Annotated in this window: 62 protein-coding genes, 2 tRNA genes, 1 other RNA gene and 1 riboswitch (2 of these 66 cut by a window edge); of the genes, 18 read left to right on the forward strand and 47 right to left on the reverse strand. The window is 60.1% G+C overall.

Translation table 11 applies throughout. The features are described 5' to 3' along the window. The 4 genes in view from RT21_RS07550 to btuB are tightly spaced (at most 46 nt apart) and all read right to left on the reverse strand, a layout consistent with a single transcriptional unit that may run on beyond the window. A protein-coding gene (locus RT21_RS07550; RefSeq protein WP_046162244.1) for a cobyrinic acid a,c-diamide synthase CobB crosses the window boundary here: on the reverse strand, positions 1 to 304 show its start. The gene continues 992 nt to the left of window position 1, outside the view; the window shows 304 of its 1,296 coding nt (coding positions 1-304); it begins with the start codon at positions 302 to 304; its stop codon lies off the left edge, out of view. Between the two features lie 46 nt (positions 305 to 350). Further along, entirely contained in the window at positions 351 to 962 is a 612-nt protein-coding gene (gene cobO / locus RT21_RS07555) for a cob(I)yrinic acid a,c-diamide adenosyltransferase (RefSeq protein ID WP_046162245.1), read from the reverse strand. Beyond that, a complete protein-coding gene (locus RT21_RS07560) occupies positions 959 to 1,528 on the reverse strand; it encodes a hypothetical protein (protein ID WP_046162246.1) in 570 nt (189 codons plus the stop codon). The genes cobO and RT21_RS07560 overlap by 4 nt, the downstream gene beginning before the upstream one ends. A 35-nt stretch (positions 1,529 to 1,563) precedes the next feature. Further along, positions 1,564 to 3,435, reverse strand: a complete 1,872-nt coding sequence (btuB, locus tag RT21_RS07565; RefSeq protein WP_371263604.1) for a TonB-dependent vitamin B12 receptor — start codon at positions 3,433 to 3,435, stop codon at positions 1,564 to 1,566. A gap of 112 nt (positions 3,436 to 3,547) precedes the next feature. Then, a riboswitch (cobalamin riboswitch) is annotated at positions 3,548 to 3,765 on the reverse strand. A gap of 159 nt (positions 3,766 to 3,924) precedes the next feature. Between btuB and RT21_RS07570 the strand changes: the two genes are divergently transcribed. Further along, complete coding sequence (locus RT21_RS07570; RefSeq protein ID WP_046162248.1) at positions 3,925 to 4,728, forward strand: metallophosphoesterase family protein; 804 nt, start codon at positions 3,925 to 3,927, stop codon at positions 4,726 to 4,728. Between the two features lie 48 nt (positions 4,729 to 4,776). On the opposite strand, the gene nhaD is transcribed toward RT21_RS07570, so the two are convergent. The 19 genes from nhaD to ffs all read right to left on the reverse strand — a co-directional run bounded on the left by nhaD (position 4,777) and on the right by ffs (position 19,043). Continuing rightward, positions 4,777 to 6,042 carry a sodium:proton antiporter NhaD gene (gene nhaD / locus RT21_RS07575; protein WP_046162249.1) on the reverse strand — a complete coding sequence of 422 codons (1,266 nt, stop codon included), beginning with the start codon at positions 6,040 to 6,042 and terminating at the stop codon, positions 4,777 to 4,779. A gap of 161 nt (positions 6,043 to 6,203) precedes the next feature. Next, positions 6,204 to 6,524 carry a hypothetical protein gene (locus RT21_RS07580; protein ID WP_045425909.1) on the reverse strand — a complete coding sequence of 107 codons (321 nt, stop codon included), beginning with the start codon at positions 6,522 to 6,524 and terminating at the stop codon, positions 6,204 to 6,206. 72 nt (positions 6,525 to 6,596) lie between these two features. Beyond that, positions 6,597 to 7,127, reverse strand: coding sequence for a C40 family peptidase (locus tag RT21_RS07585; RefSeq protein ID WP_046162250.1), 531 nt, complete (start codon positions 7,125 to 7,127; stop codon positions 6,597 to 6,599). 83 nt (positions 7,128 to 7,210) lie between these two features. Beyond that, positions 7,211 to 7,858, reverse strand: coding sequence for a C40 family peptidase (locus RT21_RS07590; RefSeq protein WP_046162251.1), 648 nt, complete (start codon positions 7,856 to 7,858; stop codon positions 7,211 to 7,213). A 137-nt stretch (positions 7,859 to 7,995) separates the two neighbouring features. Next, positions 7,996 to 8,571 carry a cytochrome b/b6 domain-containing protein gene (locus RT21_RS23020; RefSeq protein ID WP_052724736.1) on the reverse strand — a complete coding sequence of 192 codons (576 nt, stop codon included), beginning with the start codon at positions 8,569 to 8,571 and terminating at the stop codon, positions 7,996 to 7,998. A gap of 14 nt (positions 8,572 to 8,585) precedes the next feature. Then, on the reverse strand, positions 8,586 to 9,047 hold the full coding sequence (locus RT21_RS07600) for a group II truncated hemoglobin (protein ID WP_046162252.1): 462 nt from the start codon (positions 9,045 to 9,047) through the stop codon (positions 8,586 to 8,588). A 70-nt stretch (positions 9,048 to 9,117) separates the two neighbouring features. After that, complete coding sequence (locus RT21_RS07605) at positions 9,118 to 9,411, reverse strand: cyd operon YbgE family protein (RefSeq protein ID WP_046162253.1); 294 nt, start codon at positions 9,409 to 9,411, stop codon at positions 9,118 to 9,120. Further along, the gene (gene cydX, locus RT21_RS23200; protein ID WP_046162254.1) at positions 9,392 to 9,517 is read right to left on the reverse strand and encodes a cytochrome bd-I oxidase subunit CydX; all 126 of its coding nucleotides are present in this window, start codon (positions 9,515 to 9,517) and stop codon (positions 9,392 to 9,394) included. The genes RT21_RS07605 and cydX overlap by 20 nt, the downstream gene beginning before the upstream one ends. Before the next feature lie 55 nt (positions 9,518 to 9,572). Then, complete coding sequence (gene cydB, locus RT21_RS07615) at positions 9,573 to 10,715, reverse strand: cytochrome d ubiquinol oxidase subunit II (RefSeq protein ID WP_046162255.1); 1,143 nt, start codon at positions 10,713 to 10,715, stop codon at positions 9,573 to 9,575. Between the two features lie 10 nt (positions 10,716 to 10,725). Beyond that, on the reverse strand, positions 10,726 to 12,366 hold the full coding sequence (locus RT21_RS07620; RefSeq protein ID WP_046162256.1) for a cytochrome ubiquinol oxidase subunit I: 1,641 nt from the start codon (positions 12,364 to 12,366) through the stop codon (positions 10,726 to 10,728). After that, positions 12,363 to 12,602 (reverse strand): cytochrome oxidase putative small subunit CydP, encoded by a 240-nt coding sequence (gene cydP, locus RT21_RS24385; protein WP_335743687.1) that lies wholly within the window; start codon positions 12,600 to 12,602, stop codon positions 12,363 to 12,365. Before cydP ends, RT21_RS07620 begins: the two co-directional genes overlap by 4 nt. A gap of 351 nt (positions 12,603 to 12,953) precedes the next feature. Beyond that, the gene (locus RT21_RS07630) at positions 12,954 to 13,508 is read right to left on the reverse strand and encodes a putative natural product biosynthesis protein (RefSeq protein WP_046162392.1); all 555 of its coding nucleotides are present in this window, start codon (positions 13,506 to 13,508) and stop codon (positions 12,954 to 12,956) included. A 102-nt stretch (positions 13,509 to 13,610) separates the two neighbouring features. After that, on the reverse strand, positions 13,611 to 13,976 hold the full coding sequence (locus RT21_RS07635; protein WP_046162257.1) for a DUF2946 domain-containing protein: 366 nt from the start codon (positions 13,974 to 13,976) through the stop codon (positions 13,611 to 13,613). Between the two features lie 149 nt (positions 13,977 to 14,125). After that, complete coding sequence (locus RT21_RS07640; protein ID WP_046162258.1) at positions 14,126 to 14,797, reverse strand: DNA-3-methyladenine glycosylase I; 672 nt, start codon at positions 14,795 to 14,797, stop codon at positions 14,126 to 14,128. A 94-nt stretch (positions 14,798 to 14,891) separates the two neighbouring features. Beyond that, the gene (locus tag RT21_RS07645) at positions 14,892 to 15,962 is read right to left on the reverse strand and encodes a 3-deoxy-7-phosphoheptulonate synthase (RefSeq protein WP_046162259.1); all 1,071 of its coding nucleotides are present in this window, start codon (positions 15,960 to 15,962) and stop codon (positions 14,892 to 14,894) included. Between the two features lie 271 nt (positions 15,963 to 16,233). Next, complete coding sequence (locus RT21_RS24105) at positions 16,234 to 16,362, reverse strand: hypothetical protein (RefSeq protein ID WP_256203884.1); 129 nt, start codon at positions 16,360 to 16,362, stop codon at positions 16,234 to 16,236. A gap of 420 nt (positions 16,363 to 16,782) precedes the next feature. Next, on the reverse strand, positions 16,783 to 17,349 hold the full coding sequence (gene efp, locus RT21_RS07650) for an elongation factor P (RefSeq protein ID WP_045425888.1): 567 nt from the start codon (positions 17,347 to 17,349) through the stop codon (positions 16,783 to 16,785). A 153-nt stretch (positions 17,350 to 17,502) separates the two neighbouring features. Beyond that, complete coding sequence (gene earP, locus RT21_RS07655; RefSeq protein WP_046162260.1) at positions 17,503 to 18,657, reverse strand: elongation factor P maturation arginine rhamnosyltransferase EarP; 1,155 nt, start codon at positions 18,655 to 18,657, stop codon at positions 17,503 to 17,505. Positions 18,658 to 18,946: 289 nt separating this feature from the next. After that, positions 18,947 to 19,043: signal recognition particle sRNA small type (gene ffs, locus RT21_RS23205), an RNA gene on the reverse strand. 303 nt (positions 19,044 to 19,346) lie between these two features. Between ffs and RT21_RS07660 the strand changes: the two genes are divergently transcribed. Next, on the forward strand, positions 19,347 to 20,333 hold the full coding sequence (locus tag RT21_RS07660) for an NAD(P)/FAD-dependent oxidoreductase (protein ID WP_046162393.1): 987 nt from the start codon (positions 19,347 to 19,349) through the stop codon (positions 20,331 to 20,333). A 70-nt stretch (positions 20,334 to 20,403) separates the two neighbouring features. Here the strand turns inward: RT21_RS07660 and RT21_RS07665 are convergent, their stop codons facing one another. Beyond that, positions 20,404 to 21,333 (reverse strand): ZIP family metal transporter, encoded by a 930-nt coding sequence (locus tag RT21_RS07665; protein ID WP_046162261.1) that lies wholly within the window; start codon positions 21,331 to 21,333, stop codon positions 20,404 to 20,406. Between the two features lie 242 nt (positions 21,334 to 21,575). Between RT21_RS07665 and RT21_RS07670 the strand changes: the two genes are divergently transcribed. The 7 genes from RT21_RS07670 to RT21_RS07700 all read left to right on the forward strand — a co-directional run bounded on the left by RT21_RS07670 (position 21,576) and on the right by RT21_RS07700 (position 29,680). Beyond that, complete coding sequence (locus tag RT21_RS07670; RefSeq protein ID WP_046162262.1) at positions 21,576 to 22,760, forward strand: efflux RND transporter periplasmic adaptor subunit; 1,185 nt, start codon at positions 21,576 to 21,578, stop codon at positions 22,758 to 22,760. 5 nt (positions 22,761 to 22,765) lie between these two features. Beyond that, positions 22,766 to 23,986, forward strand: a complete 1,221-nt coding sequence (locus RT21_RS07675) for an ABC transporter permease (RefSeq protein WP_046162263.1) — start codon at positions 22,766 to 22,768, stop codon at positions 23,984 to 23,986. Then, a complete protein-coding gene (locus RT21_RS07680) occupies positions 23,979 to 24,710 on the forward strand; it encodes an ABC transporter ATP-binding protein (protein WP_046162264.1) in 732 nt (243 codons plus the stop codon). Before RT21_RS07675 ends, RT21_RS07680 begins: the two co-directional genes overlap by 8 nt. A 183-nt stretch (positions 24,711 to 24,893) precedes the next feature. Further along, complete coding sequence (locus RT21_RS07685; protein WP_046162265.1) at positions 24,894 to 25,757, forward strand: MBL fold metallo-hydrolase; 864 nt, start codon at positions 24,894 to 24,896, stop codon at positions 25,755 to 25,757. A 22-nt stretch (positions 25,758 to 25,779) separates the two neighbouring features. Next, positions 25,780 to 27,531, forward strand: coding sequence for a bifunctional protein tyrosine phosphatase family protein/NAD(P)/FAD-dependent oxidoreductase (locus RT21_RS07690; RefSeq protein ID WP_046162266.1), 1,752 nt, complete (start codon positions 25,780 to 25,782; stop codon positions 27,529 to 27,531). Further along, complete coding sequence (locus RT21_RS07695; protein ID WP_046162267.1) at positions 27,528 to 29,279, forward strand: SulP family inorganic anion transporter; 1,752 nt, start codon at positions 27,528 to 27,530, stop codon at positions 29,277 to 29,279. The genes RT21_RS07690 and RT21_RS07695 overlap by 4 nt, the downstream gene beginning before the upstream one ends. Positions 29,280 to 29,299: 20 nt before the next feature. Then, the gene (locus RT21_RS07700) at positions 29,300 to 29,680 is read left to right on the forward strand and encodes a rhodanese-like domain-containing protein (protein WP_046162268.1); all 381 of its coding nucleotides are present in this window, start codon (positions 29,300 to 29,302) and stop codon (positions 29,678 to 29,680) included. An 84-nt stretch (positions 29,681 to 29,764) separates the two neighbouring features. Here RT21_RS07700 and RT21_RS07705 read toward each other — a convergent pair whose 3' ends face one another. Genes RT21_RS07705 through RT21_RS07715 form a run of 3 tightly spaced genes read right to left on the reverse strand, consistent with a single transcriptional unit; the run spans position 29,765 to position 30,835 of the window. Further along, positions 29,765 to 29,965 carry a YgaP family membrane protein gene (locus tag RT21_RS07705; RefSeq protein ID WP_045425862.1) on the reverse strand — a complete coding sequence of 67 codons (201 nt, stop codon included), beginning with the start codon at positions 29,963 to 29,965 and terminating at the stop codon, positions 29,765 to 29,767. 13 nt (positions 29,966 to 29,978) lie between these two features. Beyond that, positions 29,979 to 30,398 (reverse strand): DUF6691 family protein, encoded by a 420-nt coding sequence (locus RT21_RS07710; protein WP_046162269.1) that lies wholly within the window; start codon positions 30,396 to 30,398, stop codon positions 29,979 to 29,981. A 2-nt stretch (positions 30,399 to 30,400) separates the two neighbouring features. Beyond that, positions 30,401 to 30,835: a YeeE/YedE family protein gene (locus RT21_RS07715; RefSeq protein WP_046162270.1), complete on the reverse strand. Its 435-nt coding sequence runs from the start codon at positions 30,833 to 30,835 to the stop codon at positions 30,401 to 30,403. 330 nt (positions 30,836 to 31,165) lie between these two features. Here RT21_RS07715 and RT21_RS07720 point away from each other — a divergent pair, with 330 nt between their 5' ends. After that, positions 31,166 to 31,456 (forward strand): metal-sensing transcriptional repressor, encoded by a 291-nt coding sequence (locus tag RT21_RS07720; protein WP_045431704.1) that lies wholly within the window; start codon positions 31,166 to 31,168, stop codon positions 31,454 to 31,456. 191 nt (positions 31,457 to 31,647) lie between these two features. Here the strand turns inward: RT21_RS07720 and RT21_RS07725 are convergent. Beyond that, positions 31,648 to 31,723: transfer RNA gene (locus tag RT21_RS07725), tRNA-Gly, on the reverse strand. A gap of 6 nt (positions 31,724 to 31,729) precedes the next feature. Beyond that, positions 31,730 to 31,805, reverse strand: a tRNA-Glu gene (locus RT21_RS07730). 214 nt (positions 31,806 to 32,019) lie between these two features. Between RT21_RS07730 and RT21_RS07735 the strand changes: the two genes are divergently transcribed. Together RT21_RS07735 and RT21_RS07740 are read left to right on the forward strand one after the other, a co-directional pair. Further along, positions 32,020 to 32,787: a hypothetical protein gene (locus tag RT21_RS07735; RefSeq protein ID WP_177327073.1), complete on the forward strand. Its 768-nt coding sequence runs from the start codon at positions 32,020 to 32,022 to the stop codon at positions 32,785 to 32,787. 97 nt (positions 32,788 to 32,884) lie between these two features. Beyond that, positions 32,885 to 33,568 (forward strand): glutathione S-transferase family protein, encoded by a 684-nt coding sequence (locus RT21_RS07740; protein WP_046162271.1) that lies wholly within the window; start codon positions 32,885 to 32,887, stop codon positions 33,566 to 33,568. Positions 33,569 to 33,741: 173 nt separating this feature from the next. Here the strand turns inward: RT21_RS07740 and RT21_RS07745 are convergent, their stop codons facing one another. From RT21_RS07745 to msrB, 3 genes are all read right to left on the reverse strand, one after another. Continuing rightward, a complete protein-coding gene (locus RT21_RS07745; protein ID WP_046162272.1) occupies positions 33,742 to 34,620 on the reverse strand; it encodes an ATP-binding protein in 879 nt (292 codons plus the stop codon). 65 nt (positions 34,621 to 34,685) lie between these two features. After that, complete coding sequence (locus RT21_RS07750; protein ID WP_046162273.1) at positions 34,686 to 35,168, reverse strand: glutathione peroxidase; 483 nt, start codon at positions 35,166 to 35,168, stop codon at positions 34,686 to 34,688. A 32-nt stretch (positions 35,169 to 35,200) separates the two neighbouring features. Then, a complete protein-coding gene (gene msrB, locus RT21_RS07755) occupies positions 35,201 to 35,599 on the reverse strand; it encodes a peptide-methionine (R)-S-oxide reductase MsrB (protein ID WP_046162274.1) in 399 nt (132 codons plus the stop codon). Between the two features lie 191 nt (positions 35,600 to 35,790). On the opposite strand from msrB, the gene RT21_RS07760 reads away from it, so the two are divergent. From RT21_RS07760 to RT21_RS07775, 4 genes are all read left to right on the forward strand, one after another. After that, positions 35,791 to 37,002: a pyridoxal phosphate-dependent aminotransferase gene (locus RT21_RS07760; RefSeq protein ID WP_046162275.1), complete on the forward strand. Its 1,212-nt coding sequence runs from the start codon at positions 35,791 to 35,793 to the stop codon at positions 37,000 to 37,002. 6 nt (positions 37,003 to 37,008) lie between these two features. Next, the gene (locus RT21_RS07765) at positions 37,009 to 37,452 is read left to right on the forward strand and encodes a hypothetical protein (protein ID WP_046162276.1); all 444 of its coding nucleotides are present in this window, start codon (positions 37,009 to 37,011) and stop codon (positions 37,450 to 37,452) included. 114 nt (positions 37,453 to 37,566) lie between these two features. Then, positions 37,567 to 38,439, forward strand: a complete 873-nt coding sequence (htpX, locus tag RT21_RS07770) for a protease HtpX (protein ID WP_045425840.1) — start codon at positions 37,567 to 37,569, stop codon at positions 38,437 to 38,439. Positions 38,440 to 38,559: 120 nt separating this feature from the next. After that, complete coding sequence (locus tag RT21_RS07775) at positions 38,560 to 39,204, forward strand: DUF2959 domain-containing protein (protein WP_046162277.1); 645 nt, start codon at positions 38,560 to 38,562, stop codon at positions 39,202 to 39,204. A gap of 110 nt (positions 39,205 to 39,314) precedes the next feature. Here the strand turns inward: RT21_RS07775 and RT21_RS07780 are convergent, their stop codons facing one another. The 15 genes from RT21_RS07780 to ccmA form a co-directional block, all read right to left on the reverse strand. Further along, complete coding sequence (locus tag RT21_RS07780) at positions 39,315 to 39,977, reverse strand: thiopurine S-methyltransferase (RefSeq protein ID WP_046162278.1); 663 nt, start codon at positions 39,975 to 39,977, stop codon at positions 39,315 to 39,317. 67 nt (positions 39,978 to 40,044) lie between these two features. After that, complete coding sequence (locus RT21_RS07785) at positions 40,045 to 41,451, reverse strand: sigma-54-dependent transcriptional regulator (protein ID WP_045425831.1); 1,407 nt, start codon at positions 41,449 to 41,451, stop codon at positions 40,045 to 40,047. A 4-nt stretch (positions 41,452 to 41,455) separates the two neighbouring features. Next, a complete protein-coding gene (locus tag RT21_RS07790; RefSeq protein WP_234463709.1) occupies positions 41,456 to 42,562 on the reverse strand; it encodes a sensor histidine kinase in 1,107 nt (368 codons plus the stop codon). A gap of 212 nt (positions 42,563 to 42,774) precedes the next feature. Then, entirely contained in the window at positions 42,775 to 44,244 is a 1,470-nt protein-coding gene (locus RT21_RS07795) for a sigma-54 dependent transcriptional regulator (RefSeq protein WP_045425825.1), read from the reverse strand. Between the two features lie 403 nt (positions 44,245 to 44,647). Continuing rightward, positions 44,648 to 44,944, reverse strand: a complete 297-nt coding sequence (fliT, locus tag RT21_RS07800; RefSeq protein WP_045425823.1) for a flagellar protein FliT — start codon at positions 44,942 to 44,944, stop codon at positions 44,648 to 44,650. 126 nt (positions 44,945 to 45,070) lie between these two features. Beyond that, a complete protein-coding gene (locus tag RT21_RS24110) occupies positions 45,071 to 45,502 on the reverse strand; it encodes a hypothetical protein (RefSeq protein ID WP_081262941.1) in 432 nt (143 codons plus the stop codon). A 27-nt stretch (positions 45,503 to 45,529) separates the two neighbouring features. Next, positions 45,530 to 46,750, reverse strand: a complete 1,221-nt coding sequence (ccmI, locus tag RT21_RS07805) for a c-type cytochrome biogenesis protein CcmI (protein ID WP_046162280.1) — start codon at positions 46,748 to 46,750, stop codon at positions 45,530 to 45,532. Continuing rightward, positions 46,747 to 47,220, reverse strand: coding sequence for a cytochrome c-type biogenesis protein (locus tag RT21_RS07810; protein ID WP_046162281.1), 474 nt, complete (start codon positions 47,218 to 47,220; stop codon positions 46,747 to 46,749). The genes ccmI and RT21_RS07810 overlap by 4 nt, the downstream gene beginning before the upstream one ends. Beyond that, the gene (locus tag RT21_RS07815; RefSeq protein ID WP_046162282.1) at positions 47,217 to 47,747 is read right to left on the reverse strand and encodes a DsbE family thiol:disulfide interchange protein; all 531 of its coding nucleotides are present in this window, start codon (positions 47,745 to 47,747) and stop codon (positions 47,217 to 47,219) included. Before RT21_RS07815 ends, RT21_RS07810 begins: the two co-directional genes overlap by 4 nt. A 1-nt stretch (position 47,748) precedes the next feature. Beyond that, positions 47,749 to 49,722 carry a heme lyase CcmF/NrfE family subunit gene (locus RT21_RS07820; RefSeq protein WP_046162283.1) on the reverse strand — a complete coding sequence of 658 codons (1,974 nt, stop codon included), beginning with the start codon at positions 49,720 to 49,722 and terminating at the stop codon, positions 47,749 to 47,751. Next, on the reverse strand, positions 49,719 to 50,186 hold the full coding sequence (ccmE, locus tag RT21_RS07825) for a cytochrome c maturation protein CcmE (protein WP_045425810.1): 468 nt from the start codon (positions 50,184 to 50,186) through the stop codon (positions 49,719 to 49,721). Before ccmE ends, RT21_RS07820 begins: the two co-directional genes overlap by 4 nt. Then, a complete protein-coding gene (ccmD, locus tag RT21_RS07830) occupies positions 50,183 to 50,359 on the reverse strand; it encodes a heme exporter protein CcmD (RefSeq protein ID WP_045425807.1) in 177 nt (58 codons plus the stop codon). Before ccmD ends, ccmE begins: the two co-directional genes overlap by 4 nt. Further along, positions 50,356 to 51,108: a heme ABC transporter permease gene (locus RT21_RS07835; RefSeq protein WP_046162284.1), complete on the reverse strand. Its 753-nt coding sequence runs from the start codon at positions 51,106 to 51,108 to the stop codon at positions 50,356 to 50,358. The genes ccmD and RT21_RS07835 overlap by 4 nt, the downstream gene beginning before the upstream one ends. A gap of 155 nt (positions 51,109 to 51,263) precedes the next feature. Continuing rightward, positions 51,264 to 51,935 (reverse strand): heme exporter protein CcmB, encoded by a 672-nt coding sequence (gene ccmB / locus RT21_RS07840; RefSeq protein WP_046162285.1) that lies wholly within the window; start codon positions 51,933 to 51,935, stop codon positions 51,264 to 51,266. Beyond that, on the reverse strand, positions 51,932 to 52,567 hold the full coding sequence (gene ccmA, locus RT21_RS07845; protein WP_046162286.1) for a cytochrome c biogenesis heme-transporting ATPase CcmA: 636 nt from the start codon (positions 52,565 to 52,567) through the stop codon (positions 51,932 to 51,934). Before ccmA ends, ccmB begins: the two co-directional genes overlap by 4 nt. A 137-nt stretch (positions 52,568 to 52,704) precedes the next feature. Here ccmA and RT21_RS07850 point away from each other — a divergent pair, with 137 nt between their 5' ends. Then, a complete protein-coding gene (locus RT21_RS07850) occupies positions 52,705 to 54,228 on the forward strand; it encodes a flagellar hook-length control protein FliK (RefSeq protein WP_046162287.1) in 1,524 nt (507 codons plus the stop codon). Next, a protein-coding gene (locus tag RT21_RS07855; RefSeq protein WP_046162288.1) for an EscU/YscU/HrcU family type III secretion system export apparatus switch protein crosses the window boundary here: on the forward strand, positions 54,225 to 54,237 show its 5' portion. It continues 311 nt past the right edge of the window; only the first 13 of its 324 coding nucleotides appear in the window; it begins with the start codon at positions 54,225 to 54,227; its stop codon lies beyond the right edge, outside the window. The genes RT21_RS07850 and RT21_RS07855 overlap by 4 nt, the downstream gene beginning before the upstream one ends.

Below are 54,237 nucleotides of genomic sequence, written 5' to 3' on the forward strand. Positions count from 1 at the left end.
GCGTGCCGTCAAACAGTCCCATCACGCCTTCGATGAGGATCAGGTCAGCATCACGCGCCGCTTCCCATAGCAGGCGGCGGCTTTCAGCTTCCCCCACCATCCACAGATCGAGTTGATAGACCGGGTGACCACTGGCACGGGCCAGCACCATGGGATCGAGGAAGTCCGGACCACACTTGAAGACACGCACGCGTTTGCCTTGGCGCGTATGCAAGCGAGCCAGGCCAGCGGTCACGGTCGTTTTACCCTGGCCGGAGGCTGGCGCGGCAATGAGCAGCGCCGGGCAGTCATGTGGCGTATTCATTGCCCTCCCCAGCGCTCAGCAACTGCGTATGCCTTGATTGCAAACATCAGAACTCGATTCCCTTCTGCGCCTTCACGCCAGCTTTGAAGGCATGTTTGATCAGGCTCATTTCAGTCACGGTGTCGGCTGCCTCGATCAAACCCGGCGGCGCGCCGCGGCCGGTGACCACCACATGCTGCAATAGCGGTCGCGACTCGATATCAGCGAGGATCGGGTCGAGTTCCAGATAGCCGTACTTAAGGGCAATGTTCAGCTCATCCAGCACGACAAGACCAATGTCCGGATCAGCCAGTAGCTGTGCGGCGACGTTCCACGCCTCCTTTGCCTTGGCGATGTCACGCTGGCGGTCCTGCGTTTCCCAGGTGAAGCCTTCCCCCATCACGTGGTAGCGGACCTCATCAGGAAATCGACGAAAAAAGCTTTCTTCGCCGGTACTGGCCGCGCCCTTGATGAACTGAACCACGCCCACCTTGATGCCATGGCCGAGTGCGCGGGCGACCATGCCGAACGCCGAGCTGCTCTTGCCCTTGCCGTTACCGGTATGCACCAGCAGCAGGCCGTACTCGTCCTGCGCTTCGGCGATCTTCTCGTCGATGACTGCCTTCTTGCGTTGCATCCGTGCCTTATGGCGATCATCGCGTGCGCTGAACTCACTCATGCGCGAGCGCCTTCACGCTGTGCGCTCCAAGCACGCAGGCCGACGAACATGACCGCTGCGGTTCCCACATACAGCGCCAAGTTACCCAGGTAGCGCGGGTAGTACACGCCAATGCGCTCGGCCAGCTGCGCCAGACTCGGGTCTGGATAGCGGCCGGAGAAAAACAGGAAGCCGCCGCCCGAAAACAGGTAGCACACGAAGGCACTGAGCACCACGACGCCCGCCAGCAATGCCAGGCTACTCAGGTGGTCACGGTGCAACCGCGCATACATCCGTCCGCCGAACCACAGGGAGCCGTAGGCAGGCACCAGCATCCAGTACGCCGGTGACATGCAGTAGCTGCTCACGCCCTGCCATTCAATGGCGGCGAAATCCAGCAGCGACGCCTCGACGAACAGAGCCGGAAACACCCAGCGCGGCGCCAACAGCACGCCCGCCAGGAAGAACACCGCCCAAGAGGCGCTTGGCAGGTTCACCGAAGCGAAGTGCTGGCCGCGCGTCATGGCCATCAGCGCGACCAGCGCAATACCGACAGCCAGTTGGGCTCTAGCGGACAGTTTGATCATCGGTGTTCTCCTTGGGGCGAAGCGCCGAAGCGCGATTAAAGTGCCTGGTAGCGAACCGTGAAATGGATCGCGCGGCCGGGCTGTTCGTAGGTTTGGGCGGTTTCGTAATCCCGGTCGAACAGGTTGCTCAGTTTTGCCTGCAGTCGCCAGGCATCATCGAGACGGTATTCGCCACGCAGATCGACCAGGGCATAGCCAGGCAAGCGCTCGGCTTCGGTGTTGCTGGATTTGTCGAACCGCTCGCTTGCGGCGTACAGCGTCGTGCCGATGGCAAAGCGCCCAATGGCACGGTCCAGGTCGACATTCAACGTCCGTTTGGCGCGACGCGGCAGTAGATGCCCGTGATTGGCCTTGCTGCGATCCTGCGGGTCGAGGAAGGTCACCGAGGTGACGACATCCCAGCCCAGCAGCTCGGTGCCGACAACGCCTTCGATCCCGCGAATACGCGCCACGTCGACGTTCTGGGGCTGCATGGGACTGCTTCCCGTCCAGACAATCAGATCCTCAATCTGGTTTTCGAACGCGTTGAGGCTCCACTCGCCCCATTGCTGTTCACCCTTCAGGCCCAGCTCATAGCTTTGCGACTCTTCCGGCAGCAGGTCAGGATTGCCCGCCGTGAAGCCGGTGTCCGGTGCGTAGAGATCATTGAAAGTGGGCGCCTTGAAAGCCGTGCCGTAGGACGCGCTCAGCATCAGGTTGTCGCGCAGGTCATAGCTCCAGCCGAGATTGCCGGTGTCATGGTTCCCGAACTGCTCGTTGTCATCGCGGCGCAGGCCAGCCAACAAGCCGTGGCGGCCGAAGCGACCCTGATACTGCAGGTAGGCGCCCTTGTTATCGCGGGCGTCCACTGCATAGTCGTCCGTGACGTCGATGCGGTCTTGCTGGTAATCAAAACCCAGGGTGAGCAACTGGTCGTCGGCCACGCTGAAGTCGTTCTGCCAATTGAAAGAATCACGCTTGGTGTCAAAGCGAGAATAGAAACGACCGTCGCGGAAGTTGTCTGTGTTGTCTTCGCTGTGACCGGCCTGCAGGGTCACCAACCACGGCTCGAGCGGCTTGAATCGTGCCCGGCCACCGATGACTTGCTGGCTTCCGTCGCTATAGGCGAAGCGACCTGTCGCACCTGAGGTAGACCGAGAGTCGTAGTCACTGTGGGTGTCGACATGCAGCCAACTGCCGTCCAGCTCCAATCCATTGTCGAAGCGATATCCACCTCGCAAGGCTCCGGACAGCTCGCGATAACCGTCCGCATCGGGTTCGTAGGAGCGTGGTGCTGACGGCCGATAGGCCCTCGAATTGATACCGTCGGTTGACGCGCTCGCCACGCCGAGATTGAACCATCCGGCACCCTGGCTACCGGATATGCCCGCGGCGCCGTCGAAGCTGGAGCGGCTGCCCGCGCCAGCGGAAAAATAGGGTTTGAACCCTTCGCCCTCTCCACGCCGCGTGAAGATCTGCATGACGCCGCCTACCGCTTCCGAACCGTACAGACTGGAACGAGGGCCGCGGACCAGTTCAATGCGCTCGATTTGCTCGACCGGAATGTTCTCCAGCGATGCACCACCTGATGTGGCCGAGCCGATTTTCACCCCATCGACCAAAACCAGCAGATGCTGGCTGCTGGTGCCACGTACATAGACGGCTGAAGTCTTGCCACGGCCGCCGTTGGAGGCCACATTGACGCCCGCGAGGCCGCGCAGCAGCTCGGAAACGCTCTGCGCCTGGCTGCGTACGATCTGTTCGCGAGTAATGACGCTGGTGGAAGCAATACGGCTGAGCGCCTGCTCGGTGCGCGTGGCTGTAACCACCTGGTCGTTGAGGTTCAGCGGTTGGACCGGCTGAGCATGGGAAAGCGAAACATAGCCAAGCAGCAGGCACGCCGCTGAGGTATTGAGGGTCTTGCAGATCAAGTTCAGGTCTCCGTCGTGCCCGCCGCACGACATCAGTCGATAAGGGCAGACGGAGAATGCGAAAGGAGCGCAGGTGCAAGCAGCCGCACCCCGATCAGCGCCCGCCGCACTGCCGTGGAATGCGACAGGCCGGTCTCCGGGCTTGCGAGCGGATGCCTTGCATCCCGGAACCGCGGCCTTCCCATGCCTGTGGCACAGTGGCTGTGAGCGGTGTCCTGTCTCGCCTACCGTTGCGGGGGCAGCGCCGGAATCTTCATCGAATGAACCGGCTTCCCTGTTTCACCCACTGGCTTTTAGCCAGGGGGCACCTGAAGCAGCGCGGAGGTTAGTCCAAGGCCCTGCACAGCGCAACCGAAAGCGATCAGGGCCAACGCCGCAACACGTTTCGATACCACTGCCTGCGATTTACCGGAACGCCGGGCGCCGAATGGCTTCGAATGCAACAATGCCACCCGTCACGCACACCAGACGAGAAGACGCCCACCCATGACCAGCATCGTGCAGATTTCCGACACCCACTTCGGCACCGAACAGGCCGCCGTCGTGCAAGCCATGGAAGACCACGTGCGGGAGCATGGCGCAGATCTGCTGATCTTTTCCGGCGACATCACGCAGCGCGCCAAGGCCGAACAGTTCGCCGACGCCCAGGCCTTCGTCAAGCGCCTGCATGGTCACGGCATCCCAGAAGCGCTGGTGATTCCGGGTAACCATGACATCCCGCTGTACAACGTCTTTGCTCGCTTCCTCATGCCCTACCGCAACTATCGCCGCCACTTCGGTGAGGATCTGGAGCCAACCTTCGAGAATGACGAGATGTTGGTGATCGGTCTCAATACCACCCACCCACGGCGGCACAAGGATGGGCTGGTGACGGACGAGCAAGTGCAGGCCGTCACGCGGCGGCTCAAGCAGAGCGATCCGAACAAGGTGCGTATTGTCGTGGCGCACCAGCCTTTCGGCGCGATGGTGCTGAGCGATCTGAGCAATCTGCAGCACAACGCCGATGCTGCGCTGCACCGCTGGGCCGACGAAGGATTGGACCTGGTTATGGGCGGGCACATCCACCTGCCCTATGTATTGCCGTTGTCCAAGCAGTACACCGCGCTGTCACGGGAGATCTGGATGATTCAGGCCGGAACCACCCTGTCATCACGAGTCCGTGGGACATCGCCGAACTCGTTCAATCGCATGAAGCTGCACCCTGGCGCCGACAAGAAGGTCTGCGTCGAACGCTGGGACCTGCTCGATGATCAATTCGTGCTCGGCTCGCACTTCAACCTGCACTGGTAAGCGCGGCAGCTCACCCAACGGCTATGAGCGACCGCGCCCAAGCGCGACTCAGCCCAGCGAGCCCGCCACTACCAGGCCGGTCAGATAGACGCCGGCGAAGCCAAGATTGAATGCGATGAACAGGTACAGGCTGTACTTGAGATAGCTACCGAAGGTGAGCCCCGGCACCTTGCTCATGGCCACAATGCCCGCCGCGGACCCGATGACCAGCAGCGAACCGCCCACGCCGACTGCATAGGTCAGCACCATCCATTCAGCAATCCCCATCTCGAGCCCGGACTTCAGCAGTGCAGCGGTCAGGGGCACGTTGTCGATCGCAGCGGACAAGATGCCCATTAGGTAGTTGGCCACCACTGCAGGCACCTGATCGTAGATTTGCACCAAGCCATCGAGCACATGGATTTCCTTAAGCATGCCGACCAACAGCAGAATGCCGAGGAAGAACAGCAAGGTCTCGAATTCGACTTGGCGTACGTATTCCAGAATCGGATCGGTTTCGATGTCATCGCTGAAGAAGCGCGCCACCAGAAACATGATCGACAAGCCGGTCAGGAAGGTCAGCACGGGCGGTATCTGGAAGAAGAAGTTACCAGCGATGGTGCACAAAATGGTGCCAAGGAAGATCAGCGCGATGGCAATATCGACCCGGCGGACATCGGTTCGATGGCTTTCCACCACCACCTGACCGTTCATGCCCAGCGAGAGCATCGCCGCCAGCAGCATGACCGCCAGGAACGCCGGAAGCGCCAACAGCAGCAGTTGCAGAATCTGTACTTTCCCGGCAAGGAAGATCATCAAGGTGGTTACGTCACCAGTGATCAGCGCTACGCCACCCGAGTTCACCGCAAACACGACCAGCGCCGCATATTTGATCGTCTTTTCGGCGCTGAGCTTGAGCGACATGATCAGCGTGATCGATACCAGCGTGGCGGTAATGTTGTCCGCCAACGAGGAAAACACGAAGCAGAACGTCGCGGTCAGGAACAGCAACTGCCGTTCGCTGATTTGTTTGGGCAGGACCAAATAGATCAGGTTTTCAATCAACCCTTTCTTGTTCAGATAGGCGACGAAGGTCATCGCGGCGACGAGGAATATCCAAAGCCCGGCGATTTCGGCAATGTTCTCGTTGAGGCTTTCCAGAACCAGATCGCGCTCGGCGCCTTCTGGGGAAAAAATGAACAGCAACATCCAAGCAAAGGTGCCAAAAAACAGCGTGACCTTGGCTTTGTTGATGTGGGTGATTTCTTCAAGAACGACACCGAGCAGAGCGGCAACGGCAAGGCCGATCAGCACGTACTGAAGTATTTCAGGCATGGGGCACCTAGGGCATAAGGGGAACGGTTTGTGCGCAGGATGCGCACCCGAGAAGTTGGGGCGCCGATCATAGCCAAAGTGCGACAACTCGACACCTGGCAAATGTCAAACCGGAGAGTATTTCGAATTATTCCGACGCGCTGACCCAGACGCTGTCGAAACTAATGGCGCGGCACGAACCCGGCCGGCTTGGTCGACAGCCAGTCCACAAAGGTGCGCAGACCTGGATCGGCTAATAATGCGTCGCGGCTGTTATAGCGGAGCGCCAGCTCCTTCTCGCTGAACAGGCGATGAATCTGGTTATGACAGGGCCGACAGACCCACAGTGTTGCGGTGATTCGTTCTTCGCGCCCGAAGCGTTTGCGTACGTAGCTTTTGCCATGTAACGCCTTGGGAATCAGGTGATGGCGGGTCAAAGGCGTCTGACGTAGGCACAGCTCGCACGCTTCAGGTGGGTCAGGCAAACGCAGGAGAGGCGTCATCTAACGATTCCACAGTCGCAGCCCAGGGCAGAAGCGAATGACGGTGCCTGTCATGTTCGGCTCCAGCCAGCGTTACGGATTTTGCGCGAGACGCTCACTGTCGAGTACACGCTTGGCGCTGAGGTAGTTCTTCTGCCAGTAACTGTTGGAAAGACTGTCCAGACGTACCGTTCCGCCGGTTGAGGGCGCATGGACGAAACGCCCTTCTCCGACATAGATGGCCGCGTGGCTGACACGACGCCCGCCGCTGGTGGCAAAGAACAGCAGATCACCCGCTTTCAAGTCATTACGCCTGATAGTGGCGCCCCGCATGCCGTTCATCTCGCGAGTCGTACGTGGCAAAGCGACACCGGCCGCGCCTCGGTAGACATAGTTGATCAGACCGCTGCAATCGAAGCCGCCATCCGGTGTGTTGCCGCCGTATCGATACGGCGTACCGACCAGACCCAAAGCGGAGAACAGAACTTCCTCAGCTGTGCCGGGAAATTGTTGGGGTGGTGGTGAAGGCGCGACGACTATGGGCTCAACCGGTGCTTGGCTGGAACAAGCAGTAAGCAGCATCGCGGCCAGCAGAACAACTGTAGAACGAGCCAGAGAAGGCATGACAGAGCAGTCCAGGCAAATGAGCCATCACTCTGCCGGCATGCGGAAGTGGATGCAAGCCTGATGCGGGCCTATCTCAACACTCAGTGATGAGTGGGAATGGTGCTTGAATTATGAGCCAGCGCCAGGACACGCTTGGCTTGCATGAAGCTGGAACGCCAGTACTTGTCATCAAGGCTATCGACGCGAACGCCGCCGCTGCGACTACTGGACGAGTGAATGAACCGGTCACCGCCAATGTAGATGCCGGCATGGCTGACCTGGCCGCGCCCGCGGTTATTGAAGAAGACCACATCGCCCGGCTCCAGCTCGCTGCGTTTGATCTTCGGCGCGTCCAGATTGATCATTTCGCGGGTCGAGCGTGGCAGCTCGATGCCAGCCTCCTTGCGAAACAGGAAGCTGACGAAGCCACTGCAATCAAAGCCAGTTTTTCTGGAGCTACCACCGTAGCGGTACGGGGTGCCCACCAGCGTGAAACCGCGCTCAAGCAGGCTGTCGGCCAGAGCCGGCAACTCGTAGCTCTCGTCATCGGCGAACTCAGGAAGTTGCTGGTCGGTGGGTTCGGCTGTTACCGCTTCAGGGTCGGCATCCGCCTCCGACGTTTCAATCGGGAAATCGAATTGAAAGCGTTGCGTCAGCAGCGGACTTTCGGTTTGCTCCGGCTGCATGGCACAGGCCGTCAACAACGTGATCAGAGCAAAGGGCAACAGGGGTGCGAGGCGTTGGCGCATAGCACTGACAGGCCGGGAAGTCGAAAGTGGCGAAACTATGCCTGCCATCGTTCCGATGAGCAAATTCTATTGCGGAAAATGTGACCGACTAGCTGCGGCAAAACGTCTACGCGACCTGCACTTCAACTCACAGTTGATCATCCGTCGCGGCGATTTTCTCGGCCCAAACCGAAGATCGTCCCTAACAGGTTATCGCCTCTGAGTTGGTGGACCACAGCGAACATTACGTGGCCATACCAGTAGTACCAGAGCAGCTGGCCGAAGAATTTATGCTGCAAAGTGTAGCGGGTGAACGCCAAACCATCGGCTGGTGGGCCGACGTGCCCGGGCGGGATCATCGCGAACAGAACCATACCGGTAGCTGCACAGCCGCTGAGTGCCAGCAGGCCCAGCCCATGCACGAAGCTGGAAAGCCCACGACGCGGGCCGCTTGGCGGCAACTTGCCGTGCACCAGGTCAATACCCTCGCGCAACACCATACGGCGCCCGTCGCGCCCCCACGGAAACAAGCGCTGCAGGTCGTACACGGCATAGCTGTAAAGCCAGAACAGCAGCACGATCAGTGCCGCCAGCATGCCGACCAACCGATGCCAGGGAAACAGGTATTGGCTACCAGGATCGGACATCCACAAGCTGCTGAACTGCTGGAACATCGCGGTCAGGGCGACGGCCCAGTGCAACAGGCGCAACTTGATATCCCAACGTTCAGCCATGATCGTCCCGCTGTTCAACGCCCACAGCGCTCGCCCCCAGGCGTCGAGGCCGAGCAGCCGAAGCCGCCACCATCGCAAGTACGTGGCGCATCATTGCGCAGCATCTCGGCCATTTGCATGATCGCCTGCTCAAGGCGATCCCTCAGGGTGGCGTCCATGGTGATCTCTGCCAATGCTTGGCGCATGCACAGCATCCACTGGTCGCGCTCGGCCTCACCTATCTGGAAAAAGCGATGTCGCATTCGCAGCCGCGGATGGCCGTGCTTTTCAATGAAGCGGGAAGGTCCGCCCAGCCATCCGGAGAGAAAGTCGAAGAGCCGCTCGCGGATCTGAGTGGTATCCGCGGAGTGCATGTCGCGCACTGTCTCGACGCTGGGCTCGCTGAGCATGACGTCATAGAAGCGGTCGACCAGCTGGCGTAGCGGTGTATCGCCGCCCAGTTGCTGGTAAGGAGTGGGCTCAACGGTTGCGTTCACGTATTGCTCCTCTGAATAAGCCGAAACGGTTGCAAAGAACTGTGCCGCCGCGGCAGATCGGCCAGCCGCGCTACTGCTGCGCCCGCCACAGGATCAGGTAGCCAAGCCCCATCAGCAGCCAGGCGGCGGCTGGATGGAACAGCAGTCGCCAAAGCCAATGCTGCGGCACGAAGCCGACGCCATGAATGAAGCCCGCCGATATGCCCCACATCACCAGCATCAGCCGCGAATGGTCATATCCACCTGCTCCGTCGAGCATCGCCGCAGGGTGAATCAGCAACAGCAGGGCCAGCGGCGTAGCCAGCAGCAGCGAGAGCACGCAACCGGGCCTGCGGTAGACGACGCTATTGGCTGAGCCGATCACTGCTCAGCTCCGCATCGAGGTCTTGGGTCGCTTCGAACCAGAGCGCGCTGATGATGCCGAAACTGCAAGCCAGCAGTACGCCGAGGATCCAGGTGAAGTACCACATGATGATTTCTCCGTTGGGACGTCAGAGCCAGGCGCGCTGGCGCCAAGCCAGGGGTTCAGTACAAACCGTGCGGGTTGGCTTCGATGGTCTGATCGTTGAGTCGGCCCCACATGCGGATATAGCTCCACAGCGTGTAGCAGAGAATCAGCGGCACGAAGATGCAGACCACTACGAACATGATGCCCAGCGTCTTGTAGCTCGATACGGCGTCCCACAGGGTGAGGCTGGAGGCCGGATCGAGGCTTGACGGGAAGACGAAGGGAAACAAGGCGAACCCCGCAGTGCAGATGCTGCCGACAATCATCAGACTGGTACCGAGGAAGCTCACCCCGCCGCTGTTGCGACGAACGCCCAGCAGCGCTATCAGCGCGCCGATGATTCCGGCGATTGGTGCGATCTGAGTGCTGGGGTAACGGCTGTAGTTGCCGAGCCAACCCGCGTTGTTCTGCATCACCTGCTTGTCCAGCAGGGGATTGAGCGCCGCCCCCGGATCCGTGACCGATAACTGGTTAAAGCCTTGAATGCCGAACGCCAGCCACAGGCCCGCCCCGAGGAAGCCAATCAGAAATACCAGCGCACACAAGCGGGTAGCCAGACGCGAGCGCTCGCCCAATGCACCTTCAGTGCGCATCATCAGCCAGGCACCGCCATGGGCGCAGAGCATGCTCAGGCTGACGATGCCGCAAAGCAGCGCGAAGGGGTTGAGCAATTCGAAGAACGAGCCGTGATAACTGGACCGCATCAGCTCGTCGAGCTGGAACGGCAGGCCGAGAAACAGGTTGCCGAAGGCCACACCGAACACCAGCGCTGGCACAGTGCCTCCGACGAACAGGGCCCAGTCCCAGGCACTGCGCCAGCGCGGGTCTTCCACCTTGCTACGGTAGTCGAAGCCCACCGGCCGGCAGAACAGCGCGAAGAGCACCAGCAGCATTGCCCAGTAAAGCCCGGAAAACGCCACTGCATAGACCATCGGCCAGGCTGCAAACAGCGCACCGCCGGCGGTGATGAACCACACCTGATTGCCATCCCAGTGCGGCGCAATGGTATTGATCGCCACGCGACGCTCGTTATCGGTCTTGCCGACGAAAGGCATCAACGCCATGGCGCCCATGTCGAAGCCATCGGTCAGGGCGAAGCCAATCAGCAACACGCCGATCAATACCCACCAGATGAGCTTGAGAACTTCATAGTCGAACATCTTGTTTACCTCACACAGCGGTCGGTTCGGTGGGCGCGTCTTTTGCGGCTTTCGGCACGGCAACGGCGTCGCGCAGCTTGCGCATGTGGTTGGCGGCGGCTGCTTCGAGCTCGAAGTGATAGCGGCCGGTGTGCAGGCTGCTTGGCCCGAGGCGAGCGAAACGGATCATGAGGAACATTTCCACCACCAGCAGCAGCGTGTAGAAAGCCACCAGTGCCACCAGCGAACCCCAGATATCTCCCGCCGCCAACGTCGAGGCGGACAGATGCGTTGGCAGCAATTCGGCGATCGACCAGGGCTGACGGCCATGCTCGGCGACGTACCAGCCGGTTTGCGCTGCGATCCATGGCAGCGGCAGGCTGAACAACGCGAACCTGAGCAACCAGGGTTTGTTCTCGGCATTGCGCTTGATCGAAGCCCAGCTGGCCAGACCAAATAGCAGCAACATGAGGAAGCCCGCCAGAACCATGGCGCGGAAGGTCCAGAACAGGCTGAACACATCGGGGATGGTATCCAGTGAGGCCAGGCGGATCTGCTCATCACTTGCGTCAACCACCTTGTCGGTATAGCGCTTGAGCAGCAGGCCGTAACCCAGGTCCTGCTTGACCTCGTTGAACGCGGCGATGGCCTGCGGTGACTTGTCCCCGCTACGGAGTGTTTGCAATCGCTGATAGGCCAGCATGCCGTTGCGAATGCGCAACTCATGCTCGGCGACTAGCTGCTTGATGCCCTTGACCTCCTCGTCCAGCGAACGCGTCGCGATCAGCCCCAGCGCATAGGGAATCTTCACCGCGTAATCGGTTCGCTGTTCCTGCTGATTGGGCAACCCGAACAGGGTGAAGCCGGCCGGCGCCGGGTGGGTTTCCCACTCGGCCTCGATGGCCGCCAGCTTGACCTTCTGCACGTCGCCAATCTCATAGCCGGACTCGTCGCCGAGGATGATCACGGAGAGGGTCGAAGCCAGGCCGAACACCGCAGCGATGGCGAAGGAGCGACGAGCGAAGCCCAGGTCACGCTTCTTCAACATATAGAAGGACGAAATCGCCAACACGAAGACCGCCCCGGTGACGTAACCGGCCGACACCGTGTGCACGAATTTGACTTGTGCCACCGGGTTGAACAGCAGCGCGCCGAAATCCACCAGCTCCATGCGCATGGTTTCGAAGTTGAATTCCGAGCCAACCGGATTTTGCATCCAGCCGTTGGCGATCAGGATCCACAATGCCGACAGGTTCGACCCTAGCGCCACCAACCAGGTGACCGCCAGATGCTGCACCCGGCTCAGTCGATCCCAGCCGAAGAAGAACAAGCCGATAAAGGTCGACTCGAGGAAGAACGCCATCAGGCCTTCGATCGCCAGCGGGGCACCAAAGATGTCGCCCACGTAGTGGCTGTAGTAGGCCCAGTTGGTGCCGAACTGGAACTCCATGGTCAGTCCGGTGGTGACGCCGAGGGCGAAATTGATACCGAACAGCTTGCCCCAGAACTGGGTCATGTCCTTGTAGACCTGCTTGCCGGTCATGACGTAGACCGACTCCATGATGGCCAGCAGGAAGGCCAGCCCCAAGGTCAGCGGCACGAAAAGAAAGTGATACATCGCCGTCATGGCGAACTGCAGGCGTGACAGATCGACAACGCTTTCCGAGATCATCTCGGTCCTCCCTCAGGGATAGAATCCCGTGAATAAAGCAAATACTCGGCAACCCGCGCCGAGCCGTTTTCCGGAGTGCTGGGCGCATCGAACCAGATCGTTTTTATGGTTATGAGGATCGCGAGCTTGACCAGCAGAACCAGCGCGATGTCCCGTCTGAGCGATGACCTAAACATGCCTAGCTCCTTGCATTTCAGTGTCGAACCCTGTGCGAGCGCATCGAACTCCGACCGCATGAGGCGATTGAAGCCCCCTTTGGGGAGGGGGCCGAAGCCCGGTTGTCGCGGCCCGGGCCCAATCGCTTTACCTCGAATCTACCGTGGAACTCTGCTCGGATCCGAGGCAGGGAAAGTGTCCGGTGCGGCCGTCACAGCGGCAACTGCGACAACCTGCCTCGCCCCAGCAACACCACAGACTGCAGGCAGGCCGTCACACGCGAGCGCGGCCAAACCACGCGACCGGAGCAGACGCAACATCGGCAGCACGGTGCCCGCTAGAGGCCTCGCGAGGTCTGGCCACAACATCACAACGCGCGCTCAACGCCTGGCTGACAAACGCCAAAACACCCCCGCGGCGCACTGTCGCAGTCAGGGCACCCTCAGCCAGCGTCGAAAGCCGTTGCCACTCGTCGTGGAAAGCGGGCTCCAGGCGAAGTCCCAAGGAGCAGGAGGAAGCTCCTCCTGCTCGGCCGCGGGTGGCCGCATCCCCAGGCGCACCCGCGGCTTCCAGTCGAATACGTGCTGATCACCGCCTTGCCAGCCAAGCACGATGCCGATTGCCGCGCTGTCGTCGCTGGCCACCCAGCGCGCCGCAGCGGCGATCATCATGGTTTCGATATGCTCCGGCTCGACCAGATCGCGGTAACCGGAACTCAGCAGCCAGCGGCAGACGCCGAGGTGAAAGGTCCAGCCAAGCGCCAGTTGGCAGCCGTAGGCCCAGGTCATGAACTGACGAAAGACGTTCAGGCCATCTGGCGGATCGAGTTTGAGCAACCTCGGGCAAACGTCGAACAAGGCATGCCAGTACGGCAATAACCGGGCGTCCAGGTGGACAAAACTGCGGGCATTGCTGGGGTAATCCGGGAAGGGAAGCCGAAAGCCGATGCGGCCTTCGGTGCGAGCGAATTTTTCCATCATGGCCATGGTGAAAGCCCCTGTATTGACCATACCGTCGGGTCACCGACGATCTTTTCGTCCGCTCCGCAGCCAGGCTGCATTCGGACGGCGAGGGAGTCCGGTCGGGTATCAGGGTGCGCGGGGATTCAGGGATGGCCAGTGGTAACGCGGACCGCGCTGTTGCGGGCCAGGTCGAGGCAGCGGCACGGTTGCCGGAACCCCCAGCCAACCCAGCGCAAACAACACAGCAATGGCAAGAAAGACCGAGCCGCATAGCGGGCAATCCAGCCCGTGCTCAGCCAGCTCATGAACATCGGCGGGGAACGCATCGCCGCTAGCTGAGGATGCATTGCTGGCACAGAACGGCTCCTGCCCCATGGCCAGCTCGAATCCCATGTGGGAGCCGTGGTTCAGGCTGCAGACAAAAGCGTTGAGCAGGATGCACGTGAAGAGCACCCATATGATCTGAATACGCTTGTCTTTGACGATGGTCATGTTTTGACTGTACACCGCCTGCGCTTTGGCGGCGCTGCGCCAAAGCGCCGCAGAACATCAGGCTATGCGCTGTTCCTGTCACGAGCGGCATCGCCGGCCAACGATGCCACGCGTACAGGCTTCGACACTCCGCTCATAGGCCCAGCTCGTCAGTGGTTGACCGTATATGCCAGCATTGCCGAGAGCTGAGACATGGGTCGGCCGCTCTCGCTGTGCCATTGGTTGAACACCGATTGCACGGCCGCCTGATCCCGCTGGCTGCTGGGCACCTTGTCCACTACCTTTTGCGCCTTGAGCGCAGCGACAACGTCATTGCTGGGGATGAACGTATCCTTACCCGCCATGCGCAGCAGACGCGGCGCAGACAGGCCTCCCAGCTGGGTGCCGTGCTTGGCCAGATAGCGCCACAGACCGACGATATCGGTGATCGGCCAATCAGCGATCAGGTTGCCGAAACTCCCCTTCTCTTTCGCCACGTCTAGCACGAACTGGGCGTTGCGCGGCACGCTCTTGAGTTTGCCTAGGTGGCGGATGATGCGGGCGTCCTGCATCAGTCGCTCGATGTGCTCGCCTCCCATCAACACCAGCTTTTCGGGATCGAAACGAAAGAACACCTCTTCGAACGCCGGCCACTTGGCGTCGACCAAGCTGTGCTTGAGCCCAGCCCGGAAGATACGCAGACTGATCAGCGAAAGGTAACGGTCATCCGCAATCGCGCGAAGCTCATCGCCACTGTTGGGTTGCGGCAGGCGGCTCTCCAGTGCTGCGGCCGAGCCGAAACGATTGAGGCAGTATTCGTGCAGCCATTTGTAGTCGCGCATGCAAGTCCTGAGTCATCGATCGAAACGAGCCGCACAGGTTGCCCTCGGCCACCCAACGTCGCAAGCCCGACCGTCGCCGCCGGGCTCGTTCACCCTAGCGGCGCAGTCGATCCGCCGCGCGAAGCAGCATACGTTCGGTCGCACTCCAGCCAAGGCAGCCGTCGGTAATGGATACGCCATATTTCAGCTCGCCGGACAGTGGCTGACAGCCATCGAACAGGTGGCTTTCGAGCATCACGCCGCGCAGACTCGAATCGCCAGCCTTGCGCTGATCGATAACGGACGCCAGCACCGCTGGCTGACTCAGTGGGTTTTTACCGCTGTTGGCATGACTGCAGTCGACCATGATGCGCGGGGCAATACCCTGGCGCTGCAACGTATCCCGCGCCTTTGCGACGCTGTCTTGATCATAGTTTGGTCCCGAGTGCCCGCCACGTAACACCAGGTGGGTATCGGCATTGCCGCTCGTGCTCAGCAGCGCGGGATGCCCGAGCTCGTCGATTCCGAAGTGCTGATGTGGATGCTCAGCTGAGCGCATGGCATCGCAAGCAATCCCGAGGCTGCCATCGGTGCCGTTCTTGAAACCCACCGGCAGGTCGAGCCCGCTGACCATTTCACGATGGATTTGCGACTCGCTGGTACGTGCTCCGATCGCCGCCCAGCCAAGCAGGTCATCGAAATAGCCCGCCGCCAGGGGTTGTAACAGTTCGGTCGCGATCGGCAGCCCACACGCCAGAATATCTAGCATCAACCGGCGCGATATGTGCAGCCCTTCCGCCATGTCACCGCTACCATCGAGCTGCGGATCGTAAACCAGCCCCTTCCAGCCGACCGTTGTACGTGGTTTCTCGACATAGGCACGCATCACCAGCAGCAGCTGATCGCTGACCTGCGGGGCCAATTCAGCCAGCCGCGCCGCATATTCGAGCGCGGACACCGGATCGTGCAACGAACAAGGGCCAACCACCACCAGCAGGCGCGGGTCATCGCCGTTGAGTACGGCGCGAATGGCTTCTCGTTGATCTCGAACGCGCTCGTCAAGCGATGCGCTGAGGGGCAGCCGTTGCCGCAGTAAAGCGGGACTCGGTAACGGAAGAGCGCTACGTCTGGCTGGGGCGGAGGAAATATTGCAGCTAAGGGCTGAGGCGTTGATTGGTGCATTCATGACTGGCGGTCCTTTGGCCGGCGCGGTATCTGTGCCGCGTCGGCGCTAGCGAAGTGTTCGGTCTAGGTGTGTTGGTGCGGCGGCGGTGAAGCGGCTAAATCGCCAGTCATAGCGGTAGGTGCGGTAAGCGCTGGTGTCGTTGTACATGGTGCTGCCCTCGGTACGTGAGGCCTTCTCAGGCCAGAAAAAACAAAACCCCCGGTCGGGTGGCCGACCGGGGGTTCGAAAACTGTCTGGTGGCGACCCTGATTGCTAGGGCGCCTGTGGGGTATCAGGCGCGCCGATGGCTAAACCAATACCCAAAAAAATAACCGTCAGCCGTAATCGCCTGACCACGCAGCAACGCCGAGCGCATAGCGCTAGTATTTGCAAGGATCAAAGGAATCAGGTTGAGCAGCATGCTGTTCTCCAGAGGATGTCCGAACCATACTCCAGCGCATCGACTCGTTTCAACCGGTAGAGCGCCAGAATCGGTACCCCGCTGCTCTGTTCAGCGGGCCTGAGCTCACCTCAGTCGCAATGCCGCTGCTTGGGGTTCCGGGCTGGAGACACGCCTATTCGGCTGAGCATTAGAGCCCACCGTCCCGAGGCAAGTTGAAGGAATGCTTCTTCGCAGGGTAAGCGCACCCCTCTCATGCCAGCTTCCACGCTTCAGTATGAAACCTTCTACATGACGCGTTTCCTGCGTACCGCGATGACGCAGACCCCGTGCGGCGGCCACACCTAGTTACCGCGCCCAAAAAAACGAAACCCCGCATTAAACGGGGTTCGGTCTCAAGTCACCCGGCGCCAGGCCGGGCTTGTCCGCGCAGTGCTGAAATCAGGCCTTGATACGGGACTTGTACTCGCCGGTGCGAGTGTCGATTTCGATCGAGTCGCCGATTTCGCAAAAAGCAGAAACCTGCAGCTCGGCGCCATTCTTCAGGCGCGCAGTCTTCATTACCTTGCCGGAAGTGTCGCCGCGAACGGACGGCTCGGTGTAAACGATTTCACGAACGATGGTGTTCGGCAGTTCGACCGAGATCACCTTGTCGTTATAGAAAGTGGCTTCGCAGACGTCACTCATGCCGTCTTCGATGAAGGTCATCACGCCTTCGAGGTCATCTTTTTCGATTTCGTACTGGTTGAACTCTTCGTCCATGAAGACGTACAGCGGGTCAGCGAAGTAGGAATAGGTCACTTCCTTGCGCTCGAGAATCACTGGCTCCAGCTTGTCATCAGCCTTGTAAACGGTCTCGGTCGCCGAACCATTGAGCAGGTTCTTCAGCTTCATCTTGACCACGGCACTGTTACGACCGGACTTGTTGAACTCGGCTTTCTGGATGATCCAGGGTGCGCCGTTGATAACGGCCACTTGGCCGGCACGGAACTCTTGTGCGGTTTTCATACGAATATCCGAATGGAATTAGAGACATAAAACAGGCCGCGTATCATAGGGTCTGTTCCTGTTTCGTCGCAAGCCGCGTTACTGCGACGCATGGCGCCGTTGCCGCCCCATATTGGCAGCCTTGCCGATCGATCAAGCCAGAGCAGCCACGGGTCAAACCGAAGCAGGCCCTAACCAGTCTGCGTAAAAAAGCACCAGCTTCCCGGCCAGATCGCCATTGGCAACCTGCTTGTGTGTCCAGCGGTCAGCATGTGCCTGCAGCTCTGCCTCATGCTCCAACATCGCGGTCCAGGCCTTGCCGCTGCCTGTGCCCTCGTTCCAGGCCCGCCAGAACTCACGTAGCGCTACCTCAGCCTGAGGGGAAAGGTCGCGCACGTATAGGTCCAGATAAGCGTTGAGTTTGTCCCAGTGCGCATCTTCATCCTGAGGATATATATGCCAGACCAACGGCCGCCCTGCCCACTGCGCCCGGATGAAGGATTCCTCGCCGCGCACAGCATTGAACTCGCAGCACCAGAGCAGCATGTCGTACTGGTTCTGGGTCATGAACGGCAGCACTGCAATCTGCAGCGCACCACGGGCGTGACGGTCACCGGCTCGCAACTGCTCGAGCCCCAGCCAGCCAGCCACGTCGCCCAGAACCCGGCCCTCAGGCACCAGCAGCTGCGATGGGCGCGCATCAGCAGCCAGCGCGTCGAGCCATCCGGCGACGGCGCGATTCTCATAGGCGAACAGTGAGAGCAAGCGCGCGCCGGCCGGCGCGGTCAAATCGAAGCTCTGCAGAAAGGCTTCACGTAGCACCGGGTTGGCTTGAAACGCCTCCCGGCGTGCCAGCAGATCGCCCTCGCGAATCAATCCGCCGGTGCCCTGCTCGAAGCCCGGAAAGAAAAAATACTTCTGCAAGCCATCGGGCTGCATAGAAGGCAGCGCATGGCAGCCCACCACCCAGTCTTCTGCACTGAGGTATTCCAGGTTGAGCCAGAGGATGCGGCGCCCGCTGCCAGCCATTTCCTTTATATAAGCGTCGGGGAGCTGGCAGGCAAAAGCCTCAATCACCACATCGGCCGGCTCTGCGCCGGGCCAATCAGGTGTCCAATGACGCACTTCGACACCTTCATGCCATTGCTGATCGGCAGTGGTGCTGCTGCCCGGACAAAGCCTAGCGAAGGTATCGAGATCATCGACCCACAGCCGCACGCGCTGGCCGTGCTCTGCCACCAACTGCCGCGCCAGCCGCCAGGTCACGCCAATGTCACCGTAGTTGTCGACGACGACGCAAAAGATGTCCCAGCTTGTTTTAACTGACAAACGAAACCCCTTGAATGATCCGTTCCAGGCTGTTTGTGCCTGCAGGATGCCTGCAAAAGAATACTGACAACGTCCTACCAACCACGTTTAAAGCGAGGCGCGTGTCGACAATGCCAAGCGCTCTCGACCGCTTCCGCGGGCAAGCTTGTATGCGTTTTTTTGAGCATTTCAGTCGGTAAGCTGTCGCCCATCAGGCCGATAAGAAGGCGTGAGAACTCGCTCCGACTCACTGGAAGCCGATGCTAGGGGGAATATAAAGAGGGGAGAATACTATCGTCATGGAGGTGAACCCTACCAGCCACACCCCGGCACACAATGTCACCGCTGCGGCTGCTCCCTTCCGGGCCTGACCGGGTTCACGGCTGATCGTTGCGGGGGGACCGGCAGGGCCCACCATGACAAACCCGCCTGGCGGCGAGCGGCGCCATTGTACCGGCTTATCAGCAACTTACAACCACTGCCTACGAACAGCGGATACCCTGGCCGAATGCGCTGCTCGACGGGCGCTTGACCGTCGGTCAGCAACCGCGGAAACCGGGGAGCTGTTTACCGCATTGCGTCGAAACCCTCTAGCCAAAGACGGGCGTCTGTCCGAGGATGGGGAGGCTAAGCGCTATCGAACGCTTGTCATGAAATCATGCCGCAACCAATCGTTTGTGCGGCTGATCGCACCAGCACACGAGGTAATCATGAGCAAGGCTCCAATCGCCATCATCGGTACCGGGATCGCGGGCCTTTCCGCAGCCCGTACACTTCACGATGCCGGGCAGCCCGTACATCTGTTCGACAAGAGCCGCGGCAGTGGTGGCCGCATGGCCAGTAAACGCAGCGATGCAGGCTCACTTGATCTGGGCGCGCAGTACTTTACCGCCAGGGATCGCCGCTTTACCGACGCCCTGCGTCAGTGGCACGCCGAGGGCTGGGTCGACCAGTGGTCGCCGAGCCTTTTCCAGGCTCGCGACGGACAGCTGACGCCTTCTGCCGATGAGCAAGTGCGCTGGGTTGGCACGCCGACCATGAGCGCAATCACCCGAGGCCTGTTGGGCGAACTGCCGGTTACCTTCAGTTGCCGCATCACAGAGGTGTTTCGCGGTGAGCAGTTTTGGACACTAGTCGACGCCTCCGGCGCCAGCCACGGCCCCTTCAGCCACGTGGTGGTTGCGGTTCCGGCACCCCAGGCTGCGGCGTTGCTACCAAGCGCCCCCAAGCTCGCGGCCGTTGCGGCAAGCGTCGCTATGGAACCGACATGGGCAGTTTCGCTGGGATTTGCCACACCGTTGAGCACCCAGGTGGAAGGCTGTTTCGTTCAGGACGATGCACTGGACTGGATCGCTCGCAACCGCAGCAAACCGGGGCGAGACGGCGAATTCGACACTTGGGTGCTGCACGGCACCAGTAACTGGAGCCGCCAGCATCTCGACCTATCAAAGGAAGCGGTGATCGAGCGCCTGCACGGCGCTTTCGCGGAGCTGATCGACTGCGTAGTGCCGGCACCGGAATTCACCCTGGCACATCGCTGGCTGTATGCCCGGCCGGCCCAGGCCCATGAGTGGACGGCGCTAGCCGACGCCGGACTGGGCCTGTATGCATGTGGTGACTGGTGCCTGTCCGGCCGGGTCGAAGGTGCCTGGCTCAGCGGCCAGGAAGCCGCCCGCCGGCTACTGGAAAATCTATAAGCAAAGCCTTGCGCCTGCTCGATCACATCCACCGGGCTGCCTTAATGCGGCAGCCCGGCGCTAGCTGAGCTCAACCCAGCGCGGTGTCCAGAAACATCATCACGGCGAAGCCCAACATCAATCCGAGCGTAGCGGGCGTCTGATGGCCGTTGCGGTGGGTCTCAGGGATGACTTCATGGGACACCACGAAGATCATGGCACCAGCAGCCAAGCCGAGACTGACCGGATAAGCAATGGCGAATCCGCTGGACATGCCGATGCCAACCAGCGCACCGATGGGTTCCATCAGCCCGGAGGCTGCCGCTATCAGCACGGAGGCCCGCGCAGACAAGCCGGTGGTGCGCAGCGCCAGTGCAACGGCAAGGCCCTCCGGGATGTCCTGAATCGAGATCGCAGTGGTCAATGGCAGACCGACACTCAGGTCGCCATTGGCGAAACTCACGCCAATGGCCATGCCCTCTGGAATGTTGTGCAGGGCGATGGCGAGAACGAACAGCCACACTCGGTTAAGCCGCGCGAATTCGGGGCCGCGGGGTCCAGTGCTCTCATGCTCATGCGGTGTGAAGTGGTCCAACCCGAGCATCAGCAAAACGCCGAGGCCGAGCCCGACCACTACGGTCAAAGCCGCAGCGGGCCCGTTGCCAAACAGCTCACGGCCGGCTTCCAGTCCCGGCAGGATCAACGAAAATGCACTGGCTGCCAGCATCATCCCGGCCGCAAAACCCAGCATGCTGTCCTGGCTGCGAGTAGAGAGGTCGCGCAGGCCGATCGCCAATAAAGCGCCAACAGCCGTGGCAACGAAACCGGCGCTCCCGCCCAGCATGGCGTAGCGAACGTTGCTGGACTCACTATTGAAAGCGTTGACACCACCGGCCACCAGCAGTAAGAGCACGACCACCGCGGCAGCGGCAAGACTGAAGGTAATCCACGGACTGGCCTGGGCCTGAGCGAGCCAGACGGAGCGTAAAGTGGCAGCGGGGCTTTGAGCGGTTGACGCCATGATCAGCAAATCCTGACAGCGGGAAGGTTGATTGTACGCAGCCTCTTATCCGGGCGAGGCTATGGCTGTGATAGTCCTGCACTACGAAGGAACTCACTGTTTGAACCCAAGAGTCTGCTGATGATTCAACGCTGTTGGGCTGTCTCCGCCGAGTGATACCTGCGCTGTACCCATAACGCGTGATTGTCCGTAAGCTTGTGGCGTCCGATGGTCGTCATGTGCCGCACAGGGAGTGGTCCGTTTTGCCTGCCGCCAAATCAATCCGCCGCGCGTTTGTATTACTCATTGTGCTGCTTTTGATTGCAGGCTGGCTGGGCTGGCGTCAGTTGCAAGGACCGGAGCTGCCTGGTTACCGGTTGGAAACGCGGCCATTGGTGCAACGCGTGGTCGCCAGTGGAGAGGTGGACACCCAGTCGCTGGTCCAGATCGGCAGCGAGATCACTGGCGTCGTTGCCGAGCGGCACGTGCGTGAAGGCGATGCGGTGAAAGCCGGTGACTTGCTGCTGGAGCTGCGCGACGACGAGCAGCGGGCCCGTTTGCGCGAAGCCGAAGCTGCCCTGCAGCAACTGATCGACTCCACTCGTCCGCAGGCAGAAGCATCAGCACGCGAGACCCAACATAACTTCGAGCAGGCAAGCCGCGAGCTGAAACGCCGGCAAGTACTGTTCGACCGCAAGTTGCTGGCTTCCGAACCGCTTGAACAGGCGCGCCGCGCGGAACTGACGGCGCGTGCTGTGCGTGATCGTGCACGGTTCGCCGCTGCAGCGCTGGCCGCGGGCGGTAGCGAAGAGCAGGTGCAGCGCCAGCGCCTGGAAGCAGCACGCGCGGCGCTGGCGAAAACCCGCATCCAAGCGCAGGTGGAGGGCATCGTACAGACACGCGACGTCGAACCCGGTGACTTGGTCCAACCAGGCCGCACACTGCTGACTATCGCGCGCTCCGGCAGCAGCGAAATCCTCCTGCCTCTGGACGAGAAGAACCTGGCGCCAGTCGAGCTCGGGCAGGCAGCCAAAGTCGTCGCTGATGCTTATCCCGAACGGGTGCTGCAAGCGAGCGTCAGCTTCATCGCGCCGAGCGTCGATACGGCTCGCGGCACCCTCGATGTCCACCTCGACCTGCAGGGGCCAGCCGATTTCTTGCGTCAGGGCATGACGGTATCGGTGAACATCGAGACGGGTCGCCGTGAACAGGCGCTGGTGTTACCCAACGATGCCCTCCTCGCCCGCAACGGCAATCGTGCTCAGGTACTACGGGTAAACGACGGCGTGGTCGAGCGCGTCGATGTTCGCCTGGGCCTGCTGGGTACTGCACTGAGCGAGGTGGTCGAAGGCCTGGCTGCTGGCGACCTGGTGCTCGCTGGCGATGCCGAAGCTGGCCAGCGCGTGCGAGTTCGTGAGCAACCGATGCCTCGCGGCATCCAGGATTGACTGCCGTGCGCCTGGCGGATTCACTCTGGACGGAATGGTTGATTGCCCTGCGCTTCCTCCTGGACAACCGCATGCAGTCGCTTCTGATCATCTTCGGCATTGCAGTCGGCTCTGCGGTCATCGTGTTCATAACCGCATTGATCACTGGGCTGCAGGCCAACGTCATCGAACGGACCCTGGGCACCCAGGCGCATATCCGGATCCTACCGCCCGAAGAGGTCAACCGCGTTCTGCCTGCCGACGATGGCAGCTGGTCGCTGGTACTGGAGAATCCACGAGCGCAGCGCCTGCGCTCGATCATTAACTGGCAGGACATTCGCGACGTGCTCGATGAAGATCCGCAGGTACTTGCCGTGTCGCCAGTCATCAGCGGTCCGGCTATCGCCCGACGCGGCGTCGCACGTGCATCCGTCGCGCTACTCGGAATCGATCCGGTGCGTTATCAGCAGATCATTCCACTGACCGATGACCTGATAGCCGGCCAGTTCACGGTCGGCGCCGGCAATGCAGTGATTGGCAAAGAACTCGCCCGTGACCTGGGCCTTGGCATCGGCGACAAGCTAAAGCTAGACGCCGGCGAAGGCCGCGAGGCGGTGGTCGACATCGCCGGGATCTTCGAACTCGGGGTGCGCGAGCTGGATGCGCGCTATGTATACCTCGACCTGAAGCAAACCCAGACGCTGCTCGACCTGGCTGGAGGCGTCACTGTCATCGACACCACGGTCGGTGAAATCTTCGAAGCCGACCGCATCGCCAAACAACTGGCCCGCCTGACCGGCCTGCGTGCCGAAAGTTGGATGGAAACCAACGGTCAGCTGCTCAACGCACTCAGTTCGCAAAGCATGACCACTGAGATGATCCGCATCTTTGTCGGGATTTCCGTTGCCTTTGGCATCGCCAGCGTGTTGGCCGTGAGCGTCGTCCAACGTACCCGCGAGATCGGCATCCTGCGGGCGATGGGCAGCCCGCGTGGGCAGATACTCCGCGTGTTCCTGCTGCAAGGGGGCTTGCTCGGTTTGCTCGGCTCAGCTTGTGGCGGCGCGGTCGGCTGGGGCCTGGTACAGGTCTTCAATCTGGCTGGGCCACGCCTGTTTTTCATACCGGTCGACCCGACGCTGGTCCCACTGGCAATGCTGGTCGCAACGGTTACCGGTGTGCTGGCAGCCGCCATGCCAGCGCGCCGCGCGGCGCGCTACGACCCTGCCGTGGCGATCCGCTATGTCTGAATCCGCTGCCAGCCAGAACGTCGAAGAAGTGCTGCGTCTCGAACAGGTACGCAAGGCATTCAACTTCGGAACCCCTCTGGAAACGGAAGTGCTGCACGGTATCGACTTACGTCTGTGCCGCGGTGAACTGACCGCGCTCATCGGGCCATCCGGCTCCGGCAAAAGCACCCTGCTCAACCTGATCGGGCTGCTCGACGCGCCCAGCTCAGGCGAGCTTTATCTGCTCGGCCAGCCCACTCGCAACAGCGATGATGAAACCCGCACGCGTCTGCGCAACCAAGCCATCGGTTTCGTGTTTCAGTTTCACCATCTGATTTCGGCGTTCAGCGTACTGGAGAATGTGCTGATGCCATTGATGATCCGACATGGCAAGCCCTCGAGTGCGGATATCGACCTGGCCCGCAGTCTGTTGAACGAAGTCGGGCTCGACGCGTTCGCCGACAAGAAACCCACGCAAATATCCGGCGGTCAGCAACAAAGGGTCGCCATTGCCCGCGCGCTGGTTACCCGCCCTCCGTTGCTGCTGGCCGACGAGCCAACCGGGAATCTCGACACTCGCACCGCGCAAAGCGTGTTCGAGCTGTTCCACCGTATTAATGTCCAGTTCGGTTGCGCCGTACTGGTTGTGACCCATGATCCGCGACTGGCCGCCGACTGTGCGCGAACCATTCAATTGGTTGATGGCCGTATCGTCAGCGACCACTCCCGCACCGAAACACGCTGATCCCTGCCCCCCCGCCCGAGCCGGTCAAAACGTTCGTCAGCAAACTCAGCTTCGCCTTGAAATACCGGCAGTATTGGCTCGCCCCTCTTAATAACTATTAAATCTAAGCATATAACCGTATCTAGCGCTAAGATCCTTCCAGGCATACCCCCACCCGTATCAAGCCAAGCGAAGGAGCAAGCCATGAATGCCCGTGTTGAAGCATTCTTCGATCCCGCGACCTTTACGTACAGCTATGTAGTCAGCGACCCAGAAACGCGTCAGTGTGCGTTGATTGACTCGGTGCTGGATTACGATCCAGCGTCGGGCCGCACCTCGCATGCCGGGGCTGAGCGGTTGGTCGACTACGTGCGCGAACACGACCTGAAGGTGCAATGGCTGCTCGAAACCCATGTGCATGCCGACCACCTGAGCGCCGCGCCATACCTAAAACAGCGGCTGGGGGGGACATTAGCGATCGGTGATCAGATCACCGTAGTACAGGACACCTTCGGCGCCCTGTTCAACGCTGGTAGCGAGTTCGCCACGGATGGCCGTCAATTCGATCGTCTCTTCCACGACGGTGATGTCTTTCAGGTTGGCCACATCCAGGCGCGGGCGATTCATACGCCAGGCCACACGCCAGCCTGCATGACCTATGTGATCGGCGACGCCGCGTTCGTCGGCGACACCCTGTTCATGCCAGATTACGGCACCGCGCGCTGCGACTTCCCCGGTGGAAATGCGCGGACGCTGTACCAGTCGATCCAAAAACTGTTCACGCTACCAGCCGAGACCCGGGTGTTCATGTGCCACGACTACAAGGCACCGGGACGCGAAGAGTTTCGCTACGAGACCAGCATTGCAGCCGAACGTGAGCACAACACCCACGTACACAGCGGCGTCAGCGAAGACGACTTCGTCGCCATGCGCACCGCGCGCGACGCCACCCTGGCGATGCCCACGCTGATTCTGCCGTCGGTGCAGATCAACATGCGTGGCGGTGAGCTGCCAGCGCCTGAAAGCAACGGTACTCGCTATTTGAAGATTCCTTTGGACGCGCTGTAACTGCCTGCGTGGAGGACGTCACATGCAAACCCTAAAACGCCTGACACCCTTCATCTCGGTGGCCGCCCAGCTGGATCCGGCAGATATGGCCCTGCTGGCGGGAAGCGGCTTTCGCTGCGTCATTAACAACCGTCCGGACAACGAGGGCGAAGGCCAGCCGTCCAGTAATGCTATACGCGCTGCGGCCGAGCAATCAGGGCTTGAGTACCACCACCTTCCGGTAGTTTCCGGGCAGATCAGCGATACCGATGTCGCAGCCTTTCGCGCGCTTCTGGAGCGGGTCAAAGGCCCCGTGTTGGCGTTCTGCCGGACCGGCACCCGTTCAGCATCTCTCTGGGCGTTGGCCGAGGCTCATCATCTGGACCCTGATGAACTCATCCAAACCGCTCGACAGGCTGATTATGATTTGACTGCCCTGCGACCGCGCCTGGAGCAGTACTGGCAATATGCAGCGGGCGGACCGCCGCTGAGCCCTACCCCCACGTTCGCCGCCACGCCACGTTATGACGTGCTGGTAGTCGGCGGCGGAGCGGCAGGCTGCGCCGTGACGGCCAGTTTGCTCAAGCGCGATCCCGACCTGCGCATCGCAATCATCGAACCACGGGAACAGCATTACTATCAGCCGGGCTGGACGCTTGTCGGTGCCGGCGTGTTCGATCGCGCCAACACCGAACGCGCCATGAGCCGTTGTATCCCGACAAAGGCACAGTGGATTCGCGCAGCCGTAGAGGCCTTCGATCCGGAGCATCAGCAGGTGGTGCTTGAGGACGGCAGCCGCATCGGCTACCGCTCGCTGGTGGTCTGTCCGGGCCTGAGCCTCGACTGGGACGCTATCGAAGGCGTGCGTGACAGTCTCGGAAAATTCGGCGTGACGTCCAATTACGCCTTCGAGCTGGCGCCTTACACCTGGCAACTAGTACAGCATCTGCGCCATGGCAAAGCCCTGTTCACCCAGCCGCCCATGCCCATCAAGTGTGCCGGCGCACCGCAGAAGGCCATGTACCTATCCTGCGACCACTGGCTCAAGGGAAGCGTGCTGAAGGACATACAGGTGGACTTCTGTTCAGCTGGGGCGGTGCTGTTCGGCGTCGCCGAGTTCGTGCCTGGCCTGATGCGCTACGTGGAACGTTACGGCGCCACGCTTAACTTCAATAACAACCTGATTGCAGTCGACGGTCCGGCGCGTAAAGCCTGGTTCGAGGTGTCCGACGGAACCGGCCAGAGCAGCACGGTCGAACGCGAGTTTGATCTGCTGCACGTCGTGCCGCCGCAGCATGCACCCGATTTCATTCGCCAAAGCCCACTAAGCAACGCCGATGGCTGGTTCGAAGCCGAGCATGAAACCCTTCGCCACCCCCGCTTCGGCAATATCTTCAGTCTCGGTGACGTGTGCTCTGCACCAAACGCGAAGACTGCTGCAGCAGTGCGCAAGCAAGCACCGGTTGTGGCGGAGAACGTACTGAGCGTGCTCAGCGGCAAGGGACCGCAAGCCATCTATGACGGCTATGGCTCCTGCCCACTAACTGTCGAGTTTGGCAAAGTGATCCTCGCCGAGTTTGGATACGGCGGCAAACTGTTGCCGACTTTCCCCCTTGACCCCAGGGTGCCCCGGCGTCTGGCCTGGAAACTGAAAACACGGTGGATGCCGTCGATCTACTTCGACATGATGCTCAAGGGCCATGAGTGGCTGGCCGAGCCGAAACATCTGGACTTCGAGCCACGGCCAGCCGAGGCGCTCAACGCCTGTGATTTTACTCAGGAGAAGAAAGGATGATGCAGCGGCTCGCCCGCCACCTACCGTGTCTGGAATGGGGGAAACAGTATGACAAGGCCGCGGCGGCCAAGGACAGCCTGGCCGCGCTGATCGTAACGCTAATGCTGATTCCGCAGAGCCTGGCCTACGCGATGCTTGCAGGCCTGCCACCGGTGGCAGGCCTGTACGCCAGTATCCTGCCACTGATCGCATACACGCTTTTCGGCACCAGCCGCACTTTGGCGGTCGGCCCCGTCGCGGTGGTATCGCTGATGACGGCTGCCGCCCTCGGCCCTTTGTTCGCTGCCGGCAGCGCCGCGTATGCAGGCGCAGCACTGCTGCTGGCACTGATGTCCGGCGCGACCCTGCTGGCCATGGCGGTTCTACGGCTGGGTTTCCTCGCCAATTTCCTTAGCCATCCGGTGATCTCCGGCTTCATCAGCGCCTCGGGCATACTGATTGCCCTCGGTCAGCTCAAGCACATTCTCGGCATCTCAGTCACTGGTGACAACGCGCTGCAGCTGCTACGAGGATTGATCCAAGGCCTGCCAGAAACGCACGTGCCCACACTCGCCATCGGCACCAGCAGTCTGGTTTTCCTGTTTTTAGTGCGCAGCCGCCTGGGCCGCTGGCTGCAACGGCTGGGCATGGCCGCCCGCACCGCTGGCACGCTGACCAAAATCGGGCCGGTCGTTGCCCTGCTCCTGGCGATAGCGGCGGTCAGCGGCTTTCAGCTCGCCGCTGCAGGGGTTCGAGTGGTCGGCGAAGTGCCCCAGGGGCTTCCATCATTGAGCCTGCCACCGCTAGACCTGACCCTGATCGCTCAGCTTCTGCCGGCGGCAGTGCTGATCAGCCTGGTTGGCTTCGTCGAGTCGGTCTCGGTGGCACAAACCCTGGCCGCCAAACGCCGCGAACGCATCGAACCCAATCAGGAGCTAGTCGCCCTGGGTGGTGCCAATATAGCCGCGGCGCTGAGCGGAGGTTTTCCGGTCACCGGCGGTTTCGCCCGCTCGGTGGTTAACTTCGATGCCGGTGCACAGACGCCACTGGCCGGTGCGCTAACAGCAGTCGGCATCGGCGTGACGGTATTGTTCTTCACACCGCTGTTTCACAACCTGCCACATGCTGTGTTGGCCGCCACCATCATCGTGGCAGTACTCAGCCTGGTGGATCTCACCGCGCTCACCCGCACTTGGCGGTATTCCCGCCAGGATGCCGCCGCCATGGCTGCCACCATGCTCGGCGTACTGCTGATCGGCGTCGAGACCGGCATCATCATGGGGGTGGGCCTATCATTGCTGCTGTTTCTCTGGAGAACCAGCCAACCGCATATTGCGGTCGTAGGACAGCTCCCCGGCAGCGAGCACTTTCGCAACATCGAGCGTTTCGCCGTGGTGCAGAGCCCCAGGGTGCTTTCGGTGCGGGTCGATGAAAGCCTCTATTTTCCCAACGCGCGGTTTCTCGAGGACCGCATTGCCGAGCTGTTGGGCCAATACCCGCACGCCGAGCATCTCGTGCTGATGTGTCCCGGGGTCAATCTGATAGATGCCAGCGCGCTGGAAAGCCTCGAAGCCATCTCCGCACGTCTTCACACTGCTGGCGTCCAGCTTCACCTCTCCGAAGTGAAGGGGCCCGTGATGGACCGGCTGCGCCGCACCGATTTCCTCGAACACTTCGGCGGGCAGGTGTTCATCAGCCAGTACGAAGCGCTGCTCGCCCTGGATTCGCAGACCACTCGACACGCACTTGAACGGCAACGTTGCAACTGAACCAGCATGGGAGACCGTAGATGAAAAATGCACACGACCTCGTCGAACAGGCCCGGACCCGTATCCAGGAAATACCCCTAGGCGATGCCGAAGCGGCAATCCAGGCGGCGGATATTGTGATCGATGTACGCGAAGCCGATGAGTTTCGCGAAGGCCATATCAATGGCGCCACAAACATTCCGCGTGGCCTGTTGGAATTCAAGCTAAGCGGTACACCCGAGCTGGGCGCACGAGACATGAACATCGTGCTCTACTGCAAGACCAGTGGCCGCGCAGCGCTGTCAGCTGCATCTCTGCAAGACATGGGCTATCTACACGTGAAATCGATCGCCGGCGGTTTCGATGCCTGGACCGAAGCCGGCAAGCCGGTAGCGAAACCGAGCCTGCCGAGCTTTGAGTAACCTCGCAAAATCAGTATGTCCATAAAGCAGAAAACCGACGTCAACGTCGGTCTTCTGCTGGACGAGCCTGCCTCCGCATCTTGGTCAGGGCTTGGTACTGCACGCCTTGCAAGTCTTGATTCCGAGCAGCGTATAGGCCGGGCAAAAGCGGAAAAGGCCGGTGGCCAGGGGTAGCAGACCAATCCAGCCCCAGACGCCAATCATGCCAGCTAGAGTAAGGCCGATTAGCGCTAGGCCGATGACGATCCGCAGCGTGCGGTCGATGGTTCCGATGTTGGCTTTCATAATGACCTCCAGGTCAGCAAGAGCGCCGGCGTTCCAGCGCGGAGAACAGCAACATCCCGCCGAGCATGGCAAGGACAAACAAGAGCACCTGCCAGTGACCGCTGAGCAACACGGCGATCGCTGGGCCCGGACAAATACCGGCAATCCCCCAGCCCACACCGAACAGCAAACTACCGCCGACCAAACGACCATCGAGCTCGCGTTTGCTGGGCAATTGCATCGGAGCGTCAAGCAACGAGCGCTGGCGCGCCTTGGCCAAGCTGAAAGGCACCAGCGCCGTCCCAATCGCTCCGACCATGACCATCGCCAGCGACGGATCCCAGGCGCCGAACAGATCAAGAAAGCCAATCACCTTGGCTGGGTTGGCCATGCCCGATAGCAGCAACCCCAGCCCGAATAGCAGGCCGGCGGCAAACGAGGTCAGCTTACGCATAGTCAGCCCCCGAGAAGATGACGAAGGACAAAGACGGTAGCGAAACCGGCAGCCATGAAGGTCAGGGTCGCCACGATCGAGCGCGGGGACAGCCGGGAGATGCCACACACTCCATGGCCACTGGTGCAACCGGAGCCATAACGAGTACCGATGCCGACCAGCAACCCAGCCACTCCTAGCCCAAGCCAACCCGACTGAAACTCCAAGGCTGGTAAGGAGGTAAACGACACCCACAACAACGGCGCCAGCAACACGCCAACAATGAACACCAACTTTTCCCCCCGCCCCTCAGCATCGCGCTCCAGCAGGCTGGCGAGCAGACCGCTGATACCGGCGATACGGCCATTGAGCAGAACGAACAGCCCGGCCGCCGCACCAATCAGCACGCCGCCGGCCAGCGCGGTCCAAGGAGTGAAGTTGCCCCAATCGATCGTCATAGCTGGTCCATTTCCGAAACAAGTGACAATGGGAGATGTCATGCCCGACACCACCGAAGCCCGGCTCTCCGACGGGCCTGTTCGCCCTGACGCCCGATGCCGAGGAGTGTTCGCAACAGCGTCACAGGCTTATCCAGCCTGGCCGCCATCAATGAACATAGTTAATCGCATAACAATATATTTATCAATATATTGTTATGCCGCATAGACTGAAAGAAGTTGGCCGTAAGCGGTGGCACCGATAGCATGCCCCTACCGGTATGCCAGGCTGACCGATCCCGGCGACCGAGCATGTCAGCAGACGCCCTTTTCGTGACGCCAGGTATCAGCATGAATGATCAGACAACTCCCACCGAATCCGTACAGTTACAGGATCAACAGCAGGCCATGCTGAAACGGCTGGCGAGAGTTGAAGGGCAGGTGCGGGGCATCCAGGCCATGATCAAACGCGGCGAGGACTGCGAATCGATAGCCCAGCAGTTTTCCGCCGCTCGCAGCGCATTGGACAAGGCCTATCGGCTGATGCTGACTTGCCTGATTGAAGAGGCTATGCACGATCAGGCTCAGGACACTGGCGAGACGCTGGCGCGCGTGCGCAGCATTTTTACCAAGTACACCTGAACAAAAAGGTTCGCGCAGTGGCGTCTGTGAGATAGCCAAAACCTTCGAAGAAACGTCAGAAGGCGACTACCCGGACCATCCAGATATCCGCAGCGGCAAGCGGATAAACGAGTGTCCAGAAACGAAAAAAGCGACCCTTTAGGTCGCTTTTTTAGCGCTTCGATATCTTTCAAAAAGACTCGGAGCAAATTTGGAGCGGGAAACGAGACTCGAACTCGCGACCCCGACCTTGGCAAGGTCGTGCTCTACCAACTGAGCTATTCCCGCAAATAATGGCGTCCCCTAGGGGACTCGAACCCCTGTTACCGCCGTGAAAGGGCGGTGTCCTAGGCCACTAGACGAAGGGGACGCTGCCCGGAAGCTACTGCTTTTATCCGGCTTTCAACGTTTCGCTTTAGGGCTTCACGCTGCAAGTGGCGCGCATTCTATGGAGGTCGTTCATGGTCGTCAAGCACCATCTAGAAATATTTTATGAACCCAACGTATAGCAAGCGTTGAGCTATCAGCTTGCCAGCCAACGCTCTACACTCGGAAAAAATCGCTCGGTCAGAGAGGTGCGTTTCGTGTCCCCAGTTCTGATTACTGGATTGGTCATTGCCGGCCTGTTCATCCTGATTGCAATTGGCGTCATCAATCAGATCGTAGAGAAGAACGGCTTGGAAAAGGCGCGCGTCCGCGCCGAACTCAGCGACCGCATGCGCCGCTGTGCCAACCTCTCCGAGAGTTTTCCTGGCCAGATGATGACGCCGGCACTGAAGCTGTTGCTGACGCGTCTGGAGCTGGGTCTGGGAGAGCAGCTGCTTCCCCTAGACAAGAAGAACGCCACGCTCGGCCCCCGGCTCGCTGCTCTACGTAGCGCTGTTGCCGAAGGCGAAGACATTCCCGTAGCAAACGCGCCAGTCAAGGTCACCACAGAAGCACAAGCGAAGGAGATTCGCCTGCTGATGGAAGACCTGCATGCTCAGATTGTCTGGGCCAACAAGCAGAACCAGCTGGATACCACCGCAGCCAAGCGCTGGATCCAACAGATCCAGCGGATGATGGTGATGCTGCATGTCGAATACTTCAGCAATATCGGTCAGCAGTCGCTTCAGCAGGGTAGTGCGCACAAAGCGCGCCTGGCTTTCGAGCGCGGTATCCAGCACATCCGCAAACAGCCCAACCCGGCCGAGTATCAAACCCAATTGAGCAAGCTCGAAGCGAGCTACAGCCACGCTAATAAGCTCGAGCAGACGGAACAACAACCGAAGCTTGACGAACCGAGCCAGCTCGCCGAAGGTCTGAAGAGCCTCGAAAGCGAAGACGATTGGAAAAAGAACAACATCTACTAGGTACAGAGCGGACGAATTGAGACGGCGCTCCGAGCGCCATGCTCAACTGAACCTCCGGCGTCCGCCTGCTGCCCTGCCCTGCCGTGGAGAACTCGTCATGCCCATAACCGTATTCGGTGCCCCCCTATCGCCCTTCGTTCGCAAGGTACGCCTTTGCCTGCAGGAAAAAGGCCTGGACTATGGGCTAGAAGTCGTAATGCCATTCACGCCGCCCGAATGGTATCTGCAGCTCAATCCACTCGGCCGCATCCCAGCCATGAAGGATGATGAGCTCTGCCTGGCCGACTCCAGCGTGATCTGCCAATACCTCGACGAAGCTTACGATCAAACTGTTCGGCTGTATGGCGCTAACCCGACCGACCGATCGCATATACGCTGGCTGGAAAAATATGCCGATTACGAGCTCGCACCGCTGACGACATTCGGGGTTTTCCGCAACCGCGTCCTGAAGCCGAGCTCGGGCAAGCCCTGCAACGAGGAAACCGTGCAGGCCGCATTGAACGAGAAGCTGCCACCGCACTTCGACTACCTTGAGCGTCAGCTGGGGGAGAGCGCCTTTTTCCTTGGCGAGCAACTGTCGATGGCCGACATCGCCGTTGCGTGCCAGCTGATCAACATGGAACACGGCGGCGAGGTGGTCGATGCGGGTCGTTGGCCGGCCCTGGCCGCGCACTACTCGCGTTTGAAATCACGCGCATCGATAGAGAACGTGCTGCCCGGCGAGCAGCGTATGACCGCCAAACTCATCGAAATGGGCAAAAGGCCAACACCGCCGAACTGAAGCTAACGCGCACCGCCCCGGAACCAAGCAACAGCCTCGGTTCCGAGGCGGGCCTCCTGCAAATTGAGCAGTAGAACGCCGAGGCTCACCAACAGGTGTGTCCCGCAGCGCATGGCCTGTTTATAAGGCACGCTTTGGTCAATTGGAGGTCCGGCAGCAGCCTAACCGCTTGCCTACAGCAGGCGAATCCCCACCCACTGCCGAGCAAACTGATAAGCGCAACGGCCATTGCGATTGCCGCGAGCTGTGGCCCAGCGAATGGCGTCCTTTTCCAACTCGTCGTCCCAGCTCCACCTCAGCTCCGCCCGTGCCGCCAGCGAGCCGATCCAGTGCCGCACCACGTTGAGGTAATGCGCCTGGCTGAACGGGTAGAACGACAGCCAAAGTCCAAAGCGATCCGACAGCGCAATCTTGTCCTCTACCGCCTCGTTTGGATGCAGCTCTCCATCCACCATCTGCCAGTTTTCGTTGTCGCTCTGACGCTCAGGCACAAGGTGCCGGCGATTCGAAGTGGCATACAGCAAGACATTCTCGGGGGCCCGCTCCAGCGAGCCGTCCAACACGCTTTTCAAGACCCGATAGTCGCCCTCGCCCGCCTCGAACGAAAGATCATCACAGAACACCACGAAATGTTGTGCCTGCCCGGCAAGCTGATCGACCAGTTTCGGCAGATCAGCCAGATGGTCGCGTTCGATTTCTATAAGGCGCAGGCCCGCCGGTGCATATTCAGCCAACAATGCTCGGATCAAAGAAGATTTTCCGGTACCGCGCGCACCCCAGAGCAGGACATGATTCGCCGGCAGTCCTGACACGAACTGACGGGTGTTGCGCGACAACAGCTCGCACTGCCGGTCAATGCCGATCAAATCGTTTAGCTTCATGTCGAGCGACACATTTAGCGCCTGCAGGTAGCCGCCCTGCCCTTCACGATGCCAACGCGCAGCCAAGCTCGTATCCCAATCCAGCGGCGCACGCTGCGCAGGAAGCAAGGGTTCCAGGCGCGACATCAGCGCATCAGCACGCTGTAAAAAAGCTTTGAGCTCGGCATCCATTCAACGTCTCCAAAACGATCGCGGCTGCAACGTACAAAAGCGCTGTGGCGGCCGGGAAATATAGGTTACAAGCAAGCCTCGATATGCGCTGTCAGCGCGTCCGGCGAGGTTCGAGACGAAAAGCGCCTCACCGAACGCCCATCGTCGGTGACCAGAAACTTAGTGAAATTCCACTTGATCGCCTTGCTGCCCAGCAAACCGGGCGCGCGCTTTTTCAACTCCATGAACAAAGGGTGAGCATCGCTTCCGTTGACCCGGATCTTGGCGAACATCGGAAAGCTGACGCCGAAGTTACGCTCGCAGAACGCAGCGATCTGCGCCTCGTCCCCCGGCTCCTGATGGCCGAACTGATCACAGGGAAACCCGATCACCACCAGCCCCTGCTCGCGATAGCGCTTCCAGAGCGCTTCCAGCCCCTTGTATTGGGGCGTGAAGCCACATTGACTGGCCGTATTAACCACCAGCAGAGCCTTGGCGCCAAAATCAGACAAGGTCTTCTGTTGGCCATCGATCGTGACGCAGGGAATATCCAAGAGCGCATCGTTCATGGGGTGCTCCATTGAAGCGTTGCGAAGCGCCTTTACGCGTCGCGCGGCTTGTGATTGAGAGACGCTGAATTGATGCAGTAGCGCAGCCCGGTCGGTGCCGGACCATCCGGGAATACATGCCCCAAATGGGCATCACAGCGAGCACACTTGACCTCAATGCGATGCATGCCGCGGCTGAAGTCGTCAATGCTGGCAATGGCTGTATCGCTAACCGGCTGAAAGTAGCTCGGCCAGCCACAGCCTGAATCGAACTTGGCGTCAGAATCGAACAGCGGTGCATCACAGCAGGCGCAGTGGTAGATGCCGGGCGCCTTGGTGTCGTTGTACTTGCCGGTGAACGGTCGCTCGGTCGCACCCAGACGGCAGACCTGGAATTGCTCGTCGGAAAGTTCTTCACGCCAGGTTTCGAGCGGTTTCTCAAGCTTATCCATCGGTACACCTCATGAGCTTAAAAAGGCACCTCTGTACCTTTTCCGGGGATCAGGCCGCACGTATGATGCGGTGCTCTTAAGACGCCTAGTCTGGCAGCGGGGTTTCACACTGCCAAGGCGCCCGGGTTCACGCCGTACGCAGCCAGCCCTTCAGAACGGCAGGCGCGTCATCACTTCGGGACACAAGGATCATGCAGGTCAGCAAATCGAACAAGCTCGCCAATGTCTGTTATGACATCCGTGGGCCAGTGCTCAAGCACGCCAAACGCCTGGAAGAGGAAGGCCATCGCATCCTCAAGCTGAACATCGGCAATCCGGCGCCATTCGGTTTCGAAGCCCCTGAGGAAATCCTTCAGGACGTGATCCGCAATCTGCCCACCGCGCAGGGCTACAGCGATTCCAAAGGCCTATTCAGCGCACGCAAGGCGATCATGCAGTACTACCAGCAGAAGCAGGTAGAGGGCATCACCATCGAAGACATCTATCTCGGTAACGGCGTGTCCGAGCTTATCGTGATGTCCATGCAGGCCCTGCTCAACAACGGCGATGAAGTGCTGATCCCGGCCCCCGATTACCCGCTGTGGACGGCCGCCGTCAGCTTGGCGGGCGGCAAACCGGTGCATTACCTTTGCGACGAGCAGGCCAACTGGTGGCCTGACCTGGCCGATATCAAAGCCAAAATCACGCCCAACACCAAAGCGCTGGTGCTGATCAACCCGAACAACCCGACCGGTGCGGTATACCCACGCGAAATTTTGGCAGGCATGGTCGAGCTGGCCCGTCAGCACAAGCTGGTGCTTTTCTCCGACGAGATCTACGACAAGATTCTGTATGACGAGGCAGTGCACATCTGCACCGCATCGCTTGCCCCTGACGTACTGTGTCTGACCTTCAACGGGCTATCGAAATCATACCGCGTTGCTGGCTTCCGCTCCGGCTGGGTGGCGATCTCCGGTCCCAAGCACAAAGCGCAGAGCTACATCGAAGGCATCGACATCCTGGCCAACATGCGCCTATGTGCCAACGTGCCGTCTCAGCACGCCATCCAGACCGCCTTGGGCGGCTACCAGAGCATCAATGATCTAGTGTTACCACCAGGCCGCCTGCTTGAGCAGCGCAACCGGACCTGGGAACTACTCAACGACATTCCCGGCGTCAGCTGCGTCAAGCCGATGGGTGCGCTTTATGCGTTCCCACGGATTGATCCGAAAATCTGCCCCATCCACAACGACGAGAAATTCGTCCTCGACCTGCTCTTATCAGAGAAGCTACTGATTGTTCAGGGTACGGCCTTCAATTGGCCGTGGCCGGATCACTTCCGCGTGGTCACCCTGCCCCGCGTGGACGACCTTGAGCAGGCTATTGGCCGAATTGGCAACTTCCTCAAGACCTACAGCCAGTAGTGTTGGATGGATCTGCAAATCGATGACTTCTACCGGGACGCCGCGGCCGGGCTGCTGACGCTCTATCAGGCCTTTCCGCGGAAAGTCGCGCTGTACGTCGAGGACCTCATCGGCCATGAAGAACCCGATGAGTTCGGCCTGCCCAGCAAGCGCCATCAAGGCTGCCTCGGCGCGCTGATATGGCTCGCCGAGGAGGGCTATCTACGCTTCGAGAGCACCATTCATTTTCAGGCGCTCGACCAGGCTGTTCTCACCGAGAAGGCATTCCTGCGCCTGACTGCCACCATCCGCGATGCCTTTGCCGGTCTCGACTCACTGCCGCCGAGTGTCCGTCGGGTCCAGTCCAGCCTGGCGCATCAGCTACGCGAAGCGTTGCGTGAAGCGGACAGCGAGCGGCTGGCACAACTGACGCGCCAGCTGTTCGACAGGCCACTGCCTGAGCGCAGCTAAGCCCAGCCGGGCGGCAGGCGACATAGCTTGAAATAGTCGCTCGGTTGAATCGAGCCGGGCCGCCCCTTATATAGCCTATCGTTCTTTACTGTTCCTCTTGGAGTCTGCCGCAACATGATGCGCATTTTCTTGTTTCTGGCCACCAACCTGGCTGTGCTGGTCGTCGCTAGCATCACCCTCAAGTTGCTTGGAGTAGATCGCTACACGGGTCAGAACTACGGCAGCCTGCTGGCTTTCTGCGCCGTCTTTGGTTTCGCTGGTGCACTGATTTCGCTGTTCATCTCCAAATGGATGGCGAAAATGAGTACCCGTACAGAGATCATCACCCAGCCGCGCACGCGTCACGAACAGTGGTTATTGCAAACCGTCGAGCAGCTGGCCCGTGATGCCGGCATCAAGATGCCAGAAGTGGGTATCTTCCCTGCTTATGAAGCCAACGCCTTCGCCACCGGCTGGAACAAGAACGATGCGCTTGTCGCAGTCAGCCAAGGGTTGCTCGAGCGCTTCTCCCCGGACGAAGTCAGGGCCGTACTGGCCCACGAGATTGGCCACGTTTCCAACGGCGACATGGTCACGCTTGCATTGATCCAGGGCGTGGTAAACACCTTCGTCATGTTTTTTGCACGCATCTTCGGCAGCTTCGTCGATAAGGCGATCCTGAAGAACGAAGATGGCCATGGCATCGGCTATTTCGTTGCGACGATCTTCGCCGAACTTGTGCTGGGGATCCTAGCCAGCATCATTGTCATGTGGTTCTCACGCAAGCGTGAGTTCCGCGCTGACGAAGCGGGGGCTCAGCTTGCCGGGACCAGCGCGATGATCGGCGCCCTGCAGCGTCTGCGCGCAGAACAGGGCGTGCCAGTCGACATGCCGGACAGCCTCAAGGCCTTCAGCATCAACGGTGCCCTGCGCAACGGCCTGGCCGGCCTGCTGATGACTCACCCAACGCTGGAAGATCGTATCGAAGCCTTGCGCCAGCGCGGCTAAGCGAGCGAACCGAAACAAGGGCGGCATACACAAGCCGCCCTTTTTTTCGTCTGCGATTTGCACGTAGTGGCTGTATGCCTGTCGAAGCAAGCGCCGTCTTCAGAAAAGGAACATCTCAACATGCGCCGCTTCTTTCTACTCGCCCTCGCCCTGCTCACCCTGGCCGGCTGCCAGAGCGCCTATTACTCGGCAATGGAGAAGGTCGGATTGCATAAGCGCGACATTCTGGTTGACCGCGTCGAGGATGCGCGCGACTCACAGCAGGAAGCCAAGGAGCAGTTCAAGGATGCCTTGGAGCGTTATCGCAGTGTGGTTCAGGTTAAAGGCGGTAAGCTTGAAGAGCGCTACGAGGCGCTGAACAATGAGTTCAAAGCCAGCGAAAACAGCGCTCGCGAAGTGCGGGAAAGGGTCGAAGCCGTCGAGGATGTCGCCGAGGCGCTTTTCGAGGAATGGAAACAGGAACTCGGCGAGTACAGCAACGCAAGCTTGAAAGCGGCCAGTCAACGAAATCTGGAACGCACCCAGAAAGATTATCGTGTGCTGCTGCAACGCATGAAGGCAGCGGAAAAGCGTATCGATCCGGTGTTAGACGTATTGCGCGACCAGGTACTGTTTCTCAAGCACAACCTCAATGCACGCGCGATCGGCGCCTTGCAGGGCGAATACCGCACGCTGGAAGGGAATGTCGATCAGCTCCTCGCTGAAATGCAACGGGCCATAGACGAAGCCGACGTGTTTATCCGTCAACTCCAGCGCAACCAATAACCGAGATAACCGGCTAACGCTGGTGGCGAAATGGTCGGGCGAAAACCACAACGGGCACACCGCGGCGCGCCCGTCATCTCAACAGCTGTCAGCACGACAGTCGATGCGCGCTAGGAGAGTTCACCGAGTCGGTAGCAGCTTTCTTCTAGGCGAGTGAGGCCACGCTGAAGAAATCTCCAATTGCTTTCGTTCAACACGTTGGCGCGCTCCAGCAGATCGACTTTCCAGTGCGCGCTCAAAGACATTCGAACTTCAGCATCACTCACAGCGAATGGCGGGCCGGACATCTGCTCCTGCTGGTAATCCAATGTGATCAGCAGCCCCTGACAGTTTGGCGCAAGGATGCTGACTAGATGGTTGACGTAACGCTGACGCATGTCGGCGGGCAATGCGATCAGCGCAGCGCGGTCGTATAGCGCCTGGCAGTCGGCCACATCAGCAGGTGTCATGGCGAAGAAATCGCCACAGCGGATTTCCACCATACCTGCCCGGTAAACCTTGAACTCACCCTGGACGCTGACGTCCGGGACTAGCTCGTGCTCGGAGAAAAAATCCTCGGCTGCGCGCTCGCTCAGCTCTACACCCAACACCGCAAAACCCTGATCGGCGAGCCAGGCCATGTCGAGACTTTTCCCACACAACGGCACCAGGACACGAGCCCCTTGCGCTAACTTCAAGCTGGGCCAATAGCGGCGCAGGTAGGGGTTGACCTCGTTTAGATGGAAGCCGATTTCGTTACGTGCCCAGCGACGCTGCCAGAACGCTTCGTCCATGTAGAGACCCTCTTGAGCGATGTTGGTCGGGGAGCTTATCAGAGCCGCCTTCGTCCGGAACCCCGCTTCAACCGGAGCGCAGCGCTGACTCCGGGTCCATACCGGCATCGCGCATCTGAGCCAGCTTGTAACGAAGCGTCCGCGCACTGATACCTAGACGGTCAGCCGTCTCCTTACGGCGCCCGCGCTCGGCACGCAGGGTCTCGAGAATGAGTTCGAACTCGCGACGGCGCAGGTCTTCACCCAACGCGCCAGCGACCTCGGCCGGCACTGAAACGGTCGCCGGGGCAGATTGCGTCGACACGATTGCGCTTGCGGCAGTACGCGCCAGCGAGGCGAAGCCGGCAGCAGCTGTCAGATAGAGGTCATCCGGCCGAATAAATCCGCCCTGCTGCAGGATAAGGGCTCGCTGAATCGCGTTGTCGAGCTCACGCACGTTGCCGGGCCAGGAATATCCGAGCAGGCACTGACGCGCCTCAGCTGTCAGTCTCGCGCCTGGCTGACGCATCTTTGCCGCATGATTGGCCAGCAACCGCTCGGCCAGCGGCACGATATCCGCCGGCCGATCGCGCAATGCCGGCCAGGCGAGCGGAAAGACCGAGAGACGGTAGAACAGGTCTTCACGGAAGCGCCCGCTGCGAACCTCCTCAGCCAGATCACGGTTGGTCGTGGCGACGATACGGATGTCGAGCGGTATGGGTTTGCGCCCACCCACACGCTCGACCTCACGCTCCTGCAGTACCCGCAGCAACTTGGCTTGCAATGCCAGCGGCATTTCGGAGATCTCGTCAAGCAGTAGCGTACCGCGATCAGCCAGCTCGAACTTGCCTGGCTGCGTCGCGATGGCACCAGTGAAGGCGCCCTTCTCATGACCGAAGAGCGTCGCTTCCAGCATGTTTTCCGGAATCGCAGCGCAGTTGATGGCCACGAACGGCTTGTCGGCTCGCGATGACTGCTGATGAATAAAACGAGCTAGCACTTCTTTGCCAGTGCCCGACTCTCCTGAAACCAGCACCGTCGAATCGCTTTGTGCCACCCGTGCCGCCAGCGCCAGCAGTTGCCGACTCGCAGGTTCAACCGCCACAGGCCCCTGCATTTCGGTCGCACCAAGCTGGCCAAAGGCATGCCGGCCGACCAGGTCGAGCAACACCTTGGGTTCGAACGGTTTAACCAGGTAATCCACAGCCCCTAGGCGCATGGCTTCGACGGCGCGCTCGACGGCACCATAGGCAGTCATCAACAAGACAGGCGTTTGCGGATACCGTTCGCGCACAATTGCCTGCAAGGCATGGCCGTCTATGCCAGGCATGTTCACATCACTGACCAGCAGGCCGAAACTCTCCTGATCCAGCGCATGCAACGCGGCCTCAGCGGACTCCACCGCGCGGAAGGCATAGCCGCCCAGTTCGAGGGTATCGCCCAGCGCTTCGCGCAAAGCGCGATCATCTTCGACCAGTAGAACTTTAACGCCCATAGGGCTACTCCGAATGTGCGAGCGAGGACAGCGGAAGCAGCGGTAGCTGCAACGTGGCGCAGGTTCCTCTGCCCGGGCGAGAACGCAGCTCAAGCGCGCCTGAATGCGCTCGCACTACCGAGTTGACGACGGCCAGGCCGAGGCCGGTCCCGGTTGCCCGTGTGGTGAAAAAGGGCTCGCCAAGTCGGGCCAAGGTCGCCGCATCGATGCCTACACCGTTGTCACTGATGCTGATACGCAGCATTGAACCTCGTGCAAAGAGATGAACCTTCAGTTTTGTATCGCCGGTCGCCGCCTGGAGCGCATTTTCGATCAGGTTGAGCAGTGCACCGACCAAGGTGTCGCGATTGCACAACAGTGCACCGGTCCGGGCGTCGCATTGCCAGCGAACGGCGACGCCCTCTAACTTCATCTCGGTCGCCGCACGCAGCGCTCCCAGCAACTCAGCGGGTGTTAGCCGGTCCTCCAGCGGCAGATCACCCCGCGCGAAAACCAGCATGTCACGAACCTGATGCTCCAATTCGTTCAGCCGGTCCTTCAAACGACCGGCAAACCGCTGCTGATGCTCGACCGACAATCCGCCCTGTTCCAGATGGCTTGCATACAGCAGTGCTGTCGATAGCGGGGTACGGATCTGATGAGCCAACGATGCCACCATACGGCCCAGCGCAGACAAACGCTCATGACGCGCCAGTTGCTCCTGCAGCCGCCGTGTCTCCGTCAGATCGGTCAGCAGCACCAGCTGCCCAGGCTCAACGTTCAAGGAACGGGTAGCGATAGAAACGCGACGCCCATCCCTCAATGAGATTTCGTGACCGTCATCCCTACGAGGCGAGAAACTCCGCGCAATCACCTCGCGCCAGAGCGCCCCTTCGAGCGGTGCGCCAAGCAGCTCGAGCGCAACCGGATTCGCTTCGCGAACCATACCCTGGCCGTCGATGACAATCACACCGCCAGGCAACAGGTCCAGCAGGCTTTGCAAGCGGCTCGCCAGGCGCTCCTTCTCGTCGAATTCCTGCAGGCGCTGCGCAGCGCTCTCCGCAAGCTGATCCTTCAACTCGGCTACCCGTGCCTGCAGCATGAACTGGGACTCGCCCAACCGGCCGGACATGTGATGGAAAAGTGCGAGCGATTGTTCAAGCTCGTCGCTTGAGCCGGCCTTGGCCGGGAATTGGACGGGATCAGGAGAGCAGGTCGCTGAAGTCACTGGCACACGTTTCCGTCAAAAGATGGTCGGTAACGTGAAGGTCAGCAAGGATCATGCCCGAGATGACAGAACAAGGAAGGGCCACGCCGCAAGCAAGAGCGGCGTGGCAAAGGAAATCACTCGTCGAGATCGTCTTCGCGACGGTTCATTCCGTATTTACGCATCTTTTCTACCAGCGTGGTTCGCCGTACCCGCAGACGCTCTGCAGCACGCGCCACAACGCCGCCTGCATCTTCCAGCGCCTGCTGGATAAGCCCCTGCTCTAGGTTGCCCAGGTAATCCTTCAGATCAAGGCCTTCTACGGGAAGCATGGCATGCGCATCCGCCGGAATGATCGGGGCGTTTATTGCTGCACGCTCTTCCATCTCGTCATGCAGGCTGGTCGCGTACTGCTCATCGTCGTCATCGACGTGGCGGAATTTCTTTGGCAGCTCCATCACACCAATCACGCCGTACGGGTGCATGATGGCCATGCGCTCGACGAGGTTAGCCAACTCCCGTACGTTACCGGGCCAATCGTGACGACAGAGGGACATGATCGCCGCCGAATTGAAACGGATGGAGCCCCGCTTCTCGTGTTCCATGCGCGAGATGAGCTCGTTCATCAGCAGCGGAATATCCTCGATGCGCTCGCGCAAAGGGGCCATTTCGATGGGAAACACGTTAAGCCGGTAATAGAGATCCTCGCGGAAGCTGCCATCCACGATCATTTTTTCCAGGTCTTTGTGCGTTGCAGCGATGATGCGTACGTCGGCGTTTTGCGTACGGTTGCTGCCCACGCGCTCGAAGGTGCGTTCCTGCAGGACGCGCAGCAACTTGACCTGCATAGGCAGCGGCATGTCGCCGATCTCATCGAGGAACAGCGTCCCGCCTTCGGCCAGCTCGAAACGACCGGCACGCGAGGTGATCGCGCCGGTAAACGCACCCTTTTCATGACCGAACAGCTCGCTCTCAAGCAACTCCGCCGGAATCGCTCCGCAATTGACGGGAACGAAAGGCCCGTTACGACGCTTGGAATGATAGTGCAGGTTGCGTGCAACAACCTCTTTGCCGGTTCCCGACTCACCGAGAATCAGTACGCTCGCCTCAGTGTCTGCAACCTGCTGCATCATCTGACGTACATGCTGAACTGCACGACTGGTGCCTACCAGGCTACGAAACAGATTTGGCTCGCGCTGCCGACCACGCGCCTTCGCCTTATCGTTCATGTCCCGGTAGATCTGGGCCCGGTGAAGCGAATCGAGCAGTTTGTTGTAGCTCGGCGGCATCTCGAGGCTAGTTAGCACGCGCTGGCGTATCTCATCCGGCCATTCGGCCGGTGCTGGCTCTCCAATCAACAGAAGGGGCAGGTTTTCGTCCCACTTGCTGATCTGCTTGAGCAACTCCACGGCGCCGCCCTTCGCTGCAACATCACCAAGCATCACGCCGAGTATGCTGCGGCTTGATTCCAGTGAATCGACCGCAGCCTGCCAATCGGTGCTGGCGCATGACAAATGATCTTCGCTGAGAAAGTTCAGAATGACCGTCAGATCCCGGCGACGATCCTGATCGTCGTCTATCAACAAAATTTTGGTTTCACGCCACATCTTGTTTATAGCTCTAGAGGCTGAAAGAAAGCCCGCACACGTCCTTGGCAGAACGGCAGCGTCATCGGCAGATAGCCGGTAGTTAATTAAAAAAAACGGCCTGAGTCAAATTTATGACGTGATTCAACGACAAAATAGCAAGGAATGCATTCTGTTATTGACATAGAGCAACTCGTTAGGAACGAGCCGGGAGATAACGCGTTCAGCTTTGGCGCGTTTGGACTAGCTCAGGAGATCGAGACAGAACCGTCTGATTTCGAGCGGAAAGCTCAACTGTACGCCTAAGAATACCGTTGCTGACGCGTGCGTTTGAACCTGCTTTGGTGTACCTGATCCGTTAAATCGGGCGGTGAAAATCAGGCAGCTCTCCGCGACCAATGGTCGCGGCAGCTTTCAGGAACTATCAGCCGAATAACTTGTAAATGTTGGCTCCTTGCTGCGACTGGTTGAGCTGTATCAGCTCATCCGCAACACGCTGCTTCTCGCTCTGACAAGTGGTGACCAGTTCACGGTAGAGATACACCAGCTCTTGCAGACGCTGCCGAATTGCTGAGTCGTCTTCACGAGGCTCGACCATCGCAGCCTCAACAACTTGACGGCATTGCAGGTCAAGCACGCTGATCGCTGTCCAGTCCTGCTGAGCCATGGCGTCACGCAAGGCGTTGCCGGTTTCCTCAAGACGTTTGACTGCTGCACTCATGAATCCGCTCCGAATGAACTGGCAACAAGGCCGAACCGATACCGCCTGAACCTCTGTCCGCGGCGCCTGATACCTTATCGGCAACCTCCACGTCGCCTTTAATTGCCACAGCGGAAAAATGTACGGTCAGTGCAGGCTACGTAGCCCCGTTGGGACGCTAGGTGGCGCTACCGGCTCCCAGGGACCACCAGGCCGACCGGCGCAATACCAGTCGCCATCCCAGCGGTAGTAGAGACGCTCGCGATAGAACAAGTCCTGCCCTTCCACAACGTAGACGCCCAGACGGTTGTCCCAATGCGCAGCAGCATGAGGCGGCGGCGCATAACGTGGATGGCTTTTCTGGGTTGCCGGCGGGCGCGGTGCCGGTGGGGTGCGCACTGGGGGAGGCGTAGCAACCGGTTCGCGAGGCGGCGCCGATTCGGGCGGTGCCGGGTCGCGTGTAGGTCCGGACGCCTGGTAAGGATTGCCCGCACAGGCCCCAAGCAGCAACGCCAGCGTTACTACTGCGCTAACTCTGGCCAGGCGCTGAAACCTTGTTGAAACCCGCTCCTCCAGCATAATCAGTCGTCTCCCGAACCCCTGCGATCAGGGTGCTACAGGTTGGTCGATAGTCAGCTTGACCGCATCCGCATCATCCGGCGCCAACGGTTCGCTACTGCCTTGCCACTCACCGCGAGTAGCGTTCCCATCTCGGGATACGCGGGCGAACAATCTGACTTGTTCAAAGTTGGACAATCGAAGCTGTGGAGTCATTGCATCTGCATCACTCAAGTTAACCGTCGCGGGTAAATCGGCAACCGTTATACGTTTCACAGCCAAGGGCATCGGCGGGCCGGACAACGCACGGGCGAAGATGAATACGGCATCGGTCGGTCGAACCTTGTCGACCACCTCGGCAGCCAGTTGCACTTCGACCGTCAGTCCCGCCCCGGTCTCGGCAACCATCTCGCCGGCCGGTTTGGTCACGCTCGCCGGAGCCGACTCGCCGAGCTGCTCGCGCGCACGAGCGATACCGCCCTGAATGGCATCACGCGATGGATCTTCAGCAGGCAGCGTTGCCACCAACCGCTCCCAAAACCCTATCGCCTCCGCGAACCGTTCTTCTTCGTAGGCCGCGATACCCAACAGCCCGAGGCTAGTGACCTCGTGTGGATCACCACGTAATGCCTCGTCGGTCAGCTGTTGCAGCTGCTTGGACCATTGACGGTCACCAGCGAAATAGAGCGCCTGCGCCCACTGACCCAGGAGTTCCGGCTGACGCCCCGCCAGCTTGACGACCTGCTCGAATGCGGTAGCAGCATCCGCTGGGCGCTCTCGGCTCATATAGGTCTTGGCCAGGAAATACCAGGCCTCCGCGGACTCGGGCTGAGCCTTCACTGCGCGCTCCAGCCGTCCGACCATCTCTTCCATCGTCGCGGGCTGCTCAGTGAACTCCCGCGCCAACTGCAGCTTGTCGCTCGCACCCCAGTGCAGGTAGAGACCATATCCAACCAACGGCACAAGGATAGCCGCAATCAGCGGCACAGCCCGACCCAAATGGTTATTGTGGCGAGTAGTGGTGGTGCCCTCGGTGTCATCAAGCAACTCGCGCGCTGCATCGGCGCGCCCGGCCTCGAGCTGTTCTGAATCAAGGGTTCCGGCCGCCTGTTGCGCCGCCAGCTCTCCAAGCCGCTCCTGGTAAAGCGCGACATTCAACGCCGTCCGGTCTTCTTCGGCCTGTACACCACGCCCACGCAACAACGGCAGCAGCAGGAACGCCAGGGCGGCCAACAGCAACAGGCCTGCACCTATCCAGAAATCGATCATGGTTCTTTTCTATCCAACAACGTGGCCAGGCGCTCACGCTCGGCCTCGGTAAGGGTGTTCGACGCGGGCTTATCGGACGCACGGCGACGACGTATCAGGATGAACGCCAAGACGGCGAATCCAATCACCAGCAGGACAATCGGTCCATACCAGAGAACAAGCGTTTTGGCATTGACGGGCGGTTTGTAGAGAACGAAGTCGCCGTAACGGGCGACCAGGTAGTCGACGATCTGCTCGTTGCTCTGCCCCTCTTCCAGCATGCGGTAGATTTCACGGCGCAGGTCCATGGCGATCGGCGCATTGGAATCGGCAATGTTCTGGTTCTGGCACTTCGGACAGCGCAACTCTTCCACCAGCGTCCGGTACCGCTCGCGCTCGGCCTCGTTTTTGAACTCGTAGGCATCAATCGCCGCCGACGCGCTGCCCAGCAGACAGAGAGTCAGCAGAAGCCCCTGAATCAGCTGCTTCATTCGTCCACCAGTTGTTGATAAAGCGCGGCAAGCTGTTCACGCCACACACGCTCGTCTATGACGCCGACATACTTGTGACGGATGATGCCCTGCTTGTCGACGAAGAAGGTTTCGGGCGCACCATACACACCCAGATCCAGCCCCAAGCTGCCCTGCTCGTCGCGAATGTTCAGCTGGTAGGGATCGTGAAAGTCTTTAAGCCATTTCTGCGCTGCCGCATTGTCATCCTTGTAATTGACGCCATGGATGACCACGCCCTGCTCTGCAAGCTTGTTCAACACTGGGTGTTCGACCTTGCAGGCGACGCACCAGGTTGCCCAAACGTTAACCAACGCTGGCTTGCCCTTAATGTCCTCGGCGGTAACGACCCTCTGGGGATCCTCGACCGAGGGCAGCGAGAACGAAGGCAGCGGCTTGCCGATCAACGCCGATGGCAACTCGGTCGGGTCCAGAAACAGACCGCGATAAAGAAACACGGCGACGAGTAGGAAAATCGCCAGCGGTAGCAACATCAACAATCTTTTCATCTCAGGCTCCTTGCTGCGCCAAACCGAGCGCCTCACGTACACGGGTCCTGACCTTCACCCGGTAACGTTTGTCGCTCACCGACAGCACGCCCCCCAGCGACATCATCAGCGCACCTAACCAGATCCAGCGCACGAACGGCTTGATATGCACCCGGACCGCCCAAGCACCGTTTTCCAGCGGCTCACCCAACGCCACGTAGAGATCCCGAGTGAAGCCCGCGTCAATGCCCGCTTCGGTCATCGGCATCTGTTGCACGGTGTAGAGGCGTTTCTCCGGATACAGTGTCGCCACCTGCTTGTCACCTTCGAAGACGCGAATGGTGCCTTTGTCAGAGGTGAAGTTGGGACCTTCGAAGTGCTTGGCACCGTCGAACACGAAACTGTAACCACCGAGCTGCAGCGACTCGCCTGGAGCCAGGCGCAGATCGCGCTCGTCGCTCTGCTGACTCGTCAGCACCACACCCAACGCGCAGACCACCAGACCGAAATGCGCTAGCTGCATGCCCCAGTAACTCGGCGCAAGGCTACGCAATCCCTTCAGCAATCCCTTGTGGCGGGTCTTGTCGAGGATATCGCGCACACCAGCGCTCACCACCCAGCCGGCAAGCATGCATACAGCCAGCACAGCCCAGTGGAAGTCACCGAAGAGCATCGAGCCCAGACCGCCAAGAACGGCGCTGGTGATCAGCACGGGGGTCAGCATGCCGATCAACCATTTGACCGGCGTGTTCTTCCAGCGCACCAGCACGCCCACACCAAGGGCAAGCATCAGGGCGCCAACCAGCGGCAGGAACATCGCGTTGAAATAAGGCGGGCCGACCGAAAGCTTGGTATCGGATAGTGCGTCTAGCAGCAGCGGATACAAGGTGCCCAGCAGGATCATCGAGGTGGCAACGACCAACAGCAGGTTATTTACCAGCAGCAGCGTTTCACGCGACCACAGGCCAAAACCGATCTGGCTCTTTACAACCGGCGCACGCAGTGCGAACAGCGTGAGCGAGCCGCCGATCACGACCAGAAGAAAAGCCAGAATGAAGACGCCGCGCGCCGGGTCAGTGGCGAAGGCATGTACCGACGTAAGCACCCCAGAGCGGACCAGAAAAGTGCCTAGCAAGCTGAGCGAGAAGGCAGCGATTGCCAGCAAGACGGTCCAGCTTTTGAACACGCCACGCTTTTCCGTAACCGCCAGCGAGTGGATCAAAGCGGTGCCCACCAACCACGGCATGAAGGATGCGTTTTCTACCGGATCCCAGAACCACCAGCCGCCCCAGCCGAGCTCATAGTAGGCCCACCAAGAACCCAGGGCGATACCGGTCCCCAGAAAGGCCCAGGCGATCAACGTCCAAGGGCGCGACCAGCGCGCCCAGGCCGCATCCAGACGTCCACCGAGCAATGCGGCGATGGCGAACGCAAAGGCTACCGAGAAGCCGACATAGCCCATGTAGAGCATGGGTGGATGCACCACCAGCCCGAAGTCCTGAAGCAGCGGGTTGAGATCTCGCCCGTCCATCGGCGCCTGCGGCAGCAGCCGCTCGAACGGATTCGACGTGACGATCAGGAACAGCAAAAAGCCGATGCTGATCAGACCCATTACACCCAACACCCGCGCCAGCATGTCCTCCGGCAACTGGCGCGAGAAGATCGCAACCGCGAAGGTCCAGCCGGCCAGAATGAACGCCCACAGTAATAGCGAGCCCTCGTGCGCGCCCCATACGGCGCTGAACTTGTAGTACCAGGGCAAAGCGCTGTTGGAATTCTGCGCCACGTAGGCAACGGAGAAATCGTCCACCATGAAGGCATAGGTGAGACAGGCGAAAGAAAACGCCAAAAATGAAAACTGGCCCCAGGCGGCCGGTTGCGCCAGCCCCATCCATTGGCTGTCGCCGCGCCAGGCACCGATCAACGGCAGCGTGCCCTGCACAACGGCCAGACACAGCGCCAGAATCATCGCGAGATGACCGAGTTCAGGGATCATTTCGCATACTCCTGCTCGCCACCGCTATAGGGCTTGCTCTTGCCACTTTTCTCCAGCGCTGCGGTGACTTCAGGCGGCATGTAGTTTTCGTCATGCTTGGCCAGCACTTCATCAGCGACCAGGACGCCATCCGCGTTCACGCGCCCCAAGGCAACGATGCCCTGCCCCTCACGAAACAGATCAGGCAAGATCCCCTGGTACTGGATAGTGACCGCTTCGGCATAATCGGTGACACGAAAGGTCACCGTCAGCGAATCGTTACTGCGTTGTACCGAGCCCTCTTCGACCATACCGCCTGCCCGAATTCGTGTGCCTTCAGGCGCTTCGCCTGCCGCGATCTGCGTCGGTGTGTAGAACAGGTTGATATTCTCTTGCAGGGCGGACAATGCCAGCGTTACCGCAACACCGACGCCAGCCAGAATCGCCAGAATGATGAACAGACGCTTCTTGCGCACAGGATTCACTTCATTTCCTCCCGGCGCAAACGACGCGCCTCGTCTTGCAGATAACGCCGACGCGCCATGACTGGCAGCGCCACGTTGAGAATCAGAACCGCCAGGCTGATGCCGTAGGACGTCCAGACGTACAGACCATGGTTACCCATGGCGATGAATTCCGAAAACGACGAAAAATTCATGCTTTACCCACCAGTGCTTTCACTTCCGCTTTGACCCAGCTGCTTCTCGACTCACGCCGTAGCACCTCGAGGCGCATGCGCATCAGCAGAACCACCGCAAAGAAACAGTAGAAGCCCAGCACCATAACCAGCAGAGGCAGCCACATTTCCATCGGCATGGCCGGCTTTTCCGTCACGGTGAAGGTGGCCGGTTGGTGAAGCGTGTTCCACCATTCCACCGAATATTTGATGATCGGGATGTTCACTACTCCCACGATCGAGAGCACGGCACAAGCCTTGGCTGCGCTGTCTCGATTGGTAATGGCCTGCCCCAGCGCAATGATGCCGAAATACAGAAACAGCAGGATCAGCATCGAAGTCAGACGTGCATCCCACACCCACCAAGCCCCCCAGGTGGGCTTGCCCCACACCGCACCGGTGACCAGCGCGATGAAGGTCATCCAGGCACCAATGGGCGCCGCTTGCTGGAGTGCAACGTCGGCCAGCTTCATTTTCCACACCAGCCCGACCAGTCCCGCCACCGCCAGCATCACATAAATAGACTGTGCTAGAAACGCTGCCGGAACGTGGATATAGATGATCCGGAAACTGTTGCCCTGTTGATAATCCTGCGGGGCAAACGCCAAGCCCCAGACCACCCCGACCCCAACCAACAACAATGCGGCCCAGGTCAACCATGGCAGCCAACGACCGCTGATGCCGTAGAACCATTTAGGCGAACCCAGCTTGTGGAACCATGTCCAGTTCATAGAGCCTGCCTCACGCCTGCTACGTTTGCCGATACTGCGCCGAAACCGGGCAACCGCCGCTTGTTCGGAATCATGAAACCCATCGTTGCGATAACCGCTCGCCTCGCATCGGCTAACTGCGTTCCGCTATTGGATAGAAACATTCTGCCAATCCGTCATTCGCCGACGCTGATTCTCAGGCCGGCCGCTATTGCAAAGGGTGTCAGGGTAACTGCCAGGGCAGTCAAGCTGGAAAGCCACAACAGATAACCGAGCGCAGGCAACCCTTGCAGGGCTGCCTGCAATGCTCCGCTGCCCAGGATCAAAACGGGGATATATAGCGGGAGGATAAGCAGCGCCAGCAGCAAACCGCCGCGCTTGAGCCCGACGGTCAAGGCCGCCCCGACTGCCCCCAACAGGCTCAGCACCGGCGTACCTAGCAGCAGCGACATCAGCAGCACCGGCAGTGCGCTGACCGGCATGCCCAGCATGAGGCCCAGCAGCGGCGCCAGAAGCACCAGCGCCAACCCGGAGAACATCCAGTGTGCCAGCACCTTGGCGAGAACCAGAAGCGCCAAGGGGTGCGGCGAAACGACCCACTGCTCAAGCGATCCGTCTTCGAAATCACTGCGAAACAGGCCGTCCAGCGAAAGCAGCACTGCCAATAACGCGGCGACCCAGATCAGCCCGGGCGAAATAGTCTGCAACAGCTGCGACTCAGGACCGACCGCCAGCGGGAACAGAGCGATGACGAGGGCAAAGAACACCAATGGATTGGCCAGTTCTGCCGGTCGACGGAACAACAGCCGACTTTCGCGAGCCAGCAACAGCGTAAAGACGTTGTTCATGCGGCTCGCTGCCCCAGATCGATCTCGCGGAAGCCCGCGGGTTTCTCAACGAGCGAATGATGAGTGGTCAGCACGACCATGCCGCCTTGTTCGCAGTGGGTCGCCAGATGCCGTTCAAGCTGGGCCACGCCACCCTTATCGAGCGCCGTGAAGGGCTCATCGAGAATCCACAAAGGGGGCGGCGATAGGTACAGCCGGGCCAACCCAACCCGGCGTTGTTGACCGGCGGAGAGCGTATGGCAGGGCACGTCTTCGAAACCGCGCAGTCCCACAGCATCGATCGCCTGCCAGATGGCATCACGCGACGCCGGCTGATGCAATGCGCATAGCCAGGTGAGATTTTCCTCGGCGCTTAGCAAGCCCTTGATGCCAGCCGCATGACCGATCCACAACAAATTGCGGGCCAATTCGCCGCGCTGGCTTTCTAACGTTTTCCCCTGTAGCAAGACCTCCCCGGCGGTTGGCTGCATCAAGCCAGACAGCAACCGCAGCAAGCTTGTCTTGCCGCTGCCATTGGGGCCGGCGATCTGCAACATTTCCCCTTTGACGATCTGCAGGTCTAACCTCTCGAACAGCAGGCGCCAGTCTCGCTCGCAGGAAAGCGCCACAGTTTCAAGAAAGGGACTGGACACGCTAGGGCAACCTCAAGATGAAAGGAGCCCGGCCGCTACATCGTGATCGGGCGGGCGGGCGGGCGGCGGAATTATACATGCCGAACCCTGGCGCCAAAGACCACAACGTAGAAAGGTTGTAAGAGCATTTAAGTAAGATGACCGAGATCAAAAGCACTCAGGCAATCCCCGCCGCTGGTCCAGCTCGCCCGGCAGTGGCGCCTGCTGACCTCGCGTTGAAATTGCTACAGCCGATGCAGGGACTGCTTGCCGCTGGCGAGAGTGCCGAGGCGGAAGTCATCAGTATCAAGGAGGCGTTGCAGAGCTTTCAGCTGACGCTGCGCCTGACCCTGACCAACGGACGACAGGCAACGGTCGAAACGACCAGCCCGAAGGCTGCCACCCCCGGAGCCGCCCTGCTCATTACCGCCGTGTCCGATTCGCGACTGATGGCCACGCTGCAGCCCGGCCATCGCCAGCCGCAAAGCAGCATTGATCTTTCGCAACTGCCAATGGGCAGCGTGGTGCAAGGCAAGGTGACGGCCAGCCAGCAGACCCAGCAGGACGGTAAGGTTCTTTTCAAGGTCGTGATCACTCTGCTCAATTCGCCGCTCGCTGGACAGAAGCTCAACGTTGAATCGGCTATGCCGCTCGCGCCGGGCAGCCTGATCACAGCACGCGTTCAGGGCGACCAGTCGTTGGCTTTCGTGCCACTGAGTGGCCGCCTCGATCAGTTGGTGCTAGGTCAACAGCTGACCGCGCAGCATGGTCGCCAAGGCTCGATTGAGGGGCTGCTCAGCGCGCTCGGATCCAGCTCGGCTCTGCCCGACCAGTTGCGCGGGGCAGCCGAGCGGCTGCTCGGCCTGGTGCCGGATATGCAACAGCTTGGCGATGCCAAGACGTTGGCGCAGGCATTGGCGCGCAGCGGGGTGTTTCTCGAAAGTAGTCTTCTGCGTGGCGAAGCAAGCAATTTGCCGACAGACATGAAAGCCGCTCTGCTACGCCTAATCGCGCAATTACCGGGCCTGCCGGGTGGAGGGCCGCTAACAGCGGCGCAGGCCGGTGCAAACCTCGGCCAGGCTCTGCCGGCTTTCGCCCGTAATGCACTCGGTGCGCTTGGCCAGCCAAATCCGCGCCAGTTGGCGCAAAACTTCCCGTTGCCGAGCCGGCTGTTGCCCAACGCCGATGAAGAAGCCGACCTTGAGATTCTGCTGAAACTGGCCGCGGCTGCAGTGTCGCGGCTACAGACACATCAGTTGTCCAGCCTTGCCCAGACACAGACCAACCCGGACGGTACCCAGGTCACAACCTGGCAGCTTGAGGTGCCGATGCGCGACCAGCGCGATATCGTCCCACTGCAGGTGAAATTCCAACGTGAAGACGAGTCTCAGCAAAACCGCAAGGACAAACCGGAAACGGTGTGGAAGGTCGAGCTCGCATTCGATGTCGCTCCCCTCGGCCCGCTGCAAGTCCAGGCACAATTGTTTCAGGGTAACCTTTCGAGCCAGATCTGGGCCGAACGCAGCGGTACCGCCGAGCTGATCTCGGCAGAGCTCGAGCACCTACGCCAACGCCTGGTCACGGCCGGGTTGAACGTCGGCGAATTAGCCTGCCGGCAGGGAACGCCGCCTCAGGGGCCGCGTACTTCATTGGATCAACGCTTCGTGGATGAAACCGCATGATCACCAGCA

This window comes from Pseudomonas sp. 10B238 (assembly GCF_000970615.1).
GTDB lineage: Bacteria > Pseudomonadota > Gammaproteobacteria > Pseudomonadales > Pseudomonadaceae > Stutzerimonas.

Excerpts from the sequence above, each read along its gene's own strand:
- msrB (WP_046162274.1), bottom strand. The coding sequence starts at position 35,599 with ATGGATAAGCTTGAGAAACCGCTCGAAACCTGGCGTGAAGAACTTTCC.
- RT21_RS07660 (WP_046162393.1), top strand. The coding sequence starts at position 19,347 with ATGAGCAAGGCTCCAATCGCCATCATCGGTACCGGGATCGCGGGCCTT.
- ccmB (WP_046162285.1), bottom strand. The coding sequence starts at position 51,935 with ATGAACAACGTCTTTACGCTGTTGCTGGCTCGCGAAAGTCGGCTGTTG.
- RT21_RS07775 (WP_046162277.1), top strand. The coding sequence starts at position 38,560 with ATGCGCCGCTTCTTTCTACTCGCCCTCGCCCTGCTCACCCTGGCCGGC.
- RT21_RS23020 (WP_052724736.1), bottom strand. The coding sequence starts at position 8,571 with ATGGCTGAACGTTGGGATATCAAGTTGCGCCTGTTGCACTGGGCCGTC.
- RT21_RS07710 (WP_046162269.1), bottom strand. The coding sequence starts at position 30,398 with ATGCGTAAGCTGACCTCGTTTGCCGCCGGCCTGCTATTCGGGCTGGGG.
- RT21_RS24110 (WP_081262941.1), bottom strand. The coding sequence starts at position 45,502 with ATGCTGGAGGAGCGGGTTTCAACAAGGTTTCAGCGCCTGGCCAGAGTT.
- RT21_RS07820 (WP_046162283.1), bottom strand. The coding sequence starts at position 49,722 with ATGATCCCTGAACTCGGTCATCTCGCGATGATTCTGGCGCTGTGTCTG.
- RT21_RS07835 (WP_046162284.1), bottom strand. The coding sequence starts at position 51,108 with ATGAACTGGACATGGTTCCACAAGCTGGGTTCGCCTAAATGGTTCTAC.
- cydB (WP_046162255.1), bottom strand. The coding sequence starts at position 10,715 with ATGTTCGACTATGAAGTTCTCAAGCTCATCTGGTGGGTATTGATCGGC.
- RT21_RS07780 (WP_046162278.1), bottom strand. The coding sequence starts at position 39,977 with ATGGACGAAGCGTTCTGGCAGCGTCGCTGGGCACGTAACGAAATCGGC.
- RT21_RS07750 (WP_046162273.1), bottom strand. The coding sequence starts at position 35,168 with ATGAACGATGCGCTCTTGGATATTCCCTGCGTCACGATCGATGGCCAA.
- RT21_RS07850 (WP_046162287.1), top strand. The coding sequence starts at position 52,705 with ATGACCGAGATCAAAAGCACTCAGGCAATCCCCGCCGCTGGTCCAGCT.
- cobO (WP_046162245.1), bottom strand. The coding sequence starts at position 962 with ATGAGTGAGTTCAGCGCACGCGATGATCGCCATAAGGCACGGATGCAA.
- htpX (WP_045425840.1), top strand. The coding sequence starts at position 37,567 with ATGATGCGCATTTTCTTGTTTCTGGCCACCAACCTGGCTGTGCTGGTC.
- RT21_RS07645 (WP_046162259.1), bottom strand. The coding sequence starts at position 15,962 with ATGAATGCACCAATCAACGCCTCAGCCCTTAGCTGCAATATTTCCTCC.
- RT21_RS07665 (WP_046162261.1), bottom strand. The coding sequence starts at position 21,333 with ATGGCGTCAACCGCTCAAAGCCCCGCTGCCACTTTACGCTCCGTCTGG.
- RT21_RS07630 (WP_046162392.1), bottom strand. The coding sequence starts at position 13,508 with ATGGCCATGATGGAAAAATTCGCTCGCACCGAAGGCCGCATCGGCTTT.
- RT21_RS07685 (WP_046162265.1), top strand. The coding sequence starts at position 24,894 with ATGAATGCCCGTGTTGAAGCATTCTTCGATCCCGCGACCTTTACGTAC.
- RT21_RS07640 (WP_046162258.1), bottom strand. The coding sequence starts at position 14,797 with ATGCGCGACTACAAATGGCTGCACGAATACTGCCTCAATCGTTTCGGC.
- RT21_RS07590 (WP_046162251.1), bottom strand. The coding sequence starts at position 7,858 with ATGCGCCAACGCCTCGCACCCCTGTTGCCCTTTGCTCTGATCACGTTG.
- nhaD (WP_046162249.1), bottom strand. The coding sequence starts at position 6,042 with ATGCCTGAAATACTTCAGTACGTGCTGATCGGCCTTGCCGTTGCCGCT.
- RT21_RS07720 (WP_045431704.1), top strand. The coding sequence starts at position 31,166 with ATGAATGATCAGACAACTCCCACCGAATCCGTACAGTTACAGGATCAA.
- RT21_RS24105 (WP_256203884.1), bottom strand. The coding sequence starts at position 16,362 with ATGCTGCTCAACCTGATTCCTTTGATCCTTGCAAATACTAGCGCTATG.
- RT21_RS07705 (WP_045425862.1), bottom strand. The coding sequence starts at position 29,965 with ATGAAAGCCAACATCGGAACCATCGACCGCACGCTGCGGATCGTCATC.
- RT21_RS07680 (WP_046162264.1), top strand. The coding sequence starts at position 23,979 with ATGTCTGAATCCGCTGCCAGCCAGAACGTCGAAGAAGTGCTGCGTCTC.
- fliT (WP_045425823.1), bottom strand. The coding sequence starts at position 44,944 with ATGAGTGCAGCAGTCAAACGTCTTGAGGAAACCGGCAACGCCTTGCGT.
- RT21_RS07795 (WP_045425825.1), bottom strand. The coding sequence starts at position 44,244 with ATGTGGCGTGAAACCAAAATTTTGTTGATAGACGACGATCAGGATCGT.
- RT21_RS07570 (WP_046162248.1), top strand. The coding sequence starts at position 3,925 with ATGACCAGCATCGTGCAGATTTCCGACACCCACTTCGGCACCGAACAG.
- RT21_RS07740 (WP_046162271.1), top strand. The coding sequence starts at position 32,885 with ATGCCCATAACCGTATTCGGTGCCCCCCTATCGCCCTTCGTTCGCAAG.
- efp (WP_045425888.1), bottom strand. The coding sequence starts at position 17,349 with ATGAAAACCGCACAAGAGTTCCGTGCCGGCCAAGTGGCCGTTATCAAC.
- RT21_RS07760 (WP_046162275.1), top strand. The coding sequence starts at position 35,791 with ATGCAGGTCAGCAAATCGAACAAGCTCGCCAATGTCTGTTATGACATC.
- RT21_RS07765 (WP_046162276.1), top strand. The coding sequence starts at position 37,009 with ATGGATCTGCAAATCGATGACTTCTACCGGGACGCCGCGGCCGGGCTG.
- RT21_RS07745 (WP_046162272.1), bottom strand. The coding sequence starts at position 34,620 with ATGGATGCCGAGCTCAAAGCTTTTTTACAGCGTGCTGATGCGCTGATG.
- cydP (WP_335743687.1), bottom strand. The coding sequence starts at position 12,602 with ATGCGGTCGGAGTTCGATGCGCTCGCACAGGGTTCGACACTGAAATGC.
- RT21_RS07690 (WP_046162266.1), top strand. The coding sequence starts at position 25,780 with ATGCAAACCCTAAAACGCCTGACACCCTTCATCTCGGTGGCCGCCCAG.
- ccmI (WP_046162280.1), bottom strand. The coding sequence starts at position 46,750 with ATGATCGATTTCTGGATAGGTGCAGGCCTGTTGCTGTTGGCCGCCCTG.
- RT21_RS07810 (WP_046162281.1), bottom strand. The coding sequence starts at position 47,220 with ATGAAGCAGCTGATTCAGGGGCTTCTGCTGACTCTCTGTCTGCTGGGC.
- RT21_RS07715 (WP_046162270.1), bottom strand. The coding sequence starts at position 30,835 with ATGACGATCGATTGGGGCAACTTCACTCCTTGGACCGCGCTGGCCGGC.
- RT21_RS07790 (WP_234463709.1), bottom strand. The coding sequence starts at position 42,562 with ATGTCCGGCCGGTTGGGCGAGTCCCAGTTCATGCTGCAGGCACGGGTA.
- RT21_RS07700 (WP_046162268.1), top strand. The coding sequence starts at position 29,300 with ATGAAAAATGCACACGACCTCGTCGAACAGGCCCGGACCCGTATCCAG.
- ccmD (WP_045425807.1), bottom strand. The coding sequence starts at position 50,359 with ATGAATTTTTCGTCGTTTTCGGAATTCATCGCCATGGGTAACCATGGT.
- RT21_RS07635 (WP_046162257.1), bottom strand. The coding sequence starts at position 13,976 with ATGACCATCGTCAAAGACAAGCGTATTCAGATCATATGGGTGCTCTTC.
- RT21_RS07580 (WP_045425909.1), bottom strand. The coding sequence starts at position 6,524 with ATGACGCCTCTCCTGCGTTTGCCTGACCCACCTGAAGCGTGCGAGCTG.
- RT21_RS07815 (WP_046162282.1), bottom strand. The coding sequence starts at position 47,747 with ATGAAAAGATTGTTGATGTTGCTACCGCTGGCGATTTTCCTACTCGTC.
- RT21_RS07620 (WP_046162256.1), bottom strand. The coding sequence starts at position 12,366 with ATGATCTCGGAAAGCGTTGTCGATCTGTCACGCCTGCAGTTCGCCATG.
- RT21_RS07695 (WP_046162267.1), top strand. The coding sequence starts at position 27,528 with ATGATGCAGCGGCTCGCCCGCCACCTACCGTGTCTGGAATGGGGGAAA.
- RT21_RS07585 (WP_046162250.1), bottom strand. The coding sequence starts at position 7,127 with ATGCCTTCTCTGGCTCGTTCTACAGTTGTTCTGCTGGCCGCGATGCTG.
- RT21_RS07785 (WP_045425831.1), bottom strand. The coding sequence starts at position 41,451 with ATGGGCGTTAAAGTTCTACTGGTCGAAGATGATCGCGCTTTGCGCGAA.
- RT21_RS07560 (WP_046162246.1), bottom strand. The coding sequence starts at position 1,528 with ATGATCAAACTGTCCGCTAGAGCCCAACTGGCTGTCGGTATTGCGCTG.
- cydX (WP_046162254.1), bottom strand. The coding sequence starts at position 9,517 with ATGTGGTACTTCACCTGGATCCTCGGCGTACTGCTGGCTTGCAGTTTC.